General features: G+C 68.9%; 45 protein-coding genes (1 of these 45 cut by a window edge). 19 read left to right on the forward strand and 26 right to left on the reverse strand.

Features of this window, described 5'->3' with window-relative positions; all coding sequences use genetic code 11:
* Nucleotides 1–101: 101 nt before the first annotated feature.
* Complete coding sequence (locus tag FA90_RS04020; protein WP_036166202.1) at nucleotides 102–1,118, forward strand: LacI family DNA-binding transcriptional regulator; 1,017 nt, start codon at nucleotides 102–104, stop codon at nucleotides 1,116–1,118.
* Between the two features lie 54 nt (nucleotides 1,119–1,172).
* Here FA90_RS04020 and FA90_RS04025 read toward each other — a convergent pair whose 3' ends face one another.
* A complete protein-coding gene (locus tag FA90_RS04025; protein ID WP_036166205.1) occupies nucleotides 1,173–1,865 on the reverse strand; it encodes a hypothetical protein in 693 nt (230 codons plus the stop codon).
* A 167-nt stretch (nucleotides 1,866–2,032) separates the two neighbouring features.
* On the opposite strand from FA90_RS04025, the gene FA90_RS04030 reads away from it, so the two are divergent.
* The 3 genes from FA90_RS04030 (at nucleotide 2,033) to FA90_RS04040 (ending at nucleotide 5,875) form a co-directional block, all read left to right on the forward strand.
* Nucleotides 2,033–3,757: an alkaline phosphatase family protein gene (locus FA90_RS04030; RefSeq protein ID WP_081933627.1), complete on the forward strand. Its 1,725-nt coding sequence runs from the start codon at nucleotides 2,033–2,035 to the stop codon at nucleotides 3,755–3,757.
* 106 nt (nucleotides 3,758–3,863) lie between these two features.
* Nucleotides 3,864–5,330: a Ppx/GppA phosphatase family protein gene (locus FA90_RS04035; RefSeq protein WP_036166208.1), complete on the forward strand. Its 1,467-nt coding sequence runs from the start codon at nucleotides 3,864–3,866 to the stop codon at nucleotides 5,328–5,330.
* Entirely contained in the window at nucleotides 5,330–5,875 is a 546-nt protein-coding gene (locus FA90_RS04040) for a hypothetical protein (protein WP_036166212.1), read from the forward strand. The genes FA90_RS04035 and FA90_RS04040 overlap by 1 nt, the downstream gene beginning before the upstream one ends.
* Nucleotides 5,876–5,938: 63 nt before the next feature.
* On the opposite strand, the gene FA90_RS04045 is transcribed toward FA90_RS04040, so the two are convergent.
* The 4 genes from FA90_RS04045 to FA90_RS04060 form a co-directional block, all read right to left on the reverse strand.
* Nucleotides 5,939–7,231 (reverse strand): hypothetical protein, encoded by a 1,293-nt coding sequence (locus tag FA90_RS04045; RefSeq protein WP_036166215.1) that lies wholly within the window; start codon nucleotides 7,229–7,231, stop codon nucleotides 5,939–5,941.
* A 1-nt stretch (nucleotide 7,232) separates the two neighbouring features.
* Complete coding sequence (locus tag FA90_RS04050; RefSeq protein WP_036166218.1) at nucleotides 7,233–8,900, reverse strand: MBOAT family protein; 1,668 nt, start codon at nucleotides 8,898–8,900, stop codon at nucleotides 7,233–7,235.
* A 3-nt stretch (nucleotides 8,901–8,903) separates the two neighbouring features.
* On the reverse strand, nucleotides 8,904–10,847 hold the full coding sequence (locus FA90_RS04055; protein WP_051971399.1) for an HAD family hydrolase: 1,944 nt from the start codon (nucleotides 10,845–10,847) through the stop codon (nucleotides 8,904–8,906).
* Nucleotides 10,848–10,930: 83 nt separating this feature from the next.
* The gene (locus FA90_RS04060) at nucleotides 10,931–11,194 is read right to left on the reverse strand and encodes an acyl carrier protein (protein ID WP_051971401.1); all 264 of its coding nucleotides are present in this window, start codon (nucleotides 11,192–11,194) and stop codon (nucleotides 10,931–10,933) included.
* A gap of 298 nt (nucleotides 11,195–11,492) precedes the next feature.
* On the opposite strand from FA90_RS04060, the gene FA90_RS04065 reads away from it, so the two are divergent.
* Nucleotides 11,493–12,452, forward strand: coding sequence for a glycosyltransferase family 2 protein (locus tag FA90_RS04065; protein WP_036166221.1), 960 nt, complete (start codon nucleotides 11,493–11,495; stop codon nucleotides 12,450–12,452).
* A gap of 21 nt (nucleotides 12,453–12,473) precedes the next feature.
* Here FA90_RS04065 and FA90_RS04070 read toward each other — a convergent pair whose 3' ends face one another.
* From FA90_RS04070 to ppk1, 3 genes are read right to left on the reverse strand one after another with little or no spacing between them, the layout of a single operon-like run.
* Entirely contained in the window at nucleotides 12,474–13,784 is a 1,311-nt protein-coding gene (locus tag FA90_RS04070; RefSeq protein ID WP_036174013.1) for an FAD-dependent oxidoreductase, read from the reverse strand.
* A gap of 34 nt (nucleotides 13,785–13,818) precedes the next feature.
* A complete protein-coding gene (locus FA90_RS04075) occupies nucleotides 13,819–14,292 on the reverse strand; it encodes a histidine phosphatase family protein (protein WP_036166223.1) in 474 nt (157 codons plus the stop codon).
* Nucleotides 14,258–16,414: a polyphosphate kinase 1 gene (ppk1, locus tag FA90_RS04080; protein WP_036166226.1), complete on the reverse strand. Its 2,157-nt coding sequence runs from the start codon at nucleotides 16,412–16,414 to the stop codon at nucleotides 14,258–14,260. The genes FA90_RS04075 and ppk1 overlap by 35 nt, the downstream gene beginning before the upstream one ends.
* 333 nt (nucleotides 16,415–16,747) lie before the next feature.
* On the opposite strand from ppk1, the gene FA90_RS24765 reads away from it, so the two are divergent.
* Nucleotides 16,748–19,933 carry a PAS domain S-box protein gene (locus tag FA90_RS24765; protein WP_051971403.1) on the forward strand — a complete coding sequence of 1,062 codons (3,186 nt, stop codon included), beginning with the start codon at nucleotides 16,748–16,750 and terminating at the stop codon, nucleotides 19,931–19,933.
* A gap of 7 nt (nucleotides 19,934–19,940) precedes the next feature.
* Here the strand turns inward: FA90_RS24765 and FA90_RS04090 are convergent, their stop codons facing one another.
* Nucleotides 19,941–20,870: a LysR substrate-binding domain-containing protein gene (locus FA90_RS04090; protein ID WP_036166228.1), complete on the reverse strand. Its 930-nt coding sequence runs from the start codon at nucleotides 20,868–20,870 to the stop codon at nucleotides 19,941–19,943.
* Between the two features lie 294 nt (nucleotides 20,871–21,164).
* Between FA90_RS04090 and FA90_RS04095 the strand changes: the two genes are divergently transcribed.
* From FA90_RS04095 to FA90_RS04105, 3 genes are all read left to right on the forward strand, one after another.
* Nucleotides 21,165–21,950 (forward strand): LLM class flavin-dependent oxidoreductase, encoded by a 786-nt coding sequence (locus FA90_RS04095; protein WP_051971404.1) that lies wholly within the window; start codon nucleotides 21,165–21,167, stop codon nucleotides 21,948–21,950.
* A gap of 84 nt (nucleotides 21,951–22,034) precedes the next feature.
* Nucleotides 22,035–22,418, forward strand: coding sequence for an OsmC family protein (locus FA90_RS04100; protein WP_036166230.1), 384 nt, complete (start codon nucleotides 22,035–22,037; stop codon nucleotides 22,416–22,418).
* Nucleotide 22,419: 1 nt separating this feature from the next.
* On the forward strand, nucleotides 22,420–23,367 hold the full coding sequence (locus FA90_RS04105) for a pirin family protein (protein WP_036166232.1): 948 nt from the start codon (nucleotides 22,420–22,422) through the stop codon (nucleotides 23,365–23,367).
* Here FA90_RS04105 and FA90_RS04110 read toward each other — a convergent pair.
* Nucleotides 23,358–23,990, reverse strand: a complete 633-nt coding sequence (locus FA90_RS04110) for a TetR/AcrR family transcriptional regulator (RefSeq protein ID WP_081933628.1) — start codon at nucleotides 23,988–23,990, stop codon at nucleotides 23,358–23,360. The two genes, FA90_RS04105 and FA90_RS04110, sit on opposite strands and share 10 nt — an antisense overlap.
* A gap of 103 nt (nucleotides 23,991–24,093) precedes the next feature.
* On the reverse strand, nucleotides 24,094–25,995 hold the full coding sequence (locus FA90_RS04115) for a bifunctional diguanylate cyclase/phosphodiesterase (protein WP_051971405.1): 1,902 nt from the start codon (nucleotides 25,993–25,995) through the stop codon (nucleotides 24,094–24,096).
* A 139-nt stretch (nucleotides 25,996–26,134) separates the two neighbouring features.
* On the opposite strand from FA90_RS04115, the gene FA90_RS04120 reads away from it, so the two are divergent.
* From FA90_RS04120 to FA90_RS04135, 4 genes are all read left to right on the forward strand, one after another.
* Nucleotides 26,135–26,875 (forward strand): SDR family oxidoreductase, encoded by a 741-nt coding sequence (locus FA90_RS04120; protein WP_156116574.1) that lies wholly within the window; start codon nucleotides 26,135–26,137, stop codon nucleotides 26,873–26,875.
* A gap of 91 nt (nucleotides 26,876–26,966) precedes the next feature.
* Entirely contained in the window at nucleotides 26,967–28,826 is a 1,860-nt protein-coding gene (gene tssF, locus FA90_RS04125; RefSeq protein WP_036166236.1) for a type VI secretion system baseplate subunit TssF, read from the forward strand.
* A complete protein-coding gene (gene tssG, locus FA90_RS04130; protein WP_051971406.1) occupies nucleotides 28,826–29,938 on the forward strand; it encodes a type VI secretion system baseplate subunit TssG in 1,113 nt (370 codons plus the stop codon). Before tssF ends, tssG begins: the two co-directional genes overlap by 1 nt.
* A gap of 51 nt (nucleotides 29,939–29,989) precedes the next feature.
* On the forward strand, nucleotides 29,990–32,476 hold the full coding sequence (locus FA90_RS04135) for a heavy metal translocating P-type ATPase (RefSeq protein ID WP_036166238.1): 2,487 nt from the start codon (nucleotides 29,990–29,992) through the stop codon (nucleotides 32,474–32,476).
* Between the two features lie 28 nt (nucleotides 32,477–32,504).
* Here the strand turns inward: FA90_RS04135 and FA90_RS24770 are convergent, their stop codons facing one another.
* The 5 genes from FA90_RS24770 to FA90_RS04160 all read right to left on the reverse strand — a co-directional run bounded on the left by FA90_RS24770 (nucleotide 32,505) and on the right by FA90_RS04160 (nucleotide 40,379).
* The gene (locus FA90_RS24770; RefSeq protein WP_051971407.1) at nucleotides 32,505–35,762 is read right to left on the reverse strand and encodes a PAS domain S-box protein; all 3,258 of its coding nucleotides are present in this window, start codon (nucleotides 35,760–35,762) and stop codon (nucleotides 32,505–32,507) included.
* Nucleotides 35,763–35,832: 70 nt separating this feature from the next.
* Nucleotides 35,833–37,218, reverse strand: coding sequence for a multicopper oxidase family protein (locus FA90_RS04145; RefSeq protein WP_036166240.1), 1,386 nt, complete (start codon nucleotides 37,216–37,218; stop codon nucleotides 35,833–35,835).
* Nucleotides 37,215–38,819 carry a TolC family protein gene (locus FA90_RS04150; protein ID WP_239700529.1) on the reverse strand — a complete coding sequence of 535 codons (1,605 nt, stop codon included), beginning with the start codon at nucleotides 38,817–38,819 and terminating at the stop codon, nucleotides 37,215–37,217. The genes FA90_RS04145 and FA90_RS04150 overlap by 4 nt, the downstream gene beginning before the upstream one ends.
* Before the next feature lie 72 nt (nucleotides 38,820–38,891).
* Entirely contained in the window at nucleotides 38,892–39,344 is a 453-nt protein-coding gene (locus tag FA90_RS04155; RefSeq protein WP_156116575.1) for a hypothetical protein, read from the reverse strand.
* A 90-nt stretch (nucleotides 39,345–39,434) separates the two neighbouring features.
* Complete coding sequence (locus tag FA90_RS04160) at nucleotides 39,435–40,379, reverse strand: cation diffusion facilitator family transporter (protein ID WP_051971408.1); 945 nt, start codon at nucleotides 40,377–40,379, stop codon at nucleotides 39,435–39,437.
* A 116-nt stretch (nucleotides 40,380–40,495) separates the two neighbouring features.
* On the opposite strand from FA90_RS04160, the gene FA90_RS04165 reads away from it, so the two are divergent.
* Nucleotides 40,496–43,186 carry a bifunctional acetate--CoA ligase family protein/GNAT family N-acetyltransferase gene (locus FA90_RS04165; protein WP_036166245.1) on the forward strand — a complete coding sequence of 897 codons (2,691 nt, stop codon included), beginning with the start codon at nucleotides 40,496–40,498 and terminating at the stop codon, nucleotides 43,184–43,186.
* An 81-nt stretch (nucleotides 43,187–43,267) separates the two neighbouring features.
* Here the strand turns inward: FA90_RS04165 and FA90_RS04170 are convergent, their stop codons facing one another.
* Nucleotides 43,268–44,548, reverse strand: a complete 1,281-nt coding sequence (locus FA90_RS04170) for a DEAD/DEAH box helicase (protein WP_036166248.1) — start codon at nucleotides 44,546–44,548, stop codon at nucleotides 43,268–43,270.
* 205 nt (nucleotides 44,549–44,753) lie between these two features.
* Between FA90_RS04170 and FA90_RS04175 the strand changes: the two genes are divergently transcribed.
* Nucleotides 44,754–45,284, forward strand: a complete 531-nt coding sequence (locus FA90_RS04175; RefSeq protein WP_036166251.1) for a hypothetical protein — start codon at nucleotides 44,754–44,756, stop codon at nucleotides 45,282–45,284.
* A gap of 121 nt (nucleotides 45,285–45,405) precedes the next feature.
* On the forward strand, nucleotides 45,406–46,872 hold the full coding sequence (locus FA90_RS04180) for an NAD(P)/FAD-dependent oxidoreductase (RefSeq protein WP_036166254.1): 1,467 nt from the start codon (nucleotides 45,406–45,408) through the stop codon (nucleotides 46,870–46,872).
* A gap of 36 nt (nucleotides 46,873–46,908) precedes the next feature.
* Here the strand turns inward: FA90_RS04180 and FA90_RS04185 are convergent, their stop codons facing one another.
* A complete protein-coding gene (locus FA90_RS04185) occupies nucleotides 46,909–47,628 on the reverse strand; it encodes a sensor histidine kinase (protein WP_051971409.1) in 720 nt (239 codons plus the stop codon).
* A 189-nt stretch (nucleotides 47,629–47,817) separates the two neighbouring features.
* Between FA90_RS04185 and FA90_RS04190 the strand changes: the two genes are divergently transcribed.
* The gene (locus FA90_RS04190; protein ID WP_081933631.1) at nucleotides 47,818–48,333 is read left to right on the forward strand and encodes a hemerythrin domain-containing protein; all 516 of its coding nucleotides are present in this window, start codon (nucleotides 47,818–47,820) and stop codon (nucleotides 48,331–48,333) included.
* A gap of 28 nt (nucleotides 48,334–48,361) precedes the next feature.
* Here the strand turns inward: FA90_RS04190 and FA90_RS04195 are convergent, their stop codons facing one another.
* Nucleotides 48,362–49,987, reverse strand: a complete 1,626-nt coding sequence (locus tag FA90_RS04195) for a response regulator (RefSeq protein WP_036166257.1) — start codon at nucleotides 49,985–49,987, stop codon at nucleotides 48,362–48,364.
* Between the two features lie 264 nt (nucleotides 49,988–50,251).
* Between FA90_RS04195 and FA90_RS04200 the strand changes: the two genes are divergently transcribed.
* Both FA90_RS04200 and FA90_RS26180 read left to right on the forward strand, forming a co-directional pair.
* Complete coding sequence (locus FA90_RS04200; RefSeq protein ID WP_156116576.1) at nucleotides 50,252–50,698, forward strand: hypothetical protein; 447 nt, start codon at nucleotides 50,252–50,254, stop codon at nucleotides 50,696–50,698.
* Nucleotides 50,699–50,939: 241 nt separating this feature from the next.
* Nucleotides 50,940–51,131, forward strand: a complete 192-nt coding sequence (locus tag FA90_RS26180; protein ID WP_156116577.1) for a hypothetical protein — start codon at nucleotides 50,940–50,942, stop codon at nucleotides 51,129–51,131.
* A 235-nt stretch (nucleotides 51,132–51,366) separates the two neighbouring features.
* Here FA90_RS26180 and FA90_RS27475 read toward each other — a convergent pair whose 3' ends face one another.
* The 7 genes from FA90_RS27475 to FA90_RS04230 form a co-directional block, all read right to left on the reverse strand.
* Nucleotides 51,367–51,552, reverse strand: a complete 186-nt coding sequence (locus FA90_RS27475; RefSeq protein WP_081933632.1) for an N-acetylmuramidase domain-containing protein — start codon at nucleotides 51,550–51,552, stop codon at nucleotides 51,367–51,369.
* Nucleotides 51,549–52,256, reverse strand: a complete 708-nt coding sequence (locus FA90_RS04205; protein WP_081933633.1) for an N-acetylmuramidase domain-containing protein — start codon at nucleotides 52,254–52,256, stop codon at nucleotides 51,549–51,551. Before FA90_RS04205 ends, FA90_RS27475 begins: the two co-directional genes overlap by 4 nt.
* A gap of 29 nt (nucleotides 52,257–52,285) precedes the next feature.
* Entirely contained in the window at nucleotides 52,286–52,651 is a 366-nt protein-coding gene (locus FA90_RS26185; RefSeq protein ID WP_156116578.1) for a M15 family peptidase, read from the reverse strand.
* A 10-nt stretch (nucleotides 52,652–52,661) separates the two neighbouring features.
* Nucleotides 52,662–52,913 carry a hypothetical protein gene (locus FA90_RS04215; RefSeq protein WP_036166261.1) on the reverse strand — a complete coding sequence of 84 codons (252 nt, stop codon included), beginning with the start codon at nucleotides 52,911–52,913 and terminating at the stop codon, nucleotides 52,662–52,664.
* Between the two features lie 77 nt (nucleotides 52,914–52,990).
* Entirely contained in the window at nucleotides 52,991–53,275 is a 285-nt protein-coding gene (locus FA90_RS04220; RefSeq protein WP_156116579.1) for a hypothetical protein, read from the reverse strand.
* Between the two features lie 467 nt (nucleotides 53,276–53,742).
* Complete coding sequence (locus FA90_RS04225; protein WP_036166265.1) at nucleotides 53,743–54,756, reverse strand: diguanylate cyclase domain-containing protein; 1,014 nt, start codon at nucleotides 54,754–54,756, stop codon at nucleotides 53,743–53,745.
* A 146-nt stretch (nucleotides 54,757–54,902) separates the two neighbouring features.
* Nucleotides 54,903–57,671: the 3' portion of an ATP-binding protein gene (locus FA90_RS04230; RefSeq protein ID WP_239700530.1), read on the reverse strand. The gene runs 282 nt beyond the window's last position; only the last 2,769 of its 3,051 coding nucleotides appear in the window; its start codon lies off the right edge, out of view — the gene reads right to left on this strand; its stop codon occupies nucleotides 54,903–54,905.

Raw genomic sequence — 57,671 nt, forward strand, 5'->3', positions numbered from 1 at the left:
AGAAAGCGTTTCAGAAATCGTTTTCTTTTTGTCATCCGACTCTTATACTAGGCGGCTCCACGCGGCCCGCCGGGCCGCTGCACGCTTTCGGATGCCCGCTCATGAAAAAAGAATCCACGTCATCGATGGTCACCGTCCACGAGGTCGCGCGCGTGGCCGGGGTCTCGGCGGCCACGGTGTCGCGCTTCCTGAACGGCACCGCCCGGGTGTCCGTCGAGAAGCGCCAGGCGATCGAGAGCGTGATCGACAAGCTGAACTACAAGCCGAACGTGCTGGCCCAGAACCTCAAGACCGGCAGCTCGCGCACGATCGGCGTGCTGACCCAGTCGCTGATGTCGGGCTACTTCGGCGACGCGCTGGCCGGCGTCGACGATGCGCTGCAGGGCACCGGCTACGCGCCGCTGATCGTCTCCGGCCACTGGCATCCGGACGAGGAGGCCGAGCGCATCGACCTGCTGATCGCGCGCCGCATCGACGGCCTGGTGATCCTGAGCGGCAAACTGAAGGACGCGCAGATCCTGAAGCTGGCGCACCGGGTGCCGATCGTCGCCTTCGGGCGCGAACTGAATGGCCCGCGCGCCTACGGCTTCAGCCTCGACAACTACCAGGGCGCCTGCCTGGCGGTCGAGCACCTGATCCTGCAGGGCCACCGCAACATCGCCTTCATCGCCGGCCCGTCCGACCACCTCGACGCGCTGGCGCGCCTGGCCGGCTACCGCGACACCCTGGCCAAGCACCGCATCAAGGAAAAGCAGCAGCTGGTGGTGTCGGGCGACTTCCAGGAATCGGGCGGCCTGCTGGCGGTCGAGCGCCTGCTCGAATCCGGCCAGCGCTTCTCGGCCATTTTCTGCGCCAACGACCTGACCGCCTACGGGGCGCGCCTGGCGCTGTACCGGCGCGGCATCCGCGTGCCGGAAGACATCTCGGTGGTCGGCTTCGACGACCTGCACAGCTCGATGTACACGACGCCGCCGCTGACCACGGTGCGCCAGCCGCTGTTCGACGTCGGCCAGTGCCTGGGCCGCGCCATCGTCAAGATGATCGGCAACGAGCCGATCGACATGGAAGCGCCGCGCCTGAACCTGGTGGTGCGCGAGTCGGTGCGGCGCATCACCTGAGGCCGGCGTGCCGGTCCGGGCGGCGCAGCGCTACCCGCACCGTTACCCGCACCGTTACCACTTGCAGCCGGTGTCCATGACGGCGCTCGCGGCCAGCGGAATGATGGCCAGCAGCCCCGCGCCGGCGTAGGCGGTCTTGCAGTCGCGCTTGCGCGCAGCCTCGATCGGGTCGACGCCGGGCGCACGCCCGGAGTTCGGGTCGACCACCGGCTTGTGCGCGGGCAGGGCGACCATCGACTTGCCGTCCTCGCGCGCGATCAGGCGCGCGGCCGCCCGTGCGCCGGCCATGTCGACGCCGGGGGTGGCTGGCGCATCGGACGAGACTGTGGCCGGTGCCGACGCCTGCGCCGATGGTTGCGGGTTCGTATCCGGCGTCTCATCCGCGGGCGCGGGCCGGGTCGCGTACGCGGGCGTGCGCCCGCGCGCAGGCGCAGGCGTGGCGGGCGCAGGCGTAGCGGGGGTGGGCCGGGTGCGCGGGCGCGCGGGTGGCTGGACAGCCTCGGCCGCAGCATTGGACCGGGCCGGCGTCATCGGCGCAGCCGGTGCGGCGGCTGGCGCGGGCGGCGGCGCCAGCCGCACCACGATGCGCTTGTCCGGCGCCGCCGCGGGCGGATGCGGCGCCGGCGCGTGCAGCAGCCAGGCGACGATCGCCGCGTGCACCAGCAGGCTCGCGCTCCAGCCGACCGACAGGCCGCGCCGGCCGCGTCCGTCGGGCGCGTCGAGGGTGAGGGTGGCGGCGGCATTCATCGTCCCATTCTAGCCCGATACGAGGCGGATAAAGTTCACCAACTGTCACAGTTTCGCGCGCGGTTGGCGCGTCCGCCATGTCATAGCCTTGACATATATACTCAATACAATGTCTGATTGGCATTATTCCCAATCTTGTCTGTATTCCTACCCGAAAGCCACGCGCCATGACCCGCTCCGCTCCACCCACGACTTCCCCGCGCCTGCGCGTCCTGGCTGCGGCCGCCGCCATCTTCATCGGCGCGGTCGTGCCGGCGCTGTCCGCCATCGCCGCCCCGGCAGCCGCGGCCACCCCGGCCGCTCCGGCCGCCGTCGACAAAGCCGCCGCCAGGCCGCCCAAGCTGGTGCTGGTGATGGTGATCGACGGCCTGCCGTTCGAGCAGGTGCAGCGCTACCGCGACCAGTTCGGCCAGGGCGGCCTGCGCCGGCTGCTGGAGCAGGGCGCCTCGTTCACCAACGCGCATCAGGCGCACGGCGTGACGGTCACCGCGGTCGGCCACTCGGCGGTCTTGAGCGGCGCCTATCCCTACCGCCACGGCATCATCGGCAACAACTGGGTCGACGCCAACGGCAACTCGGTCTACTGCACCGAAGACACGCGCTACCAGTACATCGGCGAAGCGACCGACGCCCATGACGGCACCTCGCCGGCCAACCTGCGCGTCGACACCCTCGGTGACCAGCTGCGCTACGCCACCGGCAACCGCAGCAAGGTGATCACCGTGTCGGGCAAGGACCGCGGCGCAATCCTCCTGGCCGGCAAGACCGGCACCGCCTACATGTACATGGACAAGACCGGCGACTTCGCGTCGAGCACCTACTACATGCAGCAGCACCCGGCCTGGGTCCAGCGCTTCGACGCCGCCAAGCCGCAGGACCGCTACTACGCCAAGTCGTGGAAAGCGCTGCTGCCCGAGAGCGCCTATGCGGATGACGCGCCGTTCCCGGCCGCCACCGAGAAGAACCCGAACCGTTTCCCGTTCACCTTCTACAGCGAGAGCGGCCGGCCCGACGCCGATTATTACGTGCGCCTGAAGGCCAGTCCGGCGGTCGACGAGCTGACCCTCGACTTCGCCGAAGCCGCGGTCGAGAACGAACAGCTGGGCGCCAACCCGAGCGGCGCGCCCGACCTGCTGGGCGTGAGCCTGTCGGGGCACGATTACGTCAACCACGCCTACGGCCCGGAAAGCCGCATGTCGCACGACCACCTGCAGCAGATCGACCGCCGCATCGCCCGGTTCTTCGCTTTCCTCGACAAGCGCGTCGGCATGGACAACGTGCTGGTGGTCTTGACCGCCGACCACGGCTTCGCCAACAGCGCCGAGTTCTCGCAGGCGCGCCGCGTCGACGCCATACGCATCGATCCGAAACCGCTGCTGGCCAAACTCGACGATGCGCTCGGCCACCAGTTCCACGTGGCGCACCTGGTCAAGCCGTCGATGCCGCCCGAGGTCTACCTCGATTATGACGCCATCGAGCACGACAAGCTGTCGCGCACCGAAGTCGAGAATTACGCCGCGCGCTGGCTCATGAAGCAGCCCGGCATCGCCGACGTGTTCACGCGCAGCCAGCTCGAGCAGGGGCTGGGCGGCACGACGCGCCTGCGCACGCTGGTGCAGCGCGCCTGGAACCGCGACCTGTCGGGCGACCTGTTCGTCGTGCCCAGGGCCTATTCCTCGTTCGGCAGCGGCAGCAGCGGCGCCACCCACGGCACGCCCTATGACTACGACACCCAGGTGCCGCTCCTGATCATGGGCCGGCGCTGGATCCGCCCGGGCGAAGACGCGCAGTACACCGAGGTGGTCGACATCGCGCCGACGCTGGCCGACATCCTGCGCGTGCGCCGTCCGGCCGGCGCCGAGGGGCGGGTGCTGACCGAAGCGCTGCGCTGAGCCTTGCCGGCAGGCCGACGCCGCCGCTGCGCACGGATCGCGCCATCGGCCCCGGGCGGCGGCTATACTGCGCATAACGCCACCTGTACCTCATCCAGCCCAGCCTATGTACGCAGCAGTCGACCTCGGATCCAACAGCTTCCGTCTCCATATCGGCGAGCCGCTCGCCGGCCAGATCCACATCGTGCGCACTGCGCGCGATCCGATCCGCCTGGCGGCCGGCCTCGGCCCCGACAACATGCTGGGCGAGCAGGCCGTCGAGACCGCGCTGCGCTGCCTGCGCGAGTTCGCCGCGATCCTGCGCCAGCAGCGCCTGGACGCGGTGCGCGTGGTCGCCACCAACACCATGCGCGTGGCGCGCAACGCCGAGCAGCTGCTGCCGCGCTTCGAGCAGGCGATCGGCTACCCGATCGAAGTCATCTCGGGCGAGGAAGAGGGGCGCCTGATCTACATGGGCGTCGCGCGCGCGCTCGGGCGCACGCAGGGGCGGCGCCTGGTGATCGACATCGGCGGCGGCTCGACCGAACTGATCGTCGGCGATGCATCCACCGAGGGCGACGCGATCCGCCTGGTCGAATCGTTCAGCATCGGCACCCATCCGCAGAGCGCCGCCTATTTCCAGGGCGGCCACATCAGCGCCGACGCGTTCGAGACCGCCGTCAACGCCGCGCGCGCCCGCTTCGAGGACATGGCCGACCGCTACCGCGCGCTCGGCTGGGACGCCGCCTTCGGCTCGTCCGGCACGATCCGCGCGATCTCGGAAGTCATCGCCAGGAACGGCATCGGCGACGGCACCATGTCGTATGCCAGCCTGCTGGCGCTGCGCGACCGCCTGGTGCGGCTGGGCCACGTCGACGCCTTCGACCTGCCCGGTGTAAAGCGCGAGCGCGTGATCGTGATGACCGGCGGGCTGTCGATCCTGATCGGCGTGATGCAGGAACTGGGAGTCAAATCCATGACCGCGATTAACGCCGGACTGCGCCTGGGGGTGCTGTCGGACCTGGAATTGCGCGCCAACCGGCGCGACCGGCGCGACGGCGCGATCGAGGATTGCCTGCGCCGCTTCGGCGTCGACGCGCAGCGCGCCGCGCGCACCGCCAGCATCGCGCGCAGGCTGATCGACAAGCTGGCGCCGCAGGACGAAGCGGTCAAGCACCACCTGCTGCGCGCCTGCCTGCTGCACGAAGTCGGCCAGGCGATTTCGCACACCGGCGCCCACAAGCACGCCGCCTACATCGTCGAACACGCCGACCTGCCGGGCTTCACCGCGCGCGAGCAGCGCCTGATGAGCACTATCGTGCTGGGCCAGAAGGGCAACCTGCGCAAGGTGCGCGAGGCGCTCGGTGCGCCCGACCTGGCCAAGGCCGTGCTGGCGATGCGCCTGGCGGCGGTGTTCATGCATGCGCGCGTCGACGCCGACGTCGAGGCCTTGAAACTGCGCATGAAGGGACGGATCGAGATCGAGACGCCGCGCGCCTGGCTGGACCAGCGTCCGACGGTGGCGGCCTGGTTCGAGAAGGAGGCCGCGGCCTGGAGCGAGGTCGGCGTGGCGTTCCAGGTGGGGCAGGCCTGATGCGCGGCGCGAACTTGAACGCGCTCGCGCGGGTGCTGGCCTGCGTGGCAGCGCTTGGCTGCGCAGCGTGCGCATCTGCCCAAGCCGTGGCGCAGGCACCGGCGCATGGAGCGGCGTCCGCCCAGGCATCCGCTAATGCATCCGCTCAGGCATTCGCGCCACCGCACGGCCTGCCGTTCACCGGCCGCTGGCTGCGCGACGAGCAGCCGGGCGCGCAGCCGCGCTATCCGGTGCTGGTGGTCGAAGACGGGCAGTTGCGCTGGCGCGGCGCGGACAAGGCCACGCCCGACTGCGTCCAGCCGTTCACGCTGCGCCCGGAACAGCCGGGCAGCGTCTACACCGACGGGCGCGGCAGGAAATTCGTCGCCGGCGCCAAGGGGAGCTTCCCGACCTATCTGCTCGACGTCGGCGCCAGTCCCTGCGGCGGCGCCGGCGGCCAGGCGCGCATCAGCTACCCGCTGGCGTACGACGTCGCGCACATCGAATTCATCGACTACGCCGGCGGCAAGCCGGTGGGCGTGCGGCGCTTCCATCGCAAGCCTTGAGCGGCTGCGCCGGGGGCGCGGCGCCGACGCCGCGCCCCGGCGCGCTTGGTGCGCTGAATGCGCTCAGCGCGCCGATGCCAGCGCGGCCGGATGGCCCGGGCAGGCGCCGGCGTCGCAGGCCATGCGCGCGTAGCGTTCGCTCTCCTGCGGCATGGCGCTGCGCCAGGCCGCGCGCTCGCGCCGCACCTCGGCCAGGCGCGCCTCGACGTTCTGCGGCGTGAGCAGCACGCCGAAGCGGCCCGGGTCCGCATCCGGCGGGGCGCCCTCGTGCATGCGCGCGATCATGCGCTCGCCCAGGGCCGGGGTGTAGTGCAGCTGGTCCCAGAACCAGTCCATCTTGCCGTGGCCCTTGGGCGGCGCCGGCTCGAGCACCTCGGGCGCGTAGCCGGCGAAGTCCCACAGCACCACGCGCTGGGTGGCGTTCGCCTGCGCCGTCATCCCGGCCAGTGCGCGTTTCCAGCGGTCGAAATCGTCCCAGTAGCCCATGCGCTCGAGCAGCTCGAGGCGCGATACGTGCGCCGGCTGGATCATCAGGACGACGTCGCTGCCGTTCTGCCTGGCGAACGCCAGCAGGCTGCGCAGCGCCGCCAGCCTGCGGATCGGCGCGGACGGCGACTCCGACAGCACGCGGTGCGGCTTGCCCAGCAGTTTGACGGTCTCGCGGTTGGTATGCTCGAAGATCTGCGCGTAGCCGTCGGTGCGCACCACGTCGCGCATCGCGTTGTCGGTCAGGCGGCCGTCGGGTTGCAGGCTGAGGATCACGTCGGACGGGTTGTCGTGGATCGTCGTGACACTGTCGAGCAGGGCGTCGAGCGAGAGCAGGGCTTGCGCGCGGTCCTCGAGCACGCGTGGCGCGCGCGCCGGGTTGGGCCGGCCGTCGCCGTCGACCGCGAGGCGAGCTTCGGTTTCGTCCATGGCGTGGCTGGACGGCGCTTCGTCCGGCACGTACAGATCGTTCTCGAAGTCCAGCCCGACCACGATCGTGCGGGGTGGATGGGCGGGACGCATGGCGACGTAATGGCGCAGGTAGCGCAATCCCTGGGCGACGTCGCCGCCGACCAGGCCCATGTTGTAGACCGGCTGCGCCGCCGCCGGCCAGGCGCCGGACGCCGGATCGATCCCCATGTCCGGGCGCGAGCTGCCGATCACGATCGTGTTCGCATCCAGGCGCGCGATCTGGTAGGCCTTCATCATGCGCTCGCGCGTGGCCGCGGCCGGCTTGAGCGCATTGAAGCCGTTCACGCGCGGGGCGTCGAAGATCAGGTAGGGGTCGACCGTGTAATTGAAGGCGGCGACCGCGGCGGCGATCGCCAGCGCGGCGGCGCCCAGGGTCAGGCAGTAGCGGGATGGGCTCATGTCAGAATTGCCAGTAGAGGAATTCGCTCGGCCGGCTCAGGCCGAGCGCGCCGCACACGAACAGGGCGGCGCTGAGCACGGCCCAGCGCGCGTTCCACGCGACCCGCATGCCGCCGGGCGCCAGGCGCCAGCGGCCGCTCGATGTCGGGACTGCGGCGGGCGCCGGCGCCTCGAAGTACAGCGCCGGGGCGAAGCGGCCCAGCAGCTCGAGCGAATTGGGGAGCGCGAGCGCGATGAACAGCAGCGGCGCGATCCACAGGCAGGCGCTGGCGAAGGCGGCGCCCGAACTGCCGTCGCCGCCGATGCCCAGCCAGCCGAGCAGCCGCGCCGGCGCGCCGCCGTGGTTGAGCAGCGCCATCGGCACCGTCACCCCGTCCAGGCCGGTCATCCCGTGCAGAACGTGCAGCGCCGAGGTCATGCCGGGCGCGCGGAACAGCACCATCGCGACCACCACGCACAGGAATGTGAGGACGAAGCCGATCGGTTTCATGATGCGCTCGTAGGCGGCCTTTTGCGCCGGCGTGTTCCACTTCGGCCGCCACTGGCGCCAGCCGTGGTTGACGCTCAGGTAGACGCCATGCAGGATGCCCCACGCCAGATAGGTGTAGCCGGCGCCGTGCCAGAAGCCGGACAGGAACATGGTGAACACGGTCGGCCAGCACAGCAGTACCGCGAACGCACCCAGGGTCGGGCGCTTGCGGCCGATGACCGGCTTGCCGGCCGCCATGCGCTTGCGCGTGAGCGACATCACCATCGGCGTGTAGACGTAGGCGGTCAGAAAGCGCGTCAGCGTGATGTGCCAGCGCGACCAGAACTCGATGATGCTCGAGGCCTTCAGCGGCGAATTGAAGTTGGCCGGCAGCTTGATGCCGAACAGGCGCGCCAGGCCGATCGCCATGTCGGAGTAGCCGGAAAAGTCGAAGTAGATCTGCAGCGTGTACGCCAGCGCCGCCATCCAGGCCGGAAAGAACGACACCGTCTCGCCTTGGGCGGCGGCGGCGAAGGCGCCGTGCACCGACGGCGCGATCCCGTCGGCCAGCACCACTTTCTTGAACAGGCCGAGCGCGAACAGGGTCGCGCCGACCGCCAGGTTGTCGGCCTGCAGGCGGCTGTCGATGCGGGCGAATTGCGGCATCATCTCGCGGTAGTGCACGATCGGGCCGGCGATCAGCTGCGGGAAGAAGAACACGAAGGTCAGGAAGTCGAACAGGTCGAAGTCGCGCACCGCACCGGCGCGCACGTCGACCAGGAAGGCGATCTTCTGGAAGGTGATGAACGAGATACCGAGCGGCAGGATCACCTCGGTCAACAGGAAGTGCGTGCCGGCGACGTCGTTGACGGTCCCGAGGAAGAAGTTCTTGTACTTGAAATAGCCGAGGAAGCACAGGTTCAGCACCACGCCCAGCGTCGCCAGGGCGCCGGCAACGCGCTGCCCCGCATCGCCTTTGCCGAGCTGGGCGCGGATGGCCAGCGCCAGCGCGTAGTTGGCCGCGATCGACGGCAGGATCAGCGCGATGTTCAGCGGGTTCCAGATCCCGTAGAACACCATCGAGCACAGGATCAGCCAACCCAGGCTGACGCGGCGCGAGCCGAGCCGGTTGACGGCCGCGTAGCCGAGCACGGTCAGCGGCAGGAAAGCGAAGATGAAGGCGTAGGAATTGAACAGCATGGCTCAGCCCAGCACGGATTCGGCGGATGCGGCTGATGCGGCGGATGCGGCCGCTGTGTCGGCGGCGTCCATGCCGGCGCCCAGCGTGAGCGCGATCGGCAGCGCGCGCGGCGCGCAGGCGGCGACGTCCAGCGTCCAGGTATCGCCTTCGTCGCCCTCGCCGGCCGGCGTGAAGCCGAGCTTGCGGTAGTGATCCTTGACCATGCCGTTCTTGGCGCTCGGGCGGTACAGGCCGACCAGTTGGGCGATGCCGTGCGCGCGCGCGCACGCGGCCAGCACGTCGAGCACCTGTTCCTCGAGGCGCCGGTTGAGCACGCGGCAGCTCATCAGCCAGGTGTCGATCAGCCAGCGTTCGCCTTCGCGTTTGCACAGCACCACGCTGACCATGCCGTTGTCGCCGAAGCGGTCCTGCAGACGCACCTGCAGGCCGAAGGCGTCGGGGTCGCGCTCGAACGCGGCCACCTCGGCTTCGCCGTAGCGGCGCGTGGTCAGGTTGAACTGGTTGGTCTTGTTGATCAGCTGGGCGATGCGCGCGCGTCCGGCTTCGTCGAAGCGCGCCACGTGCGCCGTCATGTCCAGCGACTCGAGGTAGGCGCCCATGTCGGAGGCGGCGCCGAGCGCGGCGCTGCGCGCCGCGTTGTCCTGGTACTGGGCGGCGCGCATGCGGTCTTCCGGCGTGAACTGCACGGCTTCGAAGTAGCCGGCCGCGAGCAGCATGGCGGGGTAGTACTCGGGCGAGGGCGGCAGCTCGGGCACGCCCACTTCCGGCAGCTCGAGGCGGATCTGCTGGCGCTCGGCCGGGTTATCGTCGAGGAAGACCAGCGCGCTGACGTCGATGTTCAGCGTGTCCGCGATCGCGCGCAGGTTGCTCGCCTTGTCCTTCCAGTTGGCCTGGAACACGGCGATGTGCTCTTCGCGCAGCAGCATGTCGGGATGTTCGCGGAACACCTGGCGCGCGACCGCCTCGTCGTTCTTGGACGACACCGCCAGGACGATGCCGCGCTCGCGCAGGGCCAGCGCGGTGCGCTGGATCGAAAGAAAGGCTTCGCCGACCGGATCGCCCTGGGCCAGCACGATGCCGGTCATGCCGTCGTCGCCGATGACCCCGCCCCACAGCGTGTTGTCGAGGTCGAGCACCATGCACTTCCTGGCCTTGCCCTTGGCCGCCATGACCAGGCGGCACAGGGCGTCGGCGTACAGCGGTACGAGGTCGTGGCTGAACGGGAATTTACCGATGTTCCACTGGACCGGGTCGTGCCATTCGTCCAGGCCGCTTGATGCCGCCAGCTGGGCCACGTCGAACATGGTCGCGCCGTCCACCGCGCCGGCGCGCAGGCGTGCGTTGAAGCGTTCGATCATCCATTGCAGCGTGCCGGGCAGCTGGCCGTCGAGGCTGCCGAACAGCGTGGCCAGCGGCGCCGCCAGCGTCTGCGCCACGACAATCGCGCCGCTCGCGGCCTGGAATGCCTGCACCAGTTGGCGCAGCGTCTGCAGCGCACCGTCGACGCGCGCTTCGGCCTGCTCGAGGTCGCCCGTGCAGGGCGCGAAATCAAAGGCCCGGTAGTCCAGCGCGAGGACGACGACGTCGTTGCGGCGCCGGTGCGTGGCTGATCCGGGGTCGAAGGCTTCGCTGACGAAGGCGCCGAACGGCGCGTCGGCCGGATCGATCCAGATCGCGTGGCGCGGCGCGCTCGCCGCGATCGCCGGCAACAGCAGATCGGTGGTCGCGTTCGACAGCAGCGCCAGCTTGAGCGGCGCCGCGCCTTGTGGCAGCGCTGCCTTGGGCACCACGCGCGCCAGCAGCTCGAGCTGGGGCAGGCTCAGCGCGCCCGTGGCGAGCCGGCGGATCGCGGCTTCGTCGACGCTGTCCTGCTGGCGCAGCGCCCGCACCTGGGCGCGAAAATCAATGGCCGGCGCCGCCAGCCATGGGAGGTCCTTCAGCTTCATGCAAAGCCTCGCGGAGAAATCGATCGGATGAGTCGGCAGATCGTACTGGCGGGTCGCGCAGGCGAAACGCGCCGGGAAACGGCTCAGCGGCCGGTCTTTTGCTGCAGCAGCGCGACGAGTTCGCCGACGTTCTTGATGCCGCCGATTTCGCTGGCGTTGAAGCGCACGCCGAATTCCTGCTCGATCGAGAGGAACAGGCGCACGTTGCCCATGCTGTCCCAGCCTTCGACCTGGGCTGCCGTCATCGTCGGGGTGGCGACCAGGTCGTCGTTGTCGAAGGTGTCGCGCAGGATCTCGCTCAGGGTAGCGTAGATCGCGGCGGCGTCGGAGGTGGAGGCAGTGGTCATGAATGGCTTTCGCTAAGGCTTGAATCGGGATGAATCAGTCTTGCATCGGGGCGGGAAACGGAACCACATCGACAATCGCCTAATCATGTCAGGGAAATATCGAAAATGCAATTGTTTATGTGTATAGTGGTTGCATTCATGTATTCCGGGCGCCAACGCGCCGCGCTGAGCGAATCGATTTTCTTGATGGTTATTTACATTGTCGATGTGGTCGGCGCCGATGCATTTCATTTAAGATCGGACACGTGGGAACGATGTCTGGCTGCTATCGCCAGTTTCCAAACCGTGGGAGAGTGTCATGTCGACGATTCGCATCAGCCTAGTCATTCCTTGCTATAACCGCGGCGAGCTCATCGCGGAAACGATCGAAAGTGCGCTGGCGCAGACGATCCCTTTCCATGAAATCATCGTGGTCGACGATGGATCGACCGACAATACGCAAGCCGTGCTTTCACGCTACCGCGACCGGATCCGATCGATCGTCCTGGAAAACGGCGGCGTTCAGCGCGCCCGCAATGCCGGTGACGCCGCCGCCAGGGGCAGCCATATCGCCTTGTGCGATTCCGACGACCTGCTCGAAGCCGATTTCGTCGCAAGCACGACGGCATGGCTGGAAACGCATCCGGATATCGATGCCTTGTACTGCAATTTCCGGACATTCGACGAGCAAGGCATCCAGCTGGACAAATTCAAGACTGCGCCGCCGGAGTTTTTCATGGACGTGCGCTACGACGGCGCATTTTGTTTCGATATCGAAGACCTGTACGCCCGGCTGATGCGTTACCAGCCGCTGTTTCCGACCGGCGCCGTGTTTCGTAAAACGTTTTTCGACGCCATTGGCGGCTACGATCCCCGTTTCAAAGGCGTGGGCAGCGAAGACCTGGAATTCACGCTGCGCGTGATCGATAAAGGCCGGGTTGCGCTGTGCACGCGGCCGCTCGCGCGCGTACGAAAACATGACGGGAACATCTCGGCGACGCCGATGCGACAGGTCAAAGGGGAAATCGAGATCCTCGAATTCGCCTTGCAGCGGCACGATGCCGCCCAGCGCTACCGCGACGAAGTGCGCTCGAGCCTCAGGCGGCGCCGTATCGACCTGTTCAATGCGGCGTTCTCGCATGGCGATTTCGACGTTGCCGCCAGTACGCTGTCGCGGCTCGACGATTTGCCCGACGACCGCAAATTCCGGATGAAAAAACTCATCACCAATCTGCCGGAGCTGGTCCGCACGCCCTTGTGGCGCGTAAGCCAGATGTGAAACGGCGAGCCCGGCGCCGGCTCAGCCTCGCACCGCCAGGCGGGCGCCCAGGCGCATGCCCAGGCACAGCAGCGTCAGCGTCGGCGGCAAGCCCCACGGCCCCGGAATCGCGGAGGCGTCGCACACGCTCAAGCCCGGCGTCGCGGTGCCCAGGTCGGCGTCCAGCGCCGCGCCAATCGGCACGCCGCCGCCGGGATGGGCGGCGAAGTGCCAGCTCTGGAACACGCGGCGCGCGCCGGCTTCGCGCAGGATCGTTCGCGCCATCTTCGACCCGTGGGCGAAGCGCGCACGGTCTTGCCGCGTGAGCGTCTTGTCGACCCAGCGCGCGCCGACGCGTCCGCCGACCTCGTCGCGGATCTTGACCATGATCGCCAGCGTGCGCCCGTGCGCACCCAGGCGGTCCAGCCGCCCGACCTGGGCCGCGAAGGCCTGGTACATGGGCTTGGGCAGGGTCAGGTCGGCCAGCGCGATGCCCTCGTCATCGAAGCTGGCGCCGGCCGCCATCGGCACTTCGGCGCCACCGGCTTCGCCGTCGCGCAGTGCCAGGTCGTCGACGCTGCCCATCACCGCCACCACCGGGTCGCTGAAGAAGGGTGGATCGCTCTCCAGCAGGTTCGATGCGCGCAGGATGCGCGGGGTGCCGATGCCGCCTGCGGCCAGCACCACTTGCGGCGCCGTGAACACGCGCATCCGGCCGTCGACGAGCGCTTCGACGCCGGCGGCGCGCCCGGCCTCCACGCGCACGCGCGTGACCTGCGCGCGCGCGAGCAGGGTGGCGCCATGGCGCACGGCGTCGTCGACCAGGTCGCGCGCGCTCCACTTGGCGCCGAACGGACAGCCGTAGACGCAGCGCCAGCAGCCGGCGCGGCAGGTCTGCGGGCGGATCATCTTGTCGAGCTTGCGCCACGGCAGCCCGGCGGCCTCGGCCCCGAGGGCGATGCGGCGCGCCAGCGGGCCGACCAGGTCGTCGGGCAGGGGTGCGATCGGCAGTTCGGCGCGCAGCGCGGCGAGAAACGGTGCGAGATCGATGCCGTGCGCGGCGAACAGCGCGGCCGGCGGGGGCGCGGCGGTGGCGAAGTTCAGCGTCGAGGTGCCGCCGACGGTGAGCGCGCGCACCAGCAGCGAGGCGTCGCGGTGCAGGAAGGCGCCGCGCCCGGGCATGGCGGCGACCTGCGCCATCTGGCCGAGCGTGCCGCGCAAGGGGGCGTCGCCGCCGCGTTCGAGCAGCAGCACGCGTGCCCCCGCGCGCGCGAGCTCGCGCGCGACCATGGCGCCGCCCGGGCCGCTGCCGGCCACGATGGCGTCGAAAGAAGAGGAGAGGGTGTCGGGCATCGCCGGCATGGTACCAGCAATCGCCCCGGCGCCGTCAGCGCAGCTTGCCGATGATGTCCGGCCCCGCCGCCAGCCGCACGAACGGCGCCGGATCGTCCTCGCCCTTGTTGGCGATCCAGAACACGCTGCCCTTGCGGATCTTCCAGTCGTGCGCCGCGCCCGAGAAGATCAGCGCCGCGACCTGGCCGAGCAGCGGGCTGTGCCCGACCACCACGGTCGGGGACTTCGCATCCGGCCAGCCGGCCGCCTGCAGGATGCGTTGGGCGCTCGAATCGGTGTTGAGCGCGTCCACGGTCTGGAACTTGCGCCCCAGCGCCTCGGCGGTCTGGACGCAGCGCGTGGCCGGGCTGGACAGGATGCGGCATTGCGCCGGCAGCTGGCGGTCCAGCCAGGCGCCGACGCGCGAGGCGTGGCGCGATCCCTTTGGCGTGAGGATGCGCAGCTGGTCGCTCAGCTGGTCCGGCGTGTGCGGCTCAGCTTCGGCGTGGCGCCACAGGATCAGTTCCATTCGCGATCTCCTTGTCTTTTTCCTTGTCGGCCTGGGTGCCGAGCATGTCCATCAGCATTTGCTGGGCGCTGTGCGGCGACTGGCTGCCGCGCGGCTTGCGGCGGCGGTAGCGGCCGTCGCTGCCGAGCTCCCAGGCATTGACGTTGTCCTTCAGGTAGACCTGCAAGCCTTCCTTGATCACGCGTTTCTTCAGCGCCGGCGCCAGCACCGGGAAGGCGACTTCGACGCGCCGGAACAGGTTGCGGTTCATCCAGTCGGCGCTGCTGAGATAGACGTCGTGTTTCAGCTTGTTGCGGAAGTAGAAGATGCGGCTGTGTTCCAGGAAGCGCCCGACGATCGAGCGCACCCGGATGTTCTCCGACAGTCCCGGCACGCCGGGCCGCAGCGCGCAGGCGCCGCGCACGATCAGGTCGATGCGCACGCCTTCGCGCGAGGCGTCGTACAGCGCGCGGATCACCGATTCATCGGTCAGCGAATTCATCTTGGCGATGATGCGGCCCGGCTTGCCTTCCCTGGCGATCGCCGCTTCCTGGCGGATCGCTCGCACGATTTCCTTCTGCAGCGAGAACGGCGCCAGCCAGATGCTGTCCAGCTGCGTCGGGCGCGTCAGGCTGGTCAGGTGGATGAAGACCTCGTTGACGTCGGCGGTCAGCGCCTCGCTCGAGGTCAGCAAGCCGAAGTCGGTGTAGAAGCGCGCGGTGGTCGGGTTGTAGTTGCCGGTGCCGAGGTGGGCGTAGCGGCGCAGGCCGCCGGGCTCACGCCGCAGCACCAGCGCCATCTTCGCGTGGGTTTTCAGCCCGACCACGCCGTACACGACCTGGGCGCCGGCTTCCTCCAGGCGCTCGGCCCAGTTGATGTTGGCTTCCTCGTCGAAGCGCGCCATCAGCTCGACGATGACGGTGACTTCCTTGCCGCGCTGGGCGGCACCGATCAGCGCTTCCATCAGTTCGGAATTCGAACCGGCGCGGTAGATGGTCTGCTTGATCGCCACCACGTTCGGGTCGGCCGCGGCGCAGCGCACGAAGTCGATCACCGGCTGGAACGACTGGAACGGGTGGTGCAGCAGCACGTCCTGCTTGCTCAGCACCGAAAAGATGTCGTGCGGGTTGAGCAGCCTGGCCGGGAAGCCCGGGGTGAAGGGCGGGAATTTCAGTTCGGCGCGCGCATTGCTGTTGGCGATCTCGAGCAGGCGGCCCATGTTGACCGGCCCGTCGACCGCGAACAGGCGCGAGCGCTCGATCGAGAACTGGTCGAGCAGGAAGTCGGCCAGGTGGCGCGGGCAGCTGCGTCCGACCTCGAGGCGCACCGCGAAGCCGTAGTTGCGGCTGTGCAGTTCGCTCTGCAGCGCCTGGCGCAGGTTCTTGACCTCTTCCTCGTCGACCCACAGGTCGCTGTTGCGGGTGACGCGGAACTGCGAATACGCGATCACTTCGCGCCCGGTGAACAGGTCCGACATGTGCGCCTGGATCACCGAGGACAGCAGGCAGTAGGACGCGCCGGGCTTGTCGGACAGCTCGTCCGGCAGGCGGATCACGCGCGGCAGCACGCGCGGCGCCTTCATGATCGCGATCGCCGTGCCGCGCCCGAAGGCGTCCTTGCCGGCCAGTTCGACGATGAAGTTCAGGCTCTTGTTGATCACGCGCGGGAACGGGTGCGCCGGGTCCAGCCCGACCGGGGTCAGCAGCGGACGCACTTCCTTGTCGAAGTACTGCTTGACCCAGGCTTTCTGGGCCGGGTTGCGGTCGGCGCGGCGCAGCAGGTGGATGCCGTTCTCGGACAGCTGCGGCAGGATCTGGTTGTTCAGCAGCGCGTACTGGCGCGCGATGATCTGGCGCGATTCCTCGCTGACGCCGTCGAGGTTGACCCGGCCCGGGTCGACGCCGGCCTGGTGCTCGTGGGTGGCCAGGATGCTGGCCACGCGCACCTCGAAGAATTCGTCCAGGTTGCTGCTGACGATGCACAGGTAGCGCAGGCGCTCGAGCAGCGGCACCGACGGGTCCTCGGCCTGCTCGAGCACGCGGCGGTTGAATTCGAGGAGGGACAGCTCCCGGTTCAGGAACTGGGCCGGGCTTTCCATCGGCACGATGGTACCCGCTTCATCCGGTTTCAACTTCATTTCCATGCTTGACAATATTTCATTCGCGACAAGCGAGTGTAGAGGCCGAATGTGACCGCTCGGTGACAAATGGCGCCCGGCTGCGGCAGCAGGCGAATGAAGGCCGATGTTCGCGCGCGGATCCGCATGACACGGGCCTGTGCGCGCCCCTGCGCCGGCCTGCTCGGTCCGGCTTGTAGACAAATAATACACATCCTGCTGTCCCGACGGCGCAAGGCAAGCGCGCGCGGCGGTTTGTGATTGCAATCGTAATGCCAGGATTGCCTGGACGTTATATCATATCGGATTCGCCGAGGCGGCATCGATCCGGCGCATTCATCCTCATTCGCACGCACATTCATGCACGGCATCGCTCCCGAAAAACGCTTCCAGCTCCTCGCCAACAATGCGATCGAACACGCGATGATCGTCATGGATGCCGACGGGATCATCGTCGACTGGTCTACCGGCGCCGCGCGCCTGCTCGGCTGGTCCGCCGAAGAAGCGGTGGGACAGCCGGCCACGCTGATCTATACGCCGGAAGACGTGCAGACCGACGCCCACCGCAACGAACTGAATACCGCCGTCACGCTGGGCCGCTCGTCGGACGTGCGCTGGCACCAGCGCAAGGATGGCAGCGTGGTGTTCTGCGATGGCGTGGTCAGCAAGATCCTGGCCGAGGATGGCCGCACGCTGCTCGGCTTCGGCAAGATCATGCGCGAAGCCTACTCGGAGCAGCGCAACCGCAGCGGCAAGGCCAGCAGCGCCGATTCCGAGCAGCGCTCGTTCCTGGGCGCGGTGCTGGAAAGCGTGGAAAACGGCATCGTCGCCTGCGACAACCAGGGCCGCCTGACCTTCTTCAACGAGGCCGCGCGCGCGATCCACGGAGTCGAGGAGACCGACTTGCCGCCCGATCAATGGGCCGGCCGCTATCAGCTGTTCCGCGCCGACGGTTCGGCCCTGCTGAGCGTGGCGGAGCTGCCCTTGTACCGCGCGCTGCAGGGCGAGCGGGTCCAGGCCACCCCGATCCTGGTGCAGGGCGCGGACGGCAGCAGCCGCCAGGTGGAAGTCTCGGGGCGGCCGCTGCGCGACGCCGCCGGCGACATCCTGGGCGCCGTCATCTCGATGAACGACGTCACGGCGCTGCACGATGCCCAGGATGCGCTGCGCGAAGTCGCATCCGAACAGGGCCGGCGCCGCGTCGCCGAAGCCGCGCAGGCGCGCGTGCGCAAGGCCGAGGAGCAGTTGCGCGTGGCGGCCGAGGCGGCGCGCCTGGGCATCTGGACCTGGAACGTCGAGCACGACAGCGGCACCTGGGAAAACGAGCAGATGTACCGTATCTTCGGCCTGCCGCCCGGTAGCGCGATCGAGAACGGCGCACAGTTCGTGGCCGAGCGCCTGGACCCGGACGATGTCGAGGCCTTCCGCGCGGCGCTGCGCGCCAGCATCGAAGACGGCCAGCGCTTCCACGTGGTCTGCCGCATCCGCGCCAGCGGGGTGGACGAGATCCGCTGGATCGAACTCACCGGCGTCACCGGGGCGACGCAATCGGGTGTCATCATCGGCACCGCGGCCGACATCACCGAGCGCAAGCAGATGGAGAAAACGCTGGAAGAGGCGCGCCGGCGCCTGACGGCGACCCTGAGCGCGGGCGAGGTCGCGACCTGGGTCTGGGACATCCAGCACGACCGCATCATCGGCGACGCCAACCTGACCAAGCTGTTCGGCGTCGAGGATTCGATGATGGACGGCGCGCCGCTGGCCACCTATTTCGACCCGATCCATCCGGACGACGTCGACCATGTCTCGCAAGAGATCCAGCGCGCGATCGACACCGGCGCGCCGTACCGCGCCAGCTACCGGATCCGCCAGCAGGACGGCAGCTGGCGCTGGGTCAGCGTACGCGGCCGGCTCGAGCTGGATGCGCGCGGGCGGCCCGAGTTCATGGCCGGCGTCCTGCTCGACGTCACCAGCCAGCGCCAGGCCCAGGACGCGCTGCGCGTCGCCGAGGAGCGCTACCGCACCCTGATCGCCTCGATGGACGAGGCGTTCGCGATCGTGCAGGTGCTGGTCGACGATGACGGCAAGCCGGTGGACTACCGTTTCGAGGAAGTCAACCGCGCGCTGGAGGATCAGTCGGGGCTGGTCAATGCCGCCGGCAAGACCATCCGCGAAATGGTGCCGGACATCGAATCGCGCTGGATCGAGCTGTACGGCCGCGTGGCCCTGCAGCGCGAGCCGGCCCGCTTCACCGAGCATTCGGCGGCGATGGGCTACTGGTGGGACGTGTACGCCACGCCGATGGGCGAGCCGCACGAGCGCCGCCTGGCGATCCTGTTCACCGACGTCACCGCCAAGAAGCGCGCCGAGGAAAGCCTGCGCCAGCTGGCCGCCGACCTGTCCGAGACCAACCGCCGCAAGACCGAGTTCCTGGCCACGCTGGCGCACGAGCTGCGCAATCCCCTGGCGCCGATGCGCACCGGACTGGACCTGTTGCGCATGGCGGGCCGCAACGGCCAGGCGGCGCCGGCCGGCCAGGGCAACGAGCGGGTGCTGGACATGATGGACCGCCAGCTCAAGCAGATGGTGCACCTGATCGACGACCTGATGGATGTCTCGCGCATCAACAGCGGCAAGATCGAGTTGAAAAAAGAGCGCATCGACTTGCGCGAGGCGATCAGGAACGCGGTCGAAGCGGCCACCCCGGCGGTCCAGGCGGCCGGCCACGTGCTGGCCGTCGAGCTGCCGGCGCAAGCGCTGGCGGTGGACGCCGACGCCACGCGCCTGGCCCAGATCCTGGGCAACCTGCTGACCAACGCGGTCAAGTACACGCCCGGTGGCGGCCGCATCCGCGTGGCGCTGCGCCAGGAGGACGGCGCGGCGCTGGTGGCCATCAGCGACACCGGCCTGGGCATCGCGGCCGAGGAACGGCGCCACGTGTTCGACATGTTCAGCCAGGTCTCGCGCAACATGGGCCGCGCCCAGGGCGGACTGGGGATCGGCCTGTCGCTGGTGCGCAGCCTGGTCGAGATGCACGGCGGGACGATCGGCGTCGAGAGCGGAGGACCCGGCCAGGGCAGCACCTTCACGCTCACGCTGCCGCTGCCGCAGGACGCCGTGGCGGCGCTGCCGGCCCCGCGCCGGGACGGCGCCGCCGCGGCCGGCGCCGACGCCGGCCTGCGCATCGTCGTGGCCGACGACAACGTCGACGCCGCGTTCATGCTCGGCAGCGTGCTGGAAGCGATCGGGCACCGGGCCGAAGCCGTGCACGACGGCCTGAGCGCGGTACGCAAGATCGTCGCCGACAAGCCGGACCTGGCCATCGTCGACATCGGCATGCCCGGCCTGAACGGCTACGAGGTGGCCAAGCAGATCCGCTCCTTGCCGGAGATGGCCGGCACGCTGCTGGTGGCCTTGACCGGCTGGGGCGGTGAACTGGACCGCAGCCGTTCCGACGACGCCGGCTTCGACGCCCACCTGACCAAGCCGGCCGGCCTGGAAGAGCTGGGCGGTATCCTCGAGCGCGCGCGCGCGCGCCGCGCCTAGTTGCTCTTCAGGGGTGGTTCAACCTGCCCTTGAGCGCCAGCATGCGCTCCACCGGCGGGCAGGCGCGCAGGCGCTCGCGCCACCAGCGCAGCGCCTGGCCTTCCTCGCCGCTGCGCCAGGCCATGTACAGGGTTTCGTCCGGCTTGGGCTCCTCGACTTCCTTTTCGACCAGGCGGCCGCGATCGATGTCCGGGCGCGCCCAGGGTTCGGGCAGGAAGCCGAAGCCCAGGCCGGCCAGCTGGAAGTCGTACTTGGTCTGCATGTCGGGCACGCTCAAGGTGTCCTGGCCGAACAGCAGGCCCACCGTGCGCGCCTGTAGCAGGCGCACCGAATCGGCCACCGACACCGCGCGGTGTTCGGCCAGGTCGGCCTTGTCCAGGCGGCGCCCGATGGCGGCCAGCGGATGCGTGGGCGCGACCGCGAACACGAAGCGCAGCGTGCCGATCGGCTCGGCCGTGTAGCCGCCGCCGGACGGGCCTTCGCCGGCGGCGCCGACCAGCAGGTCGACGCGCCGGTCGAGCAGGCTTTCCCAGGCGCCCGACAGGGCTTCCTTGACGATGCGCAGGCGGGTCTGGTCGGCCGCTTCGTAAAAGGCGCGGATGTCGTCCTGCAGGCCGAGCGGGGCCAGGGCCGAATCCATCCCGAGCGTGAATTCGGTCTCCCAGCCGGAAGCGACCCGGCGTACCCGGCTTTCCAGGTCGCCGGCGGCCTTGAGCAGGTAGCGGCCTTCGCGCAGCAGCTCCTCGCCGGCGGCGGTGAGCACCACGCGCGGGCCGAAGCGCTCGAAGATCTGCACGCCGAGGTCTTCCTCGAGCTTGGCGACGGTGTACGAGATCGTCGAGGGCACCCGGAACAGTTCCTTGGCCGCAGCCGAGAAGCTGCCGCGGCGGGCGATGGTGTCGACGGTGAGGAGGGCATCGAGGCTGATTCTGAGCATTCCGGCATGCTACCAAAAAAGCCCGGCTTTCTCACCCGTCTTCACCCCTGCATGAAGACCAGGATGCCGGCGTTGATCACCTCGGCGAGGGCGCCGTGCGGCAGCAGGCGCGCCTTTTCGGCACGAAAGTTCGCCAGGCGGTAAGCTTGGCGCATGAGAGAGCGCACATGCTGAACGACACCTTCGACGCCGCCGCGCCCGGCCACGGCTTCAACCGCGCCTGGACCCGCGTGCTCGGCGCCGGCCACCTCACGCTCGGGCTGATGACGCCGCGCGCGCGCGCGCGACGTCCCTTTGGTCGTCCCGCAGGGCAGCACGCGCGAGGCGGCGGTGCTGGACGATCCCTTCATCTGGCTGGCGGCGCTGGCGGCCGCCGCGCCCGGCGTGGCGATCGGCACGGCGGCGGCAGTGCTGCCGCTGCGCCACCCGCTGCACGTGGCCAAGGCGGCCTGGTCGCTCGACCGGCTCAGCGGCGGGCGCCTGATCCTCGGCCTCGGTTCCGGCGACCGGCCCGAGGAGCTGACCGCGTTCGGCGCCGTGGCCGCGCCCGAGATCCTGTTCCGCGAACGCTGGGGGCTGCTGCGCGCCGCGCTGGCGCCCGCAGATGAGGTGGGCGACGATCCGGCCGCCCGCGCCATGCTGCTGGACGCCACCGGCGGCTTTCTCCCGCACCCCCCGCCGGCGCGGCGCATTCCGATGATGGCCGTGGGCAGCGCGCGCCAGTCGCTGCAATGGATTGCCGCCAACGCCGACGCCTGGGCGACCTACCACCGCGAGGAGGCGCGCCAGCAGGGCCGCATCGCGCTGTGGCGGCGCGCGCTGACCGAGCGCGCGGGCGGGGCGCGCAAACCCTTCGTGCAGTCGCTGCAGCTGGAATTGCTGGACGACGCGGACGCGCCGGCCGAGCCGCTCGAACTCGGCCTGCGCGCCGGCAGCCGCGCCTTGCTCGGCTATTTCGAGCGCATGGCCGCGCTGGGCGTGGCGCACATGCTGCTCAACCTGCAGGGCGCGCGCCCGGTCGCCGGGCAGCTGGAAGAGCTGGGCGCCGACGTCATTCCCCAGCTTCGAAAAAATCGATGATTGCAAGGGAAATAACTCGTTTTCCTTTCGGCGCGGCGGCGTCCATAATCCTTTCCATCGCACTGGAGAGACAAGGGGACCGACATGCAAGTGACCACGCACCGCGGCCAAGGCCCGCTGCAGCAGGTGATCGAGATCGGCAGGCACCGCCTGCTGACCGACCTGGCGCCGGCATCCGGCGGCGAAGACAGCGGCCCCGAGCCGCACGACCTCCTGGCCGCGGCGCTGGCGGCCTGCACCACGCTGACCGTCAACCTGTACGCGCGCCGCAAGGGCTGGCCGCTGGACGAGGTCAAAGTCGGCATCCGCCACGGCCATCAAGGCCAGGCCTACGCGCTGCACCGCAGCCTCGAATACGTCGGCGCCCTCGACGAGGCGCAAAAAGCGCGCCTGACCGACGTCGCCAACCACTGCCCGGTCCACAAGACCCTGTCCGGCAAGATCGACATCACCACGGAGACCATCTGACATGAGCACCGAACTGAATAACGACGATTTCGACCCCGGCATCGAGGCCATCGTGGTGCCGCGCACCCACGACCTGGGCGACGGCTTCAACGTGCGGCGCGCCTTGCCGCACAAGGACCGGCGCATGGTCGGTCCCTTCGTCTTCCTCGACCAGATGGGGCCGCACCTGTTCCAGCCGGGGCGCGGCATCGACGTGCGCCCGCATCCGCACATCGGCCTGTCGACCGTGACCTACCTGCTGTCGGGCGAGATCTCGCACCGAGACAGCCTCGGCACCGTGCAGGACATCAAGCCGGGTGAAGTCAACTGGATGACGGCGGGGCGCGGCATCGTCCACTCCGAGCGCACCGGCGCGCACGAACGCGCCGCCGGCTCGGTCCTGTCCGGCCTGCAGTGCTGGGTCGCGCTGCCCAAAGCGAAGGAAGAAAAGGATCCCGCCTTCGCCCACTTCGGCGCCGATGCGCTGCCCGAACTGGAAGGCGAGGGCGTGACCGCGCGCGTCATCGCCGGCGAATACTTCGGCAAGCGCGCGCCGGTGGCGGTCGAGTCGCCGATGTTCTACGTCGACCTGGTGCTGCAGCCGGGCGCGCGCCTGACCTTGCCGGCCGAGTATCCCGAACAGGCCGCGTATGTGGTCGAGGGCGCGCTCGACCTCGGCCGCGACGGCGTGTTCGAGGCCGGCCAGCTGGTCGTGTTCAAGCCCGGCGCGCGTTTCACGGCCAGCGCCGCGGGCGGGACCAATGCGGGCAAGGGCGCGCGCGTGATGCTGCTCGGCGGCGAGCCGATGGACGGTCCGCGCTACCTGACCTGGAACTTCGTCTCGAGTTCCGAAGACCGGATCGAGCAGGCCAAGGAAGACTGGCGCGCGCGCCGCTTCGACGACGTACCCGGCGAGACCGAGTTCATTCCGCTGCCCGACCTGCCGGGCCGGCCCGTGCGTTATCCCTGAGTTTCTTCCTGCGTCGCTGGCACGGCCGGCGCTGGATTGCCTGCCGCGCCAGCCTTGGCCAGTGGACAGTCCAGCGGCGGCGGGTGCAGGGCGGCGCGCGCCGCGTCCAGGATGTGCTGCGAGGTGTCGCCGTCGGCCACCGCGCGCGCCAGCGTGAGGGCGCCGACCAGCATCGCCAGCGCCACCAGGCCCTGGTCCGCCGGCGCGGCGCGCACCTCGACCTCGGCCAGGCGCGCGCTCATCTGCTCGACCAGCATGTCGGAGGTCGGGCTGGGGCGGCCGCGTATGCCGAGTTCGGCGCTCAGGGTCGGCAGCGGACAGCCGTCGCCCGGATTGTCGCGGTGGCGGGGGGACAGGTAACGGTCGATCAGGATGGCGACGTCGGCGGGCGCATCCGGGCCCTGCCATTTGTCCAGCGACTGGCCGGCGGCGAATTCCAGCGCGGCCTGGACCAGCGCGTCCTTCGACTCGAAATGGGCATAGAAGCCGCCGTGGGTCAGGCCGAGCGCTTTCATCAGGGGCACCAGCCCGGTGCCGTCGATGCCGTCGCTGCGCAGGCGCCGCGACGCTTCGTCGATGATGCGCTGGCGGGTCTCGGCTTTGTGGTTGCTCGAATAACGCATGCTTGGTATTGGATGCAATAAAAAGTGAACGATGCGCGCGGGTTTTAGGCAACGCATCGTTTCAATTTTATCGTTTTGTACAGAATTGCACAATGGTGGGGCGCTAATCGTGTGCAAGGCCAGGCGCGGGCCCGCCATGGCGCCGGACGTAGGCGGCGCAAGCCTCGGCGTCGAGCGGGCGGCTGAAGTAGAAACCCTGGATCTGGTCGCAGCCCGAGGCGCGCAGCGACTCCATCTGCTCGCGGTGCTCGACCCCTTCGGCGATCACGCCCAGGCGCAGGCTGTGCGCCATCGCGATGATCGCATTCACCATCGCCAGCGATTCGCTGCTCTGGCAGATGTCCTGCACGAACGAGATGTCGATCTTGAGCTTGTGCACCGGCAGGCGCTTCAGGTAGCTCAGGCTCGAGTAGCCGGTGCCGAAGTCGTCGATGCTCAGCGTCACCCCGAGCGCGCGCAGGCGCCCGAGCAGCGCGGCGCTTCTGGCCGGGTCGTCGATCGACATGCTTTCGGTCAGTTCGAGTTCGAGCAGGCCGGGCGGCAGCTGCGTCTCGCGCATCACCCCCTCGACGGTGGCGACGATGTCGGTGTGCAGGAACTGGCGCGCCGACAGGTTGACCGCGACCGGCACCCGCGGCATGCCCTGTTCGATCCAGCGCCGTGCCTGCACGCTGGCGCTGCGCAGCACCCATTCGCCGATCGCCACGATCTGCCCCGACTCTTCGGCCACCGGGATGAACTCCTCGGGCGAGACCAGGCCGTGTTCGGGATGGCGCCAGCGCACCAGCACTTCCAGGCCGGCCACGGTGCCGGTCTTGAGTTCGATCTTGGGCTGGTACTGCAGGTACAGCTCGCCGTTGCCGATCGCATGGCGCAGCTGCGATTCGAGCGCCAGCTTGCGCTCGGCGGCCCGGCGCAATGCCTCGGAAAAGCGCTGGATCTGGCCGCCGCCGAATTCCTTGGCGCGCCGGCTCGCCATGTCGGCGCTGTTGAGCAGCGCGTCGCCGTCGGCGCCGTCCTCGGGGAAGATGGCGTAGCCGATACTGCAGGTCAGGGGCAAGCTGAGCGGCAGCGCGCCGCCCGGGGCCGGCAGCTCGCGCTGCACCGCCTGCAGCAGCTGGCGCAGGCGGTCGCGCGCGGCGCTGTCGTCACCCAGGCCGGGCAGCAGCAGCACGAATTCGTCGTTGCCGGCGCGCGCCAGCAGGTCGCCCGGACCCAGCAGGCCCTGCAGGCTGTGCGTGATCGCGACCAGGGCGTTGTCGCCGGCATGGTGGCCGAGCTGCTCGTTGACGCGCTTGAACTTGTCCAGGTTGAGGGCCGCGACCAGCGCCTGCGTGCCTTGTGCGCGCCAGGCCGCCAGGTTTTGTTCGATCGCGCGCGCCAGCGCCTGGCGGTTGGCCAGGCCGGTCAGCGCGTCGTGGTTGAGCAGGAACTCGACCCGGCCGGCGGCCTCCAGCAGGGCCGGGTCGGCGGCACCGGCGTGCACCTGCGCGCGCAGCGACTGGGCCGCGCTGGCCAGCTGGCGGTGGTGGATCAGCCCCTCGAGCATGCGCGCCAGGTCGCGCAGCATGTCCAGCTCCTCCTCGCTCAAGTAGCGCGGCACGTGGTCGAGCACGCACAGGGTGCCGATCGGCTGGTGCTCGATCGAGTACAGCGGCACGCCGGCGTAGAAACGCACCTGGGTCGGACCGGTAACCAGCGGATTGTCGGCAAAGCGCGCATCGAGCTGGGCGTCCGGCACCACCAGCGGCACGTGGTCGAGGATCGCGTGGCCGCAAAACGAGATGTCGCGCGCGGTCTCGGTGGCGTCCAGGCCGCAGCGCGACTTGAACCACTGGACGTCCTGGTCGACCAGCGACACCAGCGCGATCGGCACGTGCAGCAGGCGCGCGGCCATGCGCGTGATGCGGTCGAAAGCGTCTTCCGGCGGGCTGCCGAGCAGTTGGGTGGCGTGCAGCGCGGCCAGGCGGCGCGCTTCGTCGATGGGGATGTCTGGAATCTGCATGGTGCGTTCGTTAAATCCGATCGTTCTGCCTGCCACATTGTGCCACGGTCCACCGATCTGTAGCACGAGCTTGGAATCGAAAAGCGGGTCAGGACGCGTGCGGATGGATTACCATGCGCAGTATCGAACGGAGATGACGATGAAAGCGATTGTGACCGGCCATACCAAGGGCCTTGGCGCCGCACTGGCGAACAACCTGCTGGCGCGCGGCGTGCCGGTGCTCGGCCTCGCGCGCACGCGCGCGCCCGCGCTGGCGGCCGCCTATCCGGAGCTGTTCGGGGAAGTCGAACTGGACTTGGCCGACGGCGCCGCGCTGGCCGACTGGATGGGCGGCGGCGCGCTGGCCGACTACATCGACGGCAGCGGCGCGGTCCTGCTGCTCAATAACGCCGGCATGGTCAGCCCGGTCGGCCCGCTCGACGAGCAGGATCCGCTGGCAGTGATGCGCGCGGTGGCGCTCAACGTGGCGGCGCCGCTGGCGCTGTCGGCGGCCGTGGTGCGCGCCTCGCGTGGCGCCCACCTGCGCATCCTGCACATCTCCAGCGGGGCCGGGCGCAACGCCTATCCCGGCTGGAGCGTGTATTGCGCGACCAAGGCGGCGCTCGACCAGCATGCGCGCGCGGTGGCGCTCGACAGCGGCGCCGACGCGCGCGGGGTGCGCATCTGCAGCCTGGCGCCGGGCGTGATCGACACCGGCATGCAGGCCGAGATCCGCGCCACCCCGGAAACCAACTTCCCGCTGCGCCAGCGCTTCGTCGAGCTGAAGGAAAGCGGCGCCCTGATCGACCCCGACCAATGCGCCGAGCAGCTGGTCGACCACCTGCTCGGCGCCGGTTTCGGCGACGAGGTGGTGGCCGACCTGCGCACCCTGGCGCACTGAGGGTCGGCCCGGATGAGTTGACCATGCGCAAGATGCGTGCGGGTCCGGAATGGGAGCATAGGTTTGATCCCAGGCAAGCACCGGAGGCCGCATGGACGAGCTGTTGCGCTATTACGAAGAAGAGCTGGGGCTGTTCGGGCAGTTCGCAAGGGAATTCCGGGCCCGGTATCCCAAGCCGGCCGGCGAGCTGCACCTGGCCGGCGAAAGCTACGACGACCCCGGCGTCGCGCGCCTGATCCAGTCGGTCGCCCTGATGAGCGCGCGCATTAAGAAGCGCCTCGACGACGACTACCCCAAGTTCACCGAATCGCTACTGGAAAGCCTGTACCCGCACTACCTGCGCCCGCTGCCTTCGCACAGCATCGTGCAGGTCGGCTATCGCACCCCGGGCGAGGTGCCGGAGATCACCTCGACGCTGCCGCGCGGGACAATGCTCAGGAGCGGCGCCGGCGGTGACGCGCTGTGCCAGTTCCGCACCGTGTACGACGTGCTGCTGGCGCCGCTGCGCGTGGCCGGGGTAGCGTTCGCGCCGGTGCTCGCGCTCGGCGCCATCCACCAGCACGGGCGGCGTCCGGGGCGCGGCGTCACGGCCGGCATCGCGATCACCATCGATAGCCCGGGCGGCCGGGCCGACCTGCGCGAGGCGCTGCCGACCGTGCTGCGCCTGTTCGCCGACGGCGAAGCGTCGCTGCGCGCAGCCTTGATCGACAGCCTGTTCCTGCGCGGCGCGGGGGCCTGGCTGCAGGTAGGGGATGATGCCGCCTGGCTGCCGCTGCGCCACGCGCCGCTGCGCATCGGCGGCTTTGCGGAAGCCGATGCGATGATCCCGTTCCCGGCGCGCTCGCACCCGGCGCTGCGCCTGCTGACCGAATATTTCTGCTATCCCGAGAAGTTCAATTTCATCGACCTCGATTGCGCCGAGCTGCGCGCGCTGCTGCCGCCGCGCTGCTCGCGCTTCACGCTGCACCTGGCCCTGGCCGGGGTCGATCCGGACAGCGACGCCGCGCACCTGCTGCGCGGCCTGGACGCGGGCAGCCTGCTGCCCGGCTGCACGCCGGTGATCAACCTGTTCCCGAAAGCCGGCGCGCCGCTGCAGCTGAGTCACACGAGCGCCGACTACCCGCTGCTGGCCGACAGCGCGCACGCCGGCGCCTACGAAATCCACAGCGTCGACGCGGTGCGCCTGGTGCGCGAGGGCGCGCGCGGCGTGACCCCGTTCACGCCGCTGTACGCCGCCGCCGAGGCGCACGCCGCCGCCGGCGCGCAGGACAGCGCCCCCGCGGCGCGCCACTACTGGATCACGCGCCGCGACCACGCCACCGCCGCGCTCAGCCCGGGCCACGAGATGCGCATCGCGCTGCTCGACGCCGACTTCCGCACCACCGACGCCGCCGGCGCCACGCTGTCGACCGAGTTGACCTGCACCAACCGCGACTTGCCGACCCGGCTGCCCTACGGCAGGGCGCAAGGCGACCTGCGCGCCGACGAGCTGGCCGGCAGCGCGCCGATCCGCATGCTGCGCAAACCCACGCCGACGCGCCGCTTCGACGGCGCGCGCGGCACCCATTGGCGCCTGATCGCGCACCTGGCGCTGAACCACTCGGCCTTGACGATGGCGGGACTGGCCGACTTCCAGAAAATGCTGTCGCTGTACGACCTGGCGCGCTCGCCGGTGGCGCAGCGCCAGATCGGCGGCATCGTCGGGCTCGAGCACGGCGCGGTGCGCACCTGGCTCAAGACCGCGCCGGTGGCGACGCTGATGCCCGGCATCGGCATCCGCCTGACGGTCGACGAGGACGCCTTCGCCGGCAGCGGTCTGACCGTGTTCGCCCAGGTGCTGGACCGTTATTTCGCGCTGGGCGGGCAGCTCAACTGTTTCACCCAGCTGCAGGTCGTGTCGCGCCAGACCGGCCAGGTGCTGCTCGCCTGCGCGCCGCGCGCGAGCCGTTGATGGCCGCCGCCGCGCCGATCGCGCGCCTGCTGGCCGAGCCGCAGCGCTTCGAGTTCTTCCAGGCGGTGCGCCTGCTGCTGCTGTGGCTGGAGGAGCAGGGCGTCGCTCCGGGCCAGGCGCTCGAGCGCCACCTGCGCTTTCCGAACAGCCTGTCGCTGGCTTTTCCGGCCAGCCAGGTCGAGGCGCTGACGGCGCTGCCGCGCTACGCCGGCACGCTGCCGCAGTTCCATCTGACGCCTGGCTTCATGAGTCTGCTGGGTGCGCACGGCGCGCTTCCGAGCCACTACACCGAGCGGATCCAGGCCTGGCAGGCGCACCAGGCCGACACCGGGCTGGCAGGGGCGCCGCGCGCTTTCCTGGACATGTTTTCGACGCGCATGCTGGCGTTGTTCTATGGCGCCTGGCGCAAGTACCGCGTCGAGCATGCGATCGAAGGCGCCCACGACGCCTACCTGCCGCTGCTGCTGGCCTTGGCCGCCTTGCCGCGTGCCGACGCCGGCGCGGCCGCCTATGACGCCGGGGTCCCACCCGAAGCGCTGGCGCGCTATGCCGGCGTGCTGCGCCAGCGCCCGGCCTCGGCGGCCGTGCTGGGGCGGGTGCTGGCCGATCACTTCGGGGTCGGGGTGGCGGTGCTGGAGGCGGTCGGGCACTGGGACGCCCTGGGCGCGGCCGAGCAGACCCGGCTCGGCCGTGCTGGCGGCGTCGATCGCGCGTCGGGCCTGCTCGGCCAGTCGGCCCTGCTGGGCGCGCGCAGCTGGCGGCCCGACCTGCGCGTACGTGTGCGCATCGGTCCACTCGACCGGCGCCAGTTCGAGCGTTTCCTGCCCGGCGGCGCCTGCGCGCGCGCCTTGCGCACGCTGCTCGCCCTGTTCGCGGCGCCGGCCCTGTCCTACGAGATCGTGCTGGTGCTGCGGCGCGACGCCGTGCGCCCGCTGCAGTTCGACGCCGCGGCCAGGGGCGGGCGCCGCCTGGGCATCGACAGCGTGCTGGCGAGCGTGCCCGCGCCGGGCGACCGCGCCGACATGCGCTACGAGATCCGGCCGCTGGCCCCGCTGGCCCCGCTGGCGCCGCTGCCGCCGCCAGCCTCGGCGGCGGACGCGAAAAGCGCTTGACCTTACCATCGTGGGAAGGATTATCCTGTCAAGGTAGACAGGAGAATCTGGATGGAATTCGACATCGAAGGCATGACTTGCGCGTCCTGCGTGGCGCGCGTCGAAAAAGCCCTCAACAGCGTGCCCGGCGTGGAAAACGCCACGGTCAACCTGGCGACCGAGCGCGCCAGCGTCGCCGGCGCCGCCGTTGCGCCCGAGAGCGTGCTGGCGGCGATCGGCCGCGCCGGCTACGCGGCGCGCCTGCGCGCGCCGGCGTCCGACCCGTCGATCGAACCCCCGGCCGCGGCCGAGGCGAAGGGATTGCCGAGCTGGTGGCCGGTGTCCGCGGCGGCGCTGCTGTCGCTGCCGCTGCTGGCGCCGATGCTGGCCGCCGCCTTCGGGCTGCGCGCGATGCTGCCGGGCTGGCTGCAGCTGCTGCTGGCCACCCCGGTGCAATTCTGGCTGGGCGCGCGCTTCTACCGCGCCGGCTGGAAGGCGCTGCGCGCGGGCAGCGGCAACATGGACCTGCTGGTGGCGCTGGGCACCTCGGCCGCGTACGCGCTGTCGTGCTGGCAGCTGGCGGCGGGGGAGGCGCATCTGTATTTCGAATCGTCGGCGCTGGTCATCACCCTGGTCCTGCTCGGCAAATGGCTGGAAGGGCGCGCCAAGCGCCAGACCCTGCATGCGATCCGTGCGCTCGAAGCGCTGCGCCCGGCCACGGCGCTGGTGCGGGTCGATGGGCGCGACCAGGAAGTGGCGCTCGGCCTGCTGCGCGTCGGCGACCTGATGGTGGTGCGCCCGGGCGAGCGCGTGCCGCTCGACGGCCGCGTGCTCGAAGGCCGCAGCCACGTCGACGAGTCGATGCTGACCGGCGAGAGCCTGCCGGTCGCGCGCCAGGCCGGTGACCCGCTCAGCGGCGGCGCGGTCAACGGCGAAGGCCTGTTGCTGGTCGAGGCGACCGCGGTCGGCGCCGCCACCATGCTGGCGCGGATCATCCGCATGGTCGAGGACGCGCAGGCGGCCAAGGCGCCGATCCAGCGTCTGGTCGACCGCGTCAGCGCGGTGTTCGTGCCGGCCGTGCTGGCGCTGTCCCTGGTCACGCTGCTGGCCTGGGGCCTGGCCACCGGCGACTGGAAAGGAGCCTTGCTCAACGCCGTGGCGCTGCAGGTGATCGCCTGCCCGTGCGCGCTCGGCCTGGCGACGCCGGCCGCGATCATGGTCGGCACCGGCGCCGCCGCGCGCCACGGCATCCTGATCAAGGACGCCGAGGCGCTCGAGACCGCGCATGCCGTCGACGTGGTCGTGTTCGACAAGACCGGCACGCTGACCGAAGGCCGGCCCACGCTGGCCGCCGTGGACGCCCACGATCCGCGCCGCGTGACGACGCTGGCGGCCGCGCTGCAGCAGGCCAGCAGCCATCCGCTGGCGCGCGCGGTGCTCGACGTGGCGCGTTTCAACCATCTGGCCGTGCCCGAAGGCCAGGACGCGCGGGCGCTGCCCGGGCGCGGCATGCGCGCGCGCGTGGGCGCGGACACGGTGTGGCTGGGCAACTGCCGCCTGCTGGACGAGATCGGCGCGGCCGCTGTGGCGCCGGATCTGCTCGACGCCGCGCACCGCCACGAAGAGGCCGGCCGCACCGTGTCCTGGCTCGCCGTCCAGCGCAACGGCGCCGGCGCCATCGCCGTCGAGGGCCTGCTGGCCTTCGGCGACCGCGTCAAGCCGGGCGCCGCGGCGGCGGTGGCGCGCCTGCGCCGGCTCGGCATCGAGGTGCGCATGCTGACCGGCGACAACCGCGGCAGCGCGCGCGCCGTTGCCGCCCAGCTCGGCATCGACCATTATGAGGCCGAGGTGCTGCCGGCCGACAAGGCGCGCGTGGTGCAGGAACTCGGTGCGGCCGGACGGCGCGTGGCGATGGTGGGCGACGGCATCAACGACGCGCCGGCGCTGGCCGCGGCCGCGGTCGGCATGGCCATGGCCGGCGGCACCGAGGTCGCGATGCACACGGCCGGCGTGACGCTGATGCGCGGCGATCCGCAGCTGGTCGCGGACGCCATCGACGTCTCGCGCCGCACCTGGCGCAAGATCCGCCAGAACCTGGGCTGGGCCTTCGTCTACAACCTGGTCGGGATTCCGGTCGCCGCCTTCGGGCTGCTCAATCCGGTGCTGGCCGGCGCGGCGATGGCGCTCAGCTCGGTCAGCGTGGTCACCAACGCGCTGCTGCTGCGCGGCTGGCGTCCGGCTGCCGCGACGGCGGCGCGCACGGCGGCTACAATCGACCCAGGCACCGACATGCAAACCGGGCTGCTGCCACTGCCTGTACCGCAGCCCGACACCCAAGGAGAAACCACGATGTACGAATTGACCGTCGAAGACATGACTTGCAACCACTGCGTGGGCCGCGTCACCAAGGCCGTGCAGAAGATCGACGCCGACGCCAGAGTCGCGATCGACCTGCCGACCAAGACGGTGCGCATCGACAGCCACGCCGACCTGGAGCGGATCGCCGCCGCGATCGACGACGCCGGCTATCCGGTGACCGGGCGCGCCGCCGCTGCCTGATCTCGAACGGCGCGGCTGCCTGAGCGCGCTAAGCCTTGCCGGCCGCGATCGCGCCGGCGAGCGCGGCGATGCTGGCCAGGTCGACCGGCTTGGTCAGGTGGCGGTCGAAGCCGGCGCGACGCGAGCGTTCGCGGTCTTCCTCGGCGCCCCAGCCGGTGACGGCGGCCAGCATGACGCCATCGAACGCCGGCTCGCGCCGGATCGCCTCGGCCAGTTCGTAGCCGTTCATGCCCGGCATGCCGATGTCGAGCAGGGCCAGGTCGGGTTTCGATTCACGCATGGCGGCCAGCGCGGCGCGGCCGTCGTGCACGATGTCGACCGTGTGACCCTCCAGCTGCAGCGATTGGGCCAGCAGTTCGGCGGCGTCGCGGTTGTCGTCGGCGATCAGGATGCGCAGGCGCGCGCGCGCGTGCGGCGGCACGCCGGGCGCGGCCTGGACGGCGGTCCCGGGTTCGGGATGGCCGGCTTGCGCGGACGACGGCGCGTCGGGCGCCAACGGCAGGCGCAGCGTGAAGCGGCTGCCCTGGCCGGGCCCGGCGCTGGCGGCCGCCACGCTGCCGCCGTGCTGCTCGGCCAGGCTCTTCACCAGGCTCAGGCCGATGCCCAGGCCGCCCTGGGCATAGCTTCTGCCGTGGCGCGACTGGCTGAACATCTCGAACAGGGTCGGCAGGGCGTCCGCCGGGATGCCGATGCCGTTGTCGCTCACATCGATCAGCGCGTCCTGCCGCTCCACCCGCAACGCCAGCGCGATGTTGCCGCCTTCCGGCGTGTACTTGGCGGCGTTGGTCAGGAGGTTGGCGATCACCTGCACCAGGCGGTTCGGGTCGGCGTCCAGCACCATCGGCTGCGGCGGTGCGTCCACCGTCAGCGTGTGGGTGCGCGCCTGCACCTGCGGCAGCGCCGCCTCGACCGCGTTGGCGGCGACTTCCTGCAGCACCACGTGTTCGCGCTTGAGCTCGATCTTGCCGCTCTGGATGCGCGCCAGGTCGAGCAGGTCGTTGACCAGGTGGATCAGGTGGTTGACCTGGCGTTCCATCATGCCGCGCACCTTGGCGAGCGACGCCGCGTTGCCCGGATTCAGGCGCATCAGGTCCAAACCGGTGCGGATCGGCGCCAGGGGATTCCTCAGCTCGTGCGCCAGCGTGGCCAGGAATTCGTTCTGGCGCCGGTTGGCGCGCGCCAGGTCGTCGGCCAGGCGGCGCAGCGCTTCGTCGGCCTGCTTCTGGGCGGTGATGTCGCGGAAGATGATTGCCACCTTGTCGGTCGACTCCGGCTCGGCGCGCGCGATGAACACGTCGAACCAGCGTCCCAGCGGTTCGGCATACTGCACGATGCGCATCGGCTCCCCGCTCGCGGCGACCTGCGCGTATTGCTTGTGCCAGGTGTGCTCGATGTCGGGCGCGACCTGGCGCGCAGTCTTGCCGACGACGTCCGGCAGGCCCGTGTGTCGCGAATAGGCCTGGTTCGTCTCCAGAAAGCGGTGGTCGACCGGGTTGCCTTGCGCGTCGTAGATCAGTTCGATGACGCAAAAACCTTCGTCGATCGACGATATCAGGGTGCGGTAGCGCTGCTCGCGCTCGCGCAGCTGCGCTTCCATCGCGCGCTGGCGCGTGATGTCGATCACCACGCCGGGCAGGCGCACCGGCTGGCCATCCTCGAACTCGACCTTGCCGCGCGCGTGCACGACGCGCTCGCAGCCGTCCATGCCGCGCACCCGGTAGATGCAGTCGTACAGCTCGCGGGACGCGCGCGCGCGCGCCATGCCGGCCTTGATGGCCGGCAGGTCGTCCGTGTGGATCCTGGCCAGGTAGGCGAGCGGCGAGGCGTCGGCCACCTCGGCCGCCGACAGGCCGTGCAGGTGCGCCATGTTGGCGTCGGCGTGCAGCTTGTAGCGGGCCAGGTCGAACATCCAGGTGCCGATCTCGCCCGCGCTGAGCGTGGCTTCCAGGCGCGCCTGGGCGTCGCGCAGCTGGTCGATCAGGCGCTTGCGCGCGCTGATGTCGGCCGCGGTGCCGATCACGCGGTGCGGCCGGCCGTCCGGGGTGCGGTGCAGGCGGCCGGTGAATTCGAGCCAGCGCCATTCGCCGCTGGCGCGGTGGCGGTAGCGGCCCTCGAAATGGAAGGCGCGGTCGTCGTCGATGGCGGCGGTCAGCGCGCGCCGGTACGGTTCGACGTCGTCCGGGTGCGCCAGTTCGGCCATGAAGCGCTCGGAGCTGAGCGGCTCCTCGCCGCGCGCGACCCCCATGATGTCGAACATGCGCTCGTTTTCCCAGGCGGCCCGGTCGCGCTGGGCGTCCCAGCTCCAGATGCCGAGGTTGGCGGCTTCGGCGGCCAGCTGCAGGCGCTCGGCGTTGTCGCGCGAGCGCGCCTCGGCTTCGCGCCGGGCGCTTACGTCGACCACCACGGCAATCACGCTGGAGAGCTCCTGCTGGCCCGCTTCGAAGATCGGCGAGACGATCTTGTTGACCCATACCGCCGCCCCGTCCGGGCGCAGCAGGCGGTTCTCGATTTCGAACGGCTGGCCGCTGCGGCGCAGCCCGCCCAGCGCCACGCGGTTGGCGGCGCGATCGTCCGGGTGCGTCAGCAGGTCGACGCGCTGGCCGATCACGTCCTCGCGCGCGCGCCCGACGATGCGGCAGAAGGTGTCGTTGGCGCTCAGGATGCGCAGTTCGAGGTCGGCCTCGACGAAGCCGGCGGCGGTCTGGCGGATCAGCGACTGCAGGTGCGCCTGGCTGCGTTCGAGCTCGGCGGTGCGCGCGATCACGCGCTGGTCGAGCGTGCGGTTCAGCTCGTGCACCTCGATTTCCGCGCGCATGCGGGCGGTGCTCTCGATCACGGTGCTGGTCATGCCGCGCACCTGTCCGGCGTCGTCGCGCAGGGGCGAGCAGAAGATCGTGAACCAGCCCTGTTCTAGCACGCCGTTGCGGCGGATGTTCAAGGGGACGTCATGCACCTCGGGCGAGCCGCCGGCGTAGGCGCCTTCGACCAGCGGCTCGATCTGCGGCCAGATCTCGGCCCAGACCTCGGCGATCGGCCGGCCCTGCGCCCAGGGATCCTTTTCGCCCAGCAGCGCGGTGTAGCCTGCGTTGTAGATCAGGCAGCGCTGCGGCCCCCACACCATCCCCATCGCCACCCGCGCGTCGAGCATCATGCCGACGTTGGCGCGCAGCGCGGCCGGCCAGGCCGCGGGCGGGCCGAGCGGCGTCGCGCCCCAGTCGGTGCGGTTGAACTCGGCGTGGAAGGCGCTGGCTTCGGCGAAGGGGCGTGGAGCGGGGTTCGTGTTCAAAATTGACGGCCAGGGGCAAGAGCGCGGATCACAGATGATAAACCTATTCCGCCCCTCCCGCTCATCCATTCTAGTGGCCGCCGTGCTCCCCGTGGCCGCCGCGCCGCACCGTGGCCGCCGGCGCGCCGGCCTCGGACGCCCCCGCCTGGCCTGGTGCGCGCACCGTGTCCGGCGCGGCCGCGGTCCACTCGCGCGCCACCGTGCCCTCGGGATGACGGTACCAGCCCGGGTCGCGGTAGTCGCCGCGCGCCAGGCCTTCGCGCACCTTGATCATGGTGAACATGCCGCCCATCTCGATCGGGCCGAACGGGCCGCGTCCGTCCATCATCGGCAGCGTGTTCTCCGGCAGCGCCATGCGCATGCTGCCCATCGAGCCGCCCTTGTCGCCCATCGCCATGTAGCCGGGCACCAGGTCGTTGATCTTCTGCGCCAGGCCCTTCTGGTCGACGCCGATCATGGTGCGCACCTGGTGGCCCATGGCGTTCATGGTGTGGTGCGTCTTGTGGCAGTGGAAGGCCCAGTCGCCCGGATTGTCGGCCACGAACTCGATCGCCCGCATCTGGCCCACGCCGATGTCGACCGTGACTTCAGGCCAGCGCGCGGCCCGGGGAATCCAGCCGCCGTCGGTGCCGGCGACCTCGAAGCGGTGGCCGTGGATGTGGAACGGGTGGTTGGTCATCGTCAGGTTGCCCAGGCGGATGCGCACGCGGTCGTCTTTTCTCACTACCATCGGGTCGATGCCGGGAAAGGCGCGGCTGTTGATGGTCCACAGGTTAAAGTCGAGCATCGTGTTGACGTTGGGCGTGTAGTTGCCGGGGTCGATGTCGTAGGCGTTGAGCAGGAACACGAAGTCGCGGTCGACCGCGTGCTGGCGCGGGTCCTTCGGGTGCGTGACCCAGAAGCCCATCATGCCCATCGCCATCTGCGTCATCTCGTCGCCGTGCGGGTGGTACATGAAGGTGCCGGCGTAGCGCGCGGTGAACTCGTAGACGTAGGTCTTGCCGGGCGCGATGCCGGGCTGGGTCAGGCCGGCCACGCCGTCCATCCCGTTCGGCAGGATCTGGCCGTGCCAGTGGATGCTGGTGTTTTCCGGCAGCTTGTTGGTGACGAAGATGCGCACGCGGTCGCCCTCGACCACTTCGATGGTCGGGCCCGGACTCTGGCCGTTGTAACCCCACAGGTTGGCCTTCATGCCGGGTGCGATCTCGCGCACCACGGGTTCCGCCACCAGGTGGAACTCCTTGACGCCGTCCTTCATGCGCCAGGGCAGGGTCCAGCCGTTGAGCGTGACGACGGGGTTGTAGGGACGGCCGTTGGGCGGGGCCAGCGGGCCTGCGGTGGCGCTCGAGCCCTGTTGCGGCGCCTCGGGGACGGCGGCGGCGCCGGCCTTGGTCACCAGCGCGGCGCCGCTCAGGGCGAGGCCGCCGCCGGCCAGGAAGTTTCTACGGGAGGTCATTGGATGTGTTCCTTGTGTGCGGGCGCGGCCATGTCGGGCATGTCTTTCATGTCGTGCATGTCGTGCATGTGCTGCATTGCGGGCTCGGACGCCGGCGCCGATACCGGAGCCGGAGCCGGCGCCGGATCCGGCACGGGCGCGGCGCCGGCCGGCCAGTCGGCCGCACGCATGCCGAGCGCGCCTTCGAGCGTGGTCCGGGCTAGCCAGAATTCCTTGAGCGCGTCGATGTAGGCGTCGACCGCGTCGGCCTGGTCGCGCGCATCGGACAGCAGGTCTTCGGGACCGATCTGCATCGCGTTGTAGCGCAGCAGGACTTCCTTGGCGATGCGGCGGCGCAGCGGGATGATGGTGTCGCGGTAGTGGCGCGCCAGCTCGTAGGCGCTGCGATAGCCGTCGTAGCCGTCGCGCGCCTCGCTGGCGGCCGTGAGCGCGGTGTCGGCCACGTGCTGCAGCGCCGCCATGTAGGTCGCCTCGGCCCTGGCCACGCGTGCGCCGCCCCAGTCGAACAGCGGCAGGCTGACGGTCAGGTTGTAGCCGTGCAGCGTGCTCGCCCGGGTCGCCGGCTGGTTCATCGGCCCGAGGTCGAGCACGTTGATGAAGCGCGTGGTCCGGCTCAAGCCCAGGTCGGACGCGGTGGCCGCGGCGGCGGCCTTGGCGGTCTGCACGTCCAGGCGCCGCGCCAGCGCCAGGCCCTGCGCGTCAGCCAGGGTCGCGGCCGCCGCCGGCAGCTCGGGCAGGTGAGCCGGCAGCGTGTAGGCGAGGTCGTAGCCGGGGTCGGCGCCCTGCAGCCCGAGCTGGCGCGTCAGCGCCTCGCGCGTGCGCGTGGCGTCGCGTGTCGCGCGCGCGAGGTCGGCGTGGGCTTGCGCCGCGTACAACTGTTCGCGCATCAGATCGAGCCGGCTGACGTTGCCGGCCCGGACGCGGCGCCCGGCCAGGTCGGCGCCGGCGGCGGCGGCCTGCTCGACGGTGCGCGCATACTCGAGCGCCTGGCCGGCGGCGACCGCCTCGACCCAGGCGCGGCGCGTGTCCAGCGCCTGGCGCTCGATGCGCGCGGCGATGTCCAGTTTGGTCTGCTCGAAGCGGCGTCCGGCCAGGCGCGCCTGCAGCGGCTTGGTCAGGATGTCGAGCAGGTCGAAGCCGAAGGTGCGCTGCAGCTGCACGTTGCCGCCGCTGCCCAGGCGCTGCAGGTTGAATTCGGGATTGGCCAGGCGCGTCGCCTGCACCAGGTCGGCCTGGGCGATGCCGGCTTCCCAATAGGTGGCTTGCAGGCCCGGGTTGGCGACCAGGGCGACGCGCACCGCGCCGTCCATGTCGAGCGGCTGCGCCAGCAGCTGGCGCACGGCGGCCTGCAGTTCCTGCCGGGTGGCGGGATCGCGCGCCAGGCGCGGTTCGACGCCGACGTGGGCCTGTGCGGTGCGCGCGACGTCGCCGAAGCCGCGGTCCGGGGTCACCGTGGCGCAGCCGGCCAGCAGGGCCATGGCGGCGCCCAGGAGCGGCAGCGACTTCGGCAGCTGCAGCGGCAGCGGCAGCGGCGGCCTTGCGGACCGCGGCGACGCGCGCGTATGGCCGGCGTGCGCCGGCGATTGCATGGGGTGATGCATGGGTCTCATTCCTCGTGAATGCGTGGGTCGACGCCGCAGGGCCTGCGCACGGGCAGGCGGCGGCGGAGAACGTCAGGCGAAGGCGGGACGCGGCGGGCGTTCGAGCAGGAAGGGGTCGACGCTGGGCAGGTGGCCGGGCCGGAACGGCACCGCGACGAAGGCCGCGGCCGGGCCGCCCGGCGTGGGCGCGAAGGCGGGAGCGGGCGCCACGCCGGCGCAACAGGCGGCGCAGGCGCTGCAGCGCCCGTGCGCGTGCTCGCCGTGTTCGCCATGGCGATGGCGATGGCTGCGGACGGCGCCGTCGTGGCAGGCGGCCGGCGGCGCGGGCTGGTGTGTGATCGCGTGTGCGATCCGGTGTGTGTCCAGGGCGCCCGTGTGCGTCTGCATTCCCATCTGCAGGGGTGCGCCGGCCGATGCGGCAAGCGGCGCGGGCACGTGGCCGTGCGGCGCGCACGGCTGCGCGGTGGCCGCGGCCAGGCCCGGCAAGGCCAGCAGCGTCAGCCACAGCAACATCGAACGTAGCATGAGCAAAAGCGTCGTCATCACGCGCCGATTCTAGCATGCACGCTGTGCTAGCATCCCATCATTGGCAACGGGTCGGGATGGTCGTGTATGTCAGGGCATCGTCGCGCGCAGGGCGCCGGATTCGAAATAGATGTGGCGGATGGTCGGGAACACCGCGCCGACCGCCTTTTGCAGGCGCGCGATCGCGGTCTCGACCTCGTCGATGCGCATGCCGCGCTTGAACTGCACCGCGGCCGTGAGCAGCACCTCCTCGGGGCCGAGCTGCATGCTCATCAGGCGGTCGACGCACAGCACCGCGGCATCGTCTTCGAAAATGCCGCGCACGCGCCGGATCGCATCCTGGCCCATGCTTTCGCCGACCAGCAGGTTGCCGGTCTCGCGCCCCAGCGTGAAGGCGGCGCCGACCAGCAGCACGCCGATCAGGATCGAGGCGGCCGGGTCGAAGTAGGGGCTGTCGAAAATATAGCCGAGCGTGATGCCGATCGCCGCGATGGCCAGGCCGATCAGCGCCGCCGAATCCTCGATGAACACCGTGAACACGGTGGCGTCCTTGGACGCGCGCATGGTCTGCCACAGGCTGGCGCCGGGCTTGCGCTTCTTGTTGAGCTCCTTGCGCGAGACGTTCCAGCTGTAACCCTCGAAGCAGGCCGACACCGCCAGGACCAGGTAGTTCCACAGCGGGTCTTCCAGCGGTTCCGGATTGCGCAGCGCCTGGATGCCGTGATAGATCGAAAAGCCGCCGCCGAGCGAAAACACCGACAGCGCCACCATCAGCGCCCAGAAGTACAGCTCTTTGCCGTAGCCGAACGGGTGCCTGGCGTCGGCCGGCTTGGCGGCCTGCTTCTCGCCCAGCATCAGCAGCAGCTCGTTGCCGGTGTCGACGGTCGAGTGGATGCCCTCGGCCAGCATGGCCGCGCTGCCGGTGATCGCCGCGACCACGAACTTGGCCACCGCGATGCCGAGATTGGCCGCCAGCGCCGCGTAGATCACCTTGTTGCCGCCTTTTTTCTTGTCGTCCTTGCCTTCGTCCGCCATGTCCTGTCTATCCTCTGCCCGCTGTGTTCGTGCTTCCAGTGTAGCCAATCCGCCAAGATCGGCTTGCACGGCTGGGCGCGCGCCATGCGGCCGGGCGTTTCGAAAGGAGGCGCGGCATGAGCGTGCGTAACCTGCGCCAGCTGTTCGCGCCGCGCTCGGTGGCGCTGGTCGGCGCCTCCGAGCGAGCCGGCAGCGTCGGCGCGACGATGCTGCACAACCTGCTGGCCGGCGGTTTCAAGGGCACGATCTACCCGGTCAATCCGAAGTACGACCAACTGGCCGGATTGCAGGTCTGGCACGACGTGGCGCGCCTGCCGCAGGCGCCCGAGCTGGCCATCATCTGCACCCCGGCGCCCACCATCCCCGGCATCGTGCGCGCGCTGGGGGAACTGGGCACGCGCGCGGCGGTCGTGATGAGCGCCGGCCTGGCGCACGCGGTCGATGCGCGCGGGCGCAGCCTGCGCCAGGCCACGCTGGACGCGGCCAATCCCTACCTGCTGCGCATCCTGGGGCCGAACAGCGCGGGCCTGCTGGCGCCCGGGCTGGGACTGAACGCCAGCATCTCGGCCGGTGGCGCGCCGGCCGGGCGGATCGCCTTCGTGTCCGAATCCGGCGCGCTGATGAACGGTGTGCTGGACTGGGCGCGTGCGCGCGGCATCGGCTTTTCCAGCTTCGTCTCGCTGGGGGAGTCGAGCGACGTCGACTTCGGCGACGTGCTCGACTACCTGGCCAGCGACGCCTCGACCGGCGCCATCCTGCTGCACGTGGAAGAGGTGCGCCACGCGCGCAAGTTCATGTCGGCGGCGCGCGCGGCGGCGCGCAGCAAGCCGGTGCTGGTGCTCAAGGCCGGGCGCTCGCAGGAAAGCGCCGGCGCCGCGGCCTGCCTGTCGGGCGTGCTGGCGCGTCCCGACGACGTGTACGACGCGGCGATCCGGCGCGCCGGCATGCTGCGCGCCTATACCACCGGCCAGCTGTTCGCGGCGGTCGAGACCCTGGCGCGCGCCAAGCCGCTGTACGGCGAACGCCTGGCGATCCTATGCAACGGCGCCGGCCCGGTGGTGCTGGCGGCGGACGCGCTGCAGTACGGCGGCGGCCAGCAGGCGGTGCTCGGCGAGGACACCGTGCGCCGCCTGCGCGCGCTGGTGCCGGAATGGCGCGGCAGCGGCCCGCTCAACCTGCGCGGCGACGCCCCGCCCGAGCGCTACCGCGACGTCGTCGACCTGCTGCTGCACGACGCCGGCGTCAATGCGGTGCTGATGATCCACGCCCCCAACGCCGTGGTCGACCCGGCCGAGGTGGCGCGTGCGGTGGCGCCGCTGGCGCGCGCCTCGAACCGCAACGTGCTGGCCTGCTGGCTGGGCGCGCAAACCGTGGCCCAGGCGCGCGAGATCGCCCAGGAAGCCGGCATGCCGGCCTACCGCACGCCCGAGGAAGCGGTCAACGGCTTCCTGCAGATCGTCAACTACCGGCGCAACCAGCATTTGCTGATGGAGGTCCCGGCCTCGATCGGCGACGGCGAACCGGACCGCGCGCATGCGCGCACGCTGGTGCGCGAGGCGCTGGCGCATGGCCGCAAGACCGGGCGCTACCTGCTCGACGACGCGGCCACCAAGGCGATCCTGGCGGCCTACGGCATCCCGGTGGTGCCCACGCGCGCCGCCGCCACGCCCGAAGACGCGGTGGGGGCGGCCGAGCGCATCGGCTTTCCGGTCGCGCTGAAGATCCAGTCGCCGGACGTCGACCAGAAGAGCGACGTCGGCGGCGTCACGCTCGACCTCGATACGTCCGAAGCGGTGCTCAAGGCGGCCGAGCGCATGCGGCGCCGCCTGGACGAGCTCAAACCGGGCGCCCGCCTGGACGGCTTCATCGTACAGGCGATGGCGCGCAATCCGCAGGCGCACGAACTGATCGCCGGGGCCGCCACCGACCCGGTGTTCGGGCCGGTGATCCTGTTCGGGCAGGGCGGCCTTGCGGTCGAGGTGGCGGCCGACCACGCGGTCGGGCTGCCGCCGCTGAACACGGTGCTGGCGCGCGACCTGATGGCGCGCACGCGCGTGGCGCGCCAGCTGGCCGGGTATCGCAACCACCCGGCCGCCAACCTGGACGCGATCGCCGCGGTGCTGGTGCAGGTGTCGCGCCTGGTGGCCGACCTGCCGGAAATCGTCGAACTCGACATCAACCCGCTGCTGGCCGACAGCCGTGGCGCCATCGTGCTGGACGCGCGCATGCGTATCGCCATGGCCGATCGCGCCGGCTCGACGCTCGACCGGCTGGCGATCCGGCCTTATCCGGCCGAGCTGGAAGAACCGGTCGACTGGCACGGCGAACGGATTTTGCTGCGCCCGATCCGCCCCGAGGATGGCCCGGCCCACGTCGCCTTGTTCAATGCGCTCACGCCGGACGACGTGCGCTACCGCATGTTCGTGCGCATCCGCGAGCTGCAGCCGGCCCAGCTGGCGCGCTTCACCCAGATCGACTACGACCGCGAGATGGCCTTCATCGCCACGCGCACCGGTCCGGATGGGCATCCCGAAACGCTGGCGGTCAGCCGCGTGGTGACCGACCCGGACAACGTCAGCGCCGAATTCGCGGTGACGGTGCGCTCCGACCTGAAGGGCAATGGCCTGGGCATCATGTTGATGAACAAGCTGATCGCCTACTGCCGCGCGCGCGGCACGCGCGAGATCGTCGGCGAGGCGCTGCCGCAGAACGCGCCGGTGATCGGGCTGGTGAAAAAGCTCGGCTTTACGGTCGGGCCGGTGGACGAGGACGAGGGCACGCGCAAATTCGCGCTGTCGCTGCGCTGAGCGCAAGCCCTGGCGCAGCCACAGCGCGGCCGATGCGCCACGCGCACGAAAGCGCCGGCGTAGGAGCGTGACGCCAGCGCCTCAGCGCCGGAAGCGCACGTCTTCCTGCACCACCTTCGCGTCTGCGCGCGCATCACGCTCGGCCTTGCCCTTCTTGGGTTTCTTCGGCTTCTTGACGATTTGCCCGCCGGCATTGGTCTGCGGTACGCGGTGCTCGGGTTCGAAGCCCGGCTCTTCCTCGCGCTGCAGCGTCTGTTTGGTCAGCGCTTCGATCGCGGCCAGCTGCTGGACTTCGTCGGCGCACACCAGCGACACCGCTTCGCCCGACGCGCCGGCGCGGCCGGTGCGGCCGCTGCGGTGCACGTAATCCTCGGCGACGATCGGCAGGTCGACGTTGACCACCGCCGGCAAGCCGTCGATGTCCAGGCCGCGCGCGGCGACGTCGGTGGCGACCAGCACGCGCACTTCGCCGGCCTTGAAGCGCTCGAAGGCACGCAGGCGCGCCGGCTGCGGCTTGTCGCCGTGGATCGAGTCGGCCGAGATGCCTTTTTGTTCGAGCAGCTCGACCAGCGCGTCGACGCCCTTGCGGGTCTTGACGAAGGCCAGCACCTGCGACCAGGCGCGGGTTTTCAACAGGTGCAGGAACAGCTCGGGCTTTCTCTTCTTGTCGACCGGGACGATCCATTGGCGGATCGCCTTGACCGTGGTGTTGGCGGGGCTGGCTTCGATGCGCACCGGATCGACCAGCAGCTTGTCGGCCAAGGCGCGGATCGGGTCGGAAAAGGTGGCCGAGAACAGCAGCGTCTGGCGTTTTTTGGGCAGCAGGGCCAGCAGCTTGTCGATGTCGCGCGAAAAGCCGAGGTCGAGCATGCGGTCGGCCTCGTCCAGTACCAGCGCCTGCACCGCGTTGAAGCGCACCGCGTTCTGGCGCTGCAGGTCGAGCAGGCGACCGGGCGTGGCGACCAGCAGGTCGACGCCTTTGCGCAGGCGCATCATCTGCGGATTGATGCTGACGCCGCCGTAGGCGACCATGGTGCGCAGGGGCAGGCCGGCGCCGTAGGCTTTCGCGCTGTCGTGCACCTGTTCGGCCAGTTCGCGCGTGGGCACCAGGACCAGGGCGCGCACGCAGTTACTCTCCACCTTTTTGCTGGCGACCTGGCCATCGTCCGAGGTCAGGCGCTGCAGCAGCGGCACGGCGAAGCCGGCGGTCTTGCCGGTGCCGGTCTGGGCCGCGGCCATGACGTCGCGTCCCGCCAGCACGGCGGGGATCGCCTGGGCCTGGACCGGCGTCGGTTTTTCGTAAGACTGCGAGGCGAGGGTGCGGACGATCTGGTCGATCAGGCCGAGCGAAGCGAACGACATGGGCAATGGAAGAGAAGGGCGAAAGGCGACAGTGTACCCTGCCGCGCCCGCGGCGTGCAGCCGGCGCGGTCTGGTCGTTGCCTGGGTCGACGGCGGCGTTGGTTACATGCAGTGAAGAATGTAAGTATCTGTTGCAGCTTGAGAAACGCAAGATTCCCTTTGATAAACTTGACACATTCCTTGCAGTTTCGAGAGAGAGGCACATATGAAAAAATTAATCGTCGGCATGGCGCTGTGCGCCGCAGCGTTCCCGGTCCTGGCCCAGACCAACGTCAGCATCAGCGTCGGCCAGCCCGGCTTCTACGGCCGCGTCAACGTCGGCGACTTCGCGCCGCGTCCGGTGCTGTACGCGCCGCAGCCGGTCATCATCGAGCAGCGTCCGCGCTACGTCGCCGAACCGGTCTACCTGCGCGTGCCGCCGGCGCACCGCATGCACTGGGCGCGCTACTGCGGCCGCTACAGCGCCTGCGGCATGCCGGTCCTGTTCGTGCGCGACGAGTGGTACACCCGCGATTACGTGCCGGCCTACCATCGCCGCTTCGGTCCTCCGGGCCGCTTCGTCGAATACGGCGGCCCGCGCTGGGAGCACGGTCATGGCCGCCCGGAATTCCATGACCGCGGCCGCCACGAAGGCTGGGACCGCGGCCACGGCGAATGGCGCGGTCACGGCGAAGGCCGCGGCGAATGGCACGGCGAAGGCCGCGGCCACGGCGAGGGCCACGGTTACGGCCGCTGATCGCAGCCCCCGGGCAACGGCGCGCGGATCCGCTCGCACGCCGTAGTAAACTGCCTGCAACAGCCCGGTCCAAGCCGCTTGCCGGCGGCTGGACGGCGGGCTTCATGCGCGGGAGGCGGATTTGCAAAGCGAGATCGTGATCGTAGGCGGCGGGGCAGGCGGGCTGGAACTGGCTTGCAAATTGGGCCGCAAGCTCGGCCCGGACAAGGTGATGCTGGTCGACAGCCGCCTGTATCATGTGTGGAAACCCTCGCTGCACGAGGTCGCGGCGGGCACGCTCGACATCCACCAGGAAGGCCTGTCCTACCAGATGCTGGCGCACGATCGCGGCTTCACCTTCGTCTACGGCGCGATGACCGCGCTGGACGCGGCCAAGCGCACCTTGAGCGTCGGCCCGGTCAGCGCCGCCAGCGATGGCGAAGAGATTTTCCCGGCGCGTACGATCGGCTACCGCGCGCTCGTCCTCGGGGTCGGCAGCACCTCGAATTATTTCGGCGTGCCGGGCGCACGCGAAAACACCATTTCCCTGAACGCCACCGAGGACGCCGAGCGCTTCCGCCTGCGCCTGTTGCGCCTGCTCGCCCAGGCCGCCGAAGACAAATCCGGCGGTCCCGGGCGTGCGGCCAACCAGGGCGCGGCGGTGGCCAGGGCGGTCAGCGCCGGCAGCTTCGAGTCCGGCGTGGTGCCGACCGACCGCATGGCCGAGCTGGGCGGCGCCGGCGCCGGCGGCGGCCCCGACGCCGGGCTGGACGCGGCGGCGCTGGCCCCGGGCCGCCATGCCGATGGGCTCGACATCGTGATCATCGGCGGTGGCGCCACCGGCGTCGAACTGGCTGCCGAGCTGCGCGAAGCCTCGGGCGCCTACGCCGTGTACGGCTTCTCGCGCCTGCAGGTGCAGCGCGACGTGCGCATTACGCTGCTGGAGGGCGCGCCGCGCATTCTCGCCCCGCTGCCGGAAAAGGTGTCGGGCGCGGCCCTGCGCCTGCTGAACGAGCGCGCGATCAGGGTGGTGACCGATTGCCGCGTCACGCACATCGAAAAGCAGGCGGTGGTCGACGCCGACGGCAACCGCTATGCGGCCGACATGTGCGTCTGGGCCGCCGGCATCCGCGCGCCCGAGTTCCTGTCTTCGCTGGGTCTGCCGACCAACAAGGGTGGGCAGATCGAGGTCGACAGCCACTTGCGCGTGCCGGGCGTGGAAGGCGTGTATGCGCTGGGCGATTGCGCCGCCTGCATCGACGGCAACGGCAAGCCGGTCCCGCCGCGCGCCCAGGCCGCGCACCAGCAGGCCGATTACCTGGTCAAGACCTTCATGAACATGATGGCCGGCTATCCGCCGCCCAAGCACCCCTATACCTACCGCGACTACGGTTCGCTGGTCTCGATCGGCCACAGCACCACGGTCGGCAGCCTGATGGGCTCGCTGCGCGGCGCCAGCATGTTCGTCGAGGGCTTCATGGCGCGCATCATGTACCTGAGCCTGCACCTGATGCATCACCAGGCGGTGCTGGGGTCGGTGCGCACGGGATTGCTGGCGCTGGCGCGCTTCCTGATCCGGCGCACCACGCCGATCGTGAAACTGCATTGAAAAGCGGGGTCGTCCCGGCGCAGGCCGGGGCGGCGATCAAGCCGGCTGTTTGGGCAGGACCAGCGTCAACGCCGCACCAGCACCGTCCGGCCCGCGTCCCAGCGTCAGCGTCCCGCCCAGCAGGCGCGCGCGTTCGCGCAGCATGCGCAGGCCATGGCAGCTGAACGAGTCCGCCGCGGCCTCGAGCGGACCGACGCCGTTGTCGCGCACGGTCAGCATGGCCTGGTCGCCGTCGTCGTCGAGGATTACCTCGACCGCGCTGGCCTGCGCATGCGCCAGCACGTTGCGCAAGCCTTCCTCGGCGCAGCGCAGCAGCGCCACGCCCTGTTCGCGCGTGAACTCGGGATCGTCGTCGGGCAGGCTGGCCCGGGCCTTGATGCCGTGCTCGCGGCCCCATTCCGTGACCAGTTCCGAGATCGCCGCCTTCGGTCCGAGGAACTCCAGCTTGTCGTTCCACAGCGCCAGCTGCATCTTGCGGTTGGTTTCGATGATGTTGTTGAGCAGCTGCTTCATCTGCGCCGCGCGGTCGCGCTGCGGCTGCTCGTGCAGGTGCTGGCTCAGCAATGCAAGATGCATGGTGAGCGCGGTCATCGACGAGCCCAGGCTGTCGTGCAGCTTGCGCGCGAGCTGGCGCCGTTCGTCGTCCCAGCAGGTCGTCAGGTGGCCGAGCAGCTCGGTCAGCTCGGCGGCGCGCGCGGCGTCCGCCGTGGTACCGGGATCGGGCAGTTCAGGCGGTTCTTGTGCCGAAGCTTTCATAAATGCAACCAATTTATGTTTCTCTGGATGATACAACAGCTTGGCCGACGGTGGCGCGCAGGATTTCCGGCTCTGTGAGTTGCCGTACAGTCCACTTTTGTTTTTCGGAGGAAGCTGAAGACTCTGGCTGCACGCAGGCCTTCACTGAGCAATTCATTAAGCAATTCACTGAGCATAAAGGGGAACATCATGACCACGAGACAACAATCGGGTGCCCAGAGCGGCGCCGCCAAAGGCATCGAGTCGATCGCCGGCCAGGATGCGATCGAACTGCTGACCGCCGACCACCGCGAAGCCTCGGACCTGTTCGAACAGTTCGAGAACCTGAGCGACCGCGCCAAGGCCAGCAAGCAGAAGATCGTGCAGAAGGTCTGCAAGGCCCTGCTGATCCACACCCAGATCGAAGAAGAGATCCTGTACCCGGCCGTGCGCGAATACGTCAAGGACCTGGCCGACCAGGTCGACGAAGCCGTGGTCGAACACGCCGCCGCCAAGGATCTGATCCGCCAGCTGCACGACATGAACCCGGACGAGGACCTGTACGATGCCAAGGTCAAGGTGCTGAGCGAGGAAATCGAGCACCACGTCGAGGAAGAAGAGAAGGAAATGTTCCCGAAACTGCGTCAGAGCAAGATGGACCTGAACGCCATCGGCCAGGAATTGGCCCAGCGCAAGCAGGAACTGCAATCGACGCTGACCTTCTGATCAGCGTTTTCCCCGCCCGCGCCGGCTGCTACAGCGCCGGCGTGGCCGGCTGGGGCGCCGGTTCGGCCAGCTGGCCCAGCAGGGCCGGCAGATCGACCGGCTTGACCATGTGCAAATCGAAACCCGCTTCCAGCACGCGCCGCTGGTCTTCCGCCAGGCCATAGCCGGTCAGGGCGATCAGGCGCAGCGCGCGCGTGGCCGGATCGTCGCGCAGGCGGCGCGCCACTTCGTAGCCGTCGATGCCGGGCAAACCGATGTCGACCAGCGCCACACCCGGGCGTTCGGCCAGCGCCACCCGCACACCTTCCAGGCCATCGCGCGCCTGCAACACCGGATAGCCGTAGGACGCCAGCATCGTGGCCATCATTTCGCGGCCATCGTCATTGTCTTCGATCAGCAGCACGCTCGGCTTGGCCGGGCCGGCGTCGATGCAGGCCGGCAGTTCCGGCGCGTGGGCCGCTTCCACCCGCGGCAGGCGGATTTCGAAGATGCTGCCGGCGCCGCTGCCGGCGCTGGTGGCCGACACCGAGCCGCCGTGCAGTTCGACCAGGCGGCGCACCAGCGACAGCCCGATGCCCAGGCCGCCCTGCGAGCGGTCGATCGAGATCGCGCCCTGCACGAATACGTCGAACACGTGCGGCAGCAGGTCGGCGGCGATGCCCACGCCCGAATCGCGCACCTGCAGCACGGTGTGGTCATACTCGCGCCCGACCGTGATCTGGATGCTGCCGCCCGACGGCGTGTATTTGAGCGCGTTGTCGATCAGGTTGGTGGCGATCTGCTCCAGGCGGGTGGCGTCGCCGTCGACCCAGCCCGGCTCGAACGCGGCGCTGATCTGGTAGCCGTTGGTGCGGCCGGTGGCGCGGAACGTGTCCAGGCAAGCCTCGACGAGCTTGCCCAGGTCGATGCGCTTGCGCGACAGCAGGATCTTGCCCGACATTGCGCGCGACAGGTCGAGCAAATCGTCGACGATGCGCGACAGGTGCTGGGTCTGGCGTCCGATGATCTGGCGCGCGCGCGCGACCGATTCGGCGCCCACGCCCGGCATGCCCAGCAGCGACGAGGCGCTGCTGATCGCCGACAGCGGATTGCGCAGCTCGTGCCCGAGCATCGCCAGGAATTCGTCCTTGGCGCTGCTCTTGCGCTCGGCGGCGCGGCGTTCTTCCATTTCGCGCACCAGGCGCTTGTTGGTCGCGGTCAGCTCGGTGGTGCGCTGCGACAGCTTTTCGGTCTGGCGCTTGAGCTGCTCGTTCTTCATCGCCAGCGTGACGAACACCTGCACCTTGGCGCGCAGGACCTGCGGGATCACCGGCGTGAACATGAAGTCGGCGGCGCCGCGCTGGTAAGCCTTGAGGCGGTCGATCTCGTCGGCAAGGAAAGCGGTCACGAAGATGATCGGGATGTCGGCCGAGCGCGGGCGCTGGTGGATCGCCTCGGCGGTCTCGAAACCGTCCATGCCGGGCATGTTAACGTCCAACAGGATCACGGCGAAATCGTGACGCAGCACCTGGCGCAAGGCGTCTTGCCCCGAGCGCGCGGCAAGAACCTCGTAGTGGCTTTCCTCCGCCCACTGTTCCAGCAGGCTAGTCAGCGCCAGCAGGCTGGCGGGATCGTCATTGACGACGAGGATTTTGGGCTTGTCGGACTGGGACACGTTAAAACGGTGCGTCAGTGCAGGTTGATATGAACAAAGTCAAAGGATAGCAAAGCGATGCTACCGAGCAAAACCGATTGTTAAGAAGTGTTGCACTTGATCATGATAACACGCGGCGTAAAACATGAAAAACCAATCGTGCGCGCTTGTCGGGCAAGCATGGTACGGTGTCGCACATACGTTGTTGGAACGTTATGAGATAGTGAACACGTTCCTGGTTCCACGCGTCGAATGGAAGGCAGGCGCCAACTTGAAAGGGCAGACATGAATATTCAAATTATCCTGAACGATACCCATCACAACAAGAACTTTCGCGATCTGATCAACGAGCCGGTCACGGCGCTGCGCGGCGTGAGCGAACAGCAGGCCGATGCGCTGCGCGAGGCGTTTGGCATCCATACCATCGCCGAGCTGGCCAGCCTGCGCGCGGTCAAGCTGGCGCGCGCCATCCGCGTGATGGCCGACGCCGAAACCGACCCGATCGGCGACGTGGCCAAGGAAAAGCTGCTCGACGACGCCGTCGAAATGACGTTCCCCGCCAGCGACCCGCTGTCGGTCGACGCCGGCATCACCCGCATCGAAGTGCCGCCGGAAAAAGTGGACGCCAGCAGCGACCACCAGCATGCCACCGCGATCGAGGCGCACAATGAGGAAACCGTCGGTACCCGTGCACTGGGCCCGGGCGGCGACAAGAAAGCCGGCGAGGCCTGAGCCCCCGACGCCGTAGCATTCCTGCTTTGAATGAGAGCGCAGCCGCTTGGTTGCGCTCTTTTTATTTCCCGGAATGTGCAACGGCCCTTTTTCCACGAGCGAAGTCACTCCCGCAACGATCAGCGCAATAAGCGCAAAAGCGTATGCAACGCCCGAGCCAAGAAACAGTCGGATTGCCCGGCCTTCCATGCGTCTGTAGTCGAGCCTTGGTTCGTAGGCAGCGATGCCGGCAGGAGTCGTCATGAGCGCAAGCCCGGCGCCACATGCCACGAGCGCGGCTAACAATAATACCCAGCAAACGATCATTGTACTGAGCGGCACGAGCGTGGCTTTTCCCACGTCGACGATCTTCTCGGAAAACGTGATCGATGCAAGCAAAGAGGCGGAAATCAGCGTTAAAAACGTCTTTGCAAGATCCTTCGATTCCGCATAGTCTTTTCCTAGAAAAAGATCGGCCTTGTTCCCGATGCAGGCATCAAACCGTGGGTGGTGCCATGGGATTCCAGTACCACTGTCGAAGCAATAGGACACTTTTGTGAGTGGGGTGAACCATTGAAGGATTATGAATTTTATCGTCCATCCAGTGCCAGCAAGAATTAACGCCGCAACACCAATCTTCCAGACATTTTCATCGCACCCCCCGGCGCGGGCCTCATCGTGTCATGGCATCATGCCGCAGCTTTCGCTTTGTATTCCTGATACGCGTGCCGCAGCTTATCGTCGTAGGCATTCGCCCGGTAGCGCGATCCGTTGTAAACGTAAGCGAAGCGCGCCCAGTTTTTGTCGCGCAGCACATCAGCCAATGAGGTGTTGCCTATTTTGGTGGCTTTAAGAAAGTAGCAAAACGCGTTCAAATGTTCACGTTCATGCGCTTTCTACTTGCCATCCAGGGTGTTCCAGTGATATCCCATGATCTGGAATAAGCCCAGGACGCCGACTCCAAGGCAGCGGACCGATCGATGATTTTCGCGCGTCGCAACCGTTCGCGCTCATGGGCAGCATTGCCGTAATAGGCCTTGGTCCAGGCTGGATAAAGAATATCGGCGTTGCCCGCTAAAAACTTTTCCGGATTGATTCCGCGCGCCTGCAGGCGCTTCCAGAAAACATGACCTTCAAACAGTATCTTCGGGTAATCGCCAGTAAAGCCGTGTCCGGCTGATTCGACCTTGTAGACGGCTTTTAATAGCGGGACTTCGATTTCAAGAAGTTTCGCGCCGCTTTCCAGATCCGCATCGCTCAACCAGCGGTGATTGGCCTGGACTGCGTTCCCGGTCAATGCGGCGTCAAGCTGAGTCCAGGTCTTTGCCCCGACGATGCCATCCACGACCAAGCCGTTGTCGCGTTGAAAAATTTCTACTGCCGACTCCGTTGCCTGGTCGAACTCTCCGCCAGTGTTGGCCAGGCGCTTTAACCGCACCAGCTTTTCCTGCAGGAGCAGGACCGCGCTGCGATCAAGGCGGTCGTCGCACTGCAAGACCGGTAATTCGCCAGGGGGCCAAGCTGATGTCACGGCGGCAGAACGTTCCGGCGTCGAAACGGCGACCGTGTCGAGTGTCACTGGGGGTGGTTCCAGCGTGGATGCTGTGCTCAGCGGCCAGGGCCGAGATCACGCTCGAAACGAGGCGTTTCGGTTGCGGCCCCTTCGCGATGGCCACCCCATCGATTACGAGGATCCAGGTCTTCCCAGGCTTTACCGATCTCTTCAAGACGATCAACTGAAGTCACCAATTGCAGATGGTCCGACTCGTCGAGGAAGAAATAGAGGTCGATAGCACATTGACGCAGGTGCATATCGTCCATTGTTTCGCTACGGTGGCTGCGCAAGTACATCGATTGGGTTTCGGCCGAACGCCCCAACTCGCCGGCGGTCACGACATAGTTTTTAGCATCGGCGAAGTCGAGAAGCTTCCGGATGTCCTTCAGGAATGCCGCTTGCTCGTGAATTAAGCTCATTGCAAGCCTCTTAACCTTTGGACTTGTCGAGTTCCGCGCTGAGTATGTCGGTCTTCTTCGCGCTGCTCTGCGAGCTGCCGAAAAAGTAGCCAAGAATCTGTGTCAGGGCGGCCGACAAAACACCAAGCACATATACGACAATGTCCCGCTGTACTTGATTCAATCTGCTCTGGAAGATGATGTGTCCAGCCGTATCGACAGCACACTTTTGATTAACCTCAACGCAAACCTCGCCGGCAAGCCAGACGGACAGCATGAACAAGACGAAGCAGCCTACGACGACAAAGGCAGCCAGCCCCGGCTGAATTGCTTTGGCATACCATGGTGCTGTTCAACTCATCAGCACTGCCGTATTTCCGATCGCGCATTCTGCACATCGGCGAGGTACGCTTTTGTCTTTTCGAGACCCAGTTTATTATTTTCAAGCTGGAGCTTCAGTAATTTTTCTTCATGCTCCAGCTGAAACTGCAGCAACTTGTCCTTGTCCTCGCTGCTCAGTGCTGTTTTATTCTCATCGAGCTTGACGCCGGTTTTTTCTTCGACCCATCCCGTCCCCTTGACCATTGCCGCACTGGCAATCAAGCAGAAACCATAACGCACGAGTGCTGCAACGATTGGTGCCATGGCAGTTTCCCTGTTGACCTTGGTTATCGAGGACTGCAATGCATGTGACTCACTCAACGTTCTTGGACAGCGCCCTCGGACGAGAATTCCAGGAACCGTGCCCGGACGGTGCGCCGACTCGTCGTCGCTGACCTCGACGCGCGTGCGAGAACGGACCAGGCCAGGGCAGCGTGCGTACGGCAGACAATCCGGCGCCAGCCCGGCCGGCCCGGTATGCACGGCCGGGGAGACCGGCGCAGCAACGGGTAACCGTGTACGAATGCCAGGTCGCCATGACCGGCAGTGATGGCGTCGCCGCTGGCCGGGGTGCAGCGCCAGTTCGACGTCGACGTGTCCGTCCAGCGCGCGGGCGCACTTGGAACGTCACGTCGATGGGCGTGACGCTCGATGTAACGCCGGATGGCCGGAGCGCACGCAAAAACGCCCACGCGAAGATGGGCGTTTCATGCAGCCGGGAAGCGCGCGGTTCAGCGATGCTGCGCCAGTTCCGCCGGCGGCGTGCTGCTGGGCGTCGGCATCGGCGGCTTGACCGCAAGGGCGGCCTGGCGCGCGGCGCTGCCGTTGGCGCAGTAGCGGTTCTTGCCGGAGCGCTTGGCTTCGTACAGCGCGTAGTCGGCGATGCTGATCAGGTCGGCCACGCTTTCGGCGTCGTCGGGATACAGGCTGATGCCGATACTGGTCGACAGCTGCAGCGTCAGGTCGTTGACGAAGAAGGGCTCGGACAGCGCCTCGACCAGCTTTGCCGCCGGCCCTTGCGCGTCGGGCAGGCTGTGCACGTCGCCCAGCAGCACGATGAATTCGTCGCCGCCCAGGCGCGCTACCGTGTCTTCCTTGCGCGAGTTCGACAGCAGGCGCTGCGACACCATCTTGAGGATCTCGTCGCCGTAGGCATGGCCGTAGGTGTCGTTGATCGCCTTGAAGCCGTCCAGGTCGAGATACATGACCGCAGCCTTGTGGTGGTTGCGGTTGGCGTGCTGCAGCGCGGTCTCGATGCGGTCTTCCAGCAGCCGCCGGTTGGGCAGGCCGGTGAGGGCGTCGTGCAGCGCCAGCTCCTGCTGGGCGCGGCTGTACTGGGCCAGTTCCTTGTACAGCAGGCGCACTTCGAGCATGTTGTGGATGCGCTTGTGCACTTCCAGCAGGTCGAAGGGCTTGCTGATGAAATCGCGTGCGCCGGCTTCGAGCGCGGCGATCTTGAAGCTCGGCTGGGCCGTCAGGGCCAGTACCGGCAGATAACCGCCTTGCTCGATTTCCTTCAATCCCTTCATCACCTGGAACCCGTTCAAGCCGGGCATCTGCAGGTCGAGCAGGATGAGGTCGTAGTTGTGTTCGCGATGCAGCGGGCAGACTTGTTCTGGAAGCATCGTCGAACTGACGTCGGTGTAGCCTTCTTCGCGCAATATCTCTTCCATCAATTCGATATTGTCGGGCGAATCGTCCACTACCAGGATCTTCGCGTTCAGGATGTCTTGTCGGCTAGGCATGCGTACTCTCGTGAAATCAAGGCCGGAGCGCTTTGGTGGGAAAAGCAACAACTCTCGGCTCAGCGCAACATATTTAGTCTAACAAAACCTTAAGAATTTCTTGTAGGACAGCGCCGCGTGGTGGAGTAGGAGCATCAATGATGACACTACAAGCTGCCATTGCGGCCCAGTCCAGGCGTGCCGGCGCGCTGCACCAGCGGCGCCGCCGGCGCCACGATCGACGCCACGGTGGCGATCAATTCGCTTGGTTCGACCGGTTTCGAGATGTGCGCCGAGAACCCGGCCTCGAGCGCACGCAGCCGGTCTTCCGAGCGCGCGAATGCGGTCAAGGCGATCGCCGGCACCTGGCCACCCTCGCTGCGCTCCAGCCGGCGCACCCAGTCGAGCAGCTCGAAGCCGTCGACGTCGGGCATGCCGAGGTCGGTGATCAAGAGCGTGGGCACGGCCTGGCGCAACTGCTCCATGGCGTCGCGCGCGCTGGCGGCGATGCGCACCGTCGCGCCGCAATCCCCCAGGATGCGCTTGATCAGCTCGCGGTTGTCGCGGTCGTCGTCGACCACCAGCACGTTGATGCCGGACAGGTCGCGCACCACCGGTTCCGCCGGGCTGGGCGCGGCGCTGCGGATCATCGCGGCGCGCGCACGGGCGGCGGCCGTGCTCGGCTGCTGCTTGGCCAGCGGCAACTCGATCGTGAAGCTCGCGCCCTGGCCTTCGCCGGCGCTTTCGGCGCGCACGGTGCCGCCATGCTGCTCGATCAGGTGCTTGACGATCGCCAGGCCCAGGCCGAGGCCGCCGTGGCGGCGGGTCATCGAGGCGTCGGCCTGGCGGAAGCGCTCGAACACGTGGGTGATGAATTCCGGCTTGATGCCCACGCCGTTGTCGCGCACCGTGACGGTCACGTTGGCGTCGTTGCGGCCGACCTCGATCGTGACCTGGCCGCCGCGCGGGGTGAACTTGATCGCGTTCGACAGCAGGTTCCAGACCACCTGCTGCAGGCGTGCCGGGTCGCCGGCCACCACGCCGGGATCCTCGGCGTAATGCTTCTCGATGCGGATGTCCTTGGCGTCGGCCGCGGGACGCACGGTCTCGATGGCGGCGTCCACGAAGGTGGCCGGGGCCGTGATCTGCATGTCGAGCATGACCTTGCCCGAGGTGATCCGGCTCATGTCGAGCAAGTCTTCGATCAGCTGGGCCTGCGCGCGCGCATTGCGCTCGATCGTCTGCAGGCCTTTCTGGAAGTCGTTCTGGTCGCGTCCGCCGCGCCGCAGCACCTGGGCCCAGCCCAGGATCGCCGACAGCGGCGTGCGCAACTCGTGCGACAGCGTCGACAGGAACTCGTCCTTCATCTGGCTGTTGCGTTCGGCGTCCTGGCGCGCATTGCGCTCGCTCTCGAGCAGCACCTTGCGCTCTTCTGCGGCGCGCTGGGCGGCTTCGTACAGGCGCGCGTTGTCGATCGCGACCGCGGCCTGGGCGGCGATGCCGCGCACGATGCGCTCGGTGCGATCCGTGAAGACGCCCGGTTCCGGATGGCCGAAGAACATCGTGCCCAGCACTTCGCCCGAGGGCGCCGCCACCGGCACCGCCAGGTAGCTGCGCACCGGCGGATGGCCGGTCGGCGCGGCCAGCGGCAGGGCGCCCTGGAAGCGCGGATCGTGCAGCACGTCGCTCGAGCGGACCAGGACCGCGCCGCCGCTCGCGGGCAACGGGCCGAACAGGCCGTTCGCGCCGCCTTCGCCGAACGGTTCGAATTCGGCCGGGCTGGCGCCGGACACCGTGAACAGCGTGAACATCTTGCCGTCGTTGCCGTCATTGCCGTCGGCGCCGGCCTCGCGTCCGTGGTACAGGAAGGCGCCGTGGCGCGCGCCGGCGACGCCGGTGGCCGCTTCGGCGGCCGACTGCAGCAGCGAGCGCAGGTCGCGCGTCGAGGCCAGCGCGCTGCCGGTGCTGTTGAGCAGCTCGAGCACGTGCGACTCGTCGCGCAGCGCCTGCTCGGCGCGCTTGACCTGGTCGACGTCGGTGTTGGTGCCGAACCAGCGCAGCACGCGGCCGTGGCGGTCGCGCACCGGATTGACGCGTGTCAGGAACCAGCGGTAGCTGCCGTCGGCGGCGCGGATCGGGTATTCCATCTCGAACGGATCGCCGGTGCGGATCATGGTCTCCCAGCGCTCGACCACCACCGGCAGCACGCTCGGCTCGACGGTCAGGTGCCAGCCGGCGCCGACCACCTGGTCGGGCGTGGTGCCGGTGTACTCGAACCAGCGTTCGTTGAACCAGACGATGGCGCCGTCGGCCTGCGCCATCCAGGCCAGCTGCGGGATCGTGTTGGCCAGCGCGCGCAGCACTTCCTCGCTCTGGCGCAGCGTGTCCTCGGCGCTCTTGCGCGGGCTGATGTCCTGGGCCACGCCGGTCATGCCCAGCACGGCGTCGCGGCGCGCCTGGTCGGCATAGTCGGCGCGGCCGACCAGCGCGATCCAGCGCGCGTCGCGGCCGTCGTTCGGAATGCGGCATTCGAGTTCGAGGTCGCTCTGGTCGGCGAAGGCTTGCAGCACGGCGCGGCGCACGCTTTCGCGTTCGGCCGGATCGAGCCGGGCGCGCAGATCGGCCCAGGGCAGCGGCGTCTCGGCCGCCAGGCCGAACATCTCGGCCGCGCGCCGGCCCAGCACCACGCTGTCGCTGGCCGCGTCCCAGCGCCAGTCGCCCAGGCGTCCGGCGGCCAGCGCCACCTGCAGGCGGTCGTTGCCCTGCACCAGCGCCTGCTGGTCGGCCTTGCTGCGGCTGATGTCCTGCACATACAGCGTCAGGCCGTCCGGCGTGGGGTGCACGCGCGCCTCGAACCAGCGCTCCAGCGCCGCATAGAAGAATTCCTGCTGGGCCGCGTCGCCGCTGTCCATCGCGCGCCGGAAGCTGGCTTCCAT

It is taken from the genome of Massilia sp. 9096, from assembly GCF_000745265.1.
In the GTDB taxonomy this organism is placed as follows: Bacteria; Pseudomonadota; Gammaproteobacteria; order Burkholderiales; family Burkholderiaceae_D; genus Telluria.

Bases quoted from the DNA above. Each gene is read 5' to 3' on its own strand.
- FA90_RS04040 (WP_036166212.1), top strand. From the start codon at position 5,330: ATGCGCGGCGCGAACTTGAACGCGCTCGCGCGGGTGCTGGCCTGCGTG.
- FA90_RS04020 (WP_036166202.1), top strand. From the start codon at position 102: ATGAAAAAAGAATCCACGTCATCGATGGTCACCGTCCACGAGGTCGCG.
- FA90_RS04165 (WP_036166245.1), top strand. From the start codon at position 40,496: ATGAGCGTGCGTAACCTGCGCCAGCTGTTCGCGCCGCGCTCGGTGGCG.
- tssF (WP_036166236.1), top strand. From the start codon at position 26,967: ATGGACGAGCTGTTGCGCTATTACGAAGAAGAGCTGGGGCTGTTCGGG.
- FA90_RS26185 (WP_156116578.1), bottom strand. From the start codon at position 52,651: ATGAGCTTAATTCACGAGCAAGCGGCATTCCTGAAGGACATCCGGAAG.
- FA90_RS04035 (WP_036166208.1), top strand. From the start codon at position 3,864: ATGTACGCAGCAGTCGACCTCGGATCCAACAGCTTCCGTCTCCATATC.
- FA90_RS04090 (WP_036166228.1), bottom strand. From the start codon at position 20,870: ATGCTCAGAATCAGCCTCGATGCCCTCCTCACCGTCGACACCATCGCC.
- FA90_RS04120 (WP_156116574.1), top strand. From the start codon at position 26,135: ATGAAAGCGATTGTGACCGGCCATACCAAGGGCCTTGGCGCCGCACTG.
- FA90_RS04105 (WP_036166232.1), top strand. From the start codon at position 22,420: ATGAGCACCGAACTGAATAACGACGATTTCGACCCCGGCATCGAGGCC.
- FA90_RS04075 (WP_036166223.1), bottom strand. From the start codon at position 14,292: ATGGAACTGATCCTGTGGCGCCACGCCGAAGCTGAGCCGCACACGCCG.
- FA90_RS04030 (WP_081933627.1), top strand. From the start codon at position 2,033: ATGACCCGCTCCGCTCCACCCACGACTTCCCCGCGCCTGCGCGTCCTG.
- FA90_RS04170 (WP_036166248.1), bottom strand. From the start codon at position 44,548: ATGTCGTTCGCTTCGCTCGGCCTGATCGACCAGATCGTCCGCACCCTC.
- FA90_RS04185 (WP_051971409.1), bottom strand. From the start codon at position 47,628: ATGAAAGCTTCGGCACAAGAACCGCCTGAACTGCCCGATCCCGGTACC.
- ppk1 (WP_036166226.1), bottom strand. From the start codon at position 16,414: ATGGAAATGAAGTTGAAACCGGATGAAGCGGGTACCATCGTGCCGATG.
- FA90_RS04190 (WP_081933631.1), top strand. From the start codon at position 47,818: ATGACCACGAGACAACAATCGGGTGCCCAGAGCGGCGCCGCCAAAGGC.
- FA90_RS04135 (WP_036166238.1), top strand. From the start codon at position 29,990: ATGGAATTCGACATCGAAGGCATGACTTGCGCGTCCTGCGTGGCGCGC.
- FA90_RS04225 (WP_036166265.1), bottom strand. From the start codon at position 54,756: ATGCCTAGCCGACAAGACATCCTGAACGCGAAGATCCTGGTAGTGGAC.
- FA90_RS04200 (WP_156116576.1), top strand. From the start codon at position 50,252: ATGAATATTCAAATTATCCTGAACGATACCCATCACAACAAGAACTTT.
- FA90_RS24765 (WP_051971403.1), top strand. From the start codon at position 16,748: ATGCACGGCATCGCTCCCGAAAAACGCTTCCAGCTCCTCGCCAACAAT.
- FA90_RS04100 (WP_036166230.1), top strand. From the start codon at position 22,035: ATGCAAGTGACCACGCACCGCGGCCAAGGCCCGCTGCAGCAGGTGATC.
- FA90_RS04145 (WP_036166240.1), bottom strand. From the start codon at position 37,218: ATGACCTCCCGTAGAAACTTCCTGGCCGGCGGCGGCCTCGCCCTGAGC.
- FA90_RS04175 (WP_036166251.1), top strand. From the start codon at position 44,754: ATGAAAAAATTAATCGTCGGCATGGCGCTGTGCGCCGCAGCGTTCCCG.
- FA90_RS04055 (WP_051971399.1), bottom strand. From the start codon at position 10,847: ATGAAGCTGAAGGACCTCCCATGGCTGGCGGCGCCGGCCATTGATTTT.
- FA90_RS04045 (WP_036166215.1), bottom strand. From the start codon at position 7,231: ATGAGCCCATCCCGCTACTGCCTGACCCTGGGCGCCGCCGCGCTGGCG.
- FA90_RS04115 (WP_051971405.1), bottom strand. From the start codon at position 25,995: ATGCAGATTCCAGACATCCCCATCGACGAAGCGCGCCGCCTGGCCGCG.
- FA90_RS04220 (WP_156116579.1), bottom strand. From the start codon at position 53,275: ATGGCACCAATCGTTGCAGCACTCGTGCGTTATGGTTTCTGCTTGATT.
- FA90_RS04070 (WP_036174013.1), bottom strand. From the start codon at position 13,784: ATGCCCGACACCCTCTCCTCTTCTTTCGACGCCATCGTGGCCGGCAGC.
- FA90_RS26180 (WP_156116577.1), top strand. From the start codon at position 50,940: ATGAGCGCAAGCCCGGCGCCACATGCCACGAGCGCGGCTAACAATAAT.
- FA90_RS04160 (WP_051971408.1), bottom strand. From the start codon at position 40,379: ATGGCGGACGAAGGCAAGGACGACAAGAAAAAAGGCGGCAACAAGGTG.
- FA90_RS04025 (WP_036166205.1), bottom strand. From the start codon at position 1,865: ATGAATGCCGCCGCCACCCTCACCCTCGACGCGCCCGACGGACGCGGC.
- FA90_RS04155 (WP_156116575.1), bottom strand. From the start codon at position 39,344: ATGCTACGTTCGATGTTGCTGTGGCTGACGCTGCTGGCCTTGCCGGGC.
- tssG (WP_051971406.1), top strand. From the start codon at position 28,826: ATGGCCGCCGCCGCGCCGATCGCGCGCCTGCTGGCCGAGCCGCAGCGC.
- FA90_RS04065 (WP_036166221.1), top strand. From the start codon at position 11,493: ATGTCGACGATTCGCATCAGCCTAGTCATTCCTTGCTATAACCGCGGC.
- FA90_RS04110 (WP_081933628.1), bottom strand. From the start codon at position 23,990: ATGCGTTATTCGAGCAACCACAAAGCCGAGACCCGCCAGCGCATCATC.
- FA90_RS04150 (WP_239700529.1), bottom strand. From the start codon at position 38,819: ATGCATCACCCCATGCAATCGCCGGCGCACGCCGGCCATACGCGCGCG.
- FA90_RS04060 (WP_051971401.1), bottom strand. From the start codon at position 11,194: ATGACCACTGCCTCCACCTCCGACGCCGCCGCGATCTACGCTACCCTG.
- FA90_RS04050 (WP_036166218.1), bottom strand. From the start codon at position 8,900: ATGCTGTTCAATTCCTACGCCTTCATCTTCGCTTTCCTGCCGCTGACC.